The following is a 55,199-nucleotide window of genomic DNA, read 5'->3' as shown; positions in this document are numbered from 1 at the left end:
GGCTCCGCCCCCGGTACGGACGCCTCCGGTCCCGCGCAGCCGCCCGCCTCCCCCCCCGGCCGGCCGCCCCCCCCCCCCCCCCCCCCCCGGGGCCCCCCCCCCCCCCCCCCCCCCCCCCCCCCCGCCGCGGTGCCGGGCGACCGCCACGACTCCGGCCGCTCCGCCCCGCACCCGAGGACCTGCCGGGCCGTGCGGCCGGTATCGGTGCCCGTGCCGGACGACCGCCGGGGCCGCACCGTCTCCGGCCCGGCCGCCCTTCGCCCCCCGCCGTGACCGGACACGTCCTGCTCGGGCGATCCGGCGCCCGGTCCGGCGCGCTGCCGGACCCGCCGGCCGGCGGCCTCGTACCCGCGCCCGCACCGCGCTCGTCCCCGGGAGCCGCCCCATGACGCGACCCGCCGTGTCCGCCCACCGAGGAGGCGCCGAACGCGTCCGGCCCGCCACCCGGGAGGCGTACGAGGACGCGCTGCGCTCCGGCGCGGAGTACATCGAGTTCGACGTCCGGCGCACCGCGGACGGCGTGCTCGTCGTCCACCACGACCCCCGGGTCCGGCACACCGGCCCCCTGCTGTCGGCGCTCACCCACGCGGAGCTGTGCGAGCGGGCCGGATACCCGGTGCCCGCCGTCGAGGAGGTCATGGCGCTGATCGCCGGGAGGGCCGTCGGGCACCTGGACCTGAAGGAGACCGGGTACGAGCGGGAGCTGATCGACCGCGCGACCGCGCTGCTCGGCGCGGACGGGTTCGTCGCCACGACCCTGGAGGACCGTTCCGTCGCGGCCATCACCCGGGCGTTCCCGGCCGTGCGCACCGCGCTGTCGCTGGGCCGGGACCGCCGGGAGCTGCGGCCGGCCCGGCTGCCGGGAACCCGGCTCAGCGAGCTGCTGCCCATGCGCCGGGTGCGGGCCTGCGGCGCCCACGGGGTCGCGGTGCACCACCGCCTGGCCCGTGCCACCGTGCTGCGCGAGGCCGCCCGCAACGGCCTGTTCACCCTGGTCTGGACGGTCAACGACGACGCCCTGACGCGGCTGTTCCTCGCCGACGAGCGGGTGGACGTCCTGGTCACCGACCGCCCCCGGCGCGCCCTGGAGCTGCGCGACCGGCTGCCGGGCGCACACGGCCCGGCCGTGCGCCCCCTCGGGCCTCCCTCGCCCTGACCGGAACTCCTCCCGGGATTGACAACAGGCCACTCAAGTTTTGTGCTGGAGTTCTGAGGTGCCCTGGCGGAAGGGGACGGCGATGGGACGTGCGGTCGGAATCGATCTCGGGACGACGAACTCGGTGGTGGCCGTGCTGGAGGGCGGTGAGCCCACCGTCATCGCCAACGCGGAGGGGGCCAGGACCACGCCCTCGGTCGTGGCCTTCGCCAAGAACGGCGAGGTGCTGGTCGGGGAGGTCGCCAAACGGCAGGCCGTGACGAACGTGGACCGCACCGCCCGCTCGGTCAAGCGGTACATGGGCGACGCGCACTGGCGCTTCCCGGAGCACGGCTCCGTCGACGGCACCCGCTACCGGGCGCAGGAACTGTCCGCCCGGGTGCTGCAGAAGCTGAAGCGGGACGCGGAGGCGTACCTCGGCGAGGACGTCACCGACGCGGTGATCACGGTGCCCGCCTACTTCGACGACGCCCAGCGGCAGGCGACCAAGGAGGCCGGGGAGATCGCCGGCCTGAAGGTGCTGCGGATCATCAACGAGCCCACGGCCGCGGCCCTGGCGTACGGGCTGGACAAGGAGAACGACCAGACGGTCCTCGTCTTCGACCTGGGCGGCGGCACCTTCGACGTGTCGCTGCTGGAGATGGGCGAGGGCGTCATCGAGGTGAAGGCCACCAACGGCGACACCCACCTGGGCGGCGACGACTGGGACCAGCGGATCGTCGACCACCTGGTCAAGCGGTTCAAGGGCCAGTACGGCATCGACCTGTCGGCCGACCGGATGGCCGTGCAGCGGCTGCGCGAGGGCGCCGAGAAGGCCAAGATGGAGCTGTCCTCGTCGTCCGAGACCACGATCAACCTGCCGTACATCACGGCCTCCGCCGAGGGCCCCCTGCACCTGGACGAGAAGCTCACCCGCGCCCAGTTCCAGGAGCTCACCGCGGACCTGCTGGACCGCTGCCGCAAGCCGTTCCACCAGGCGATCGAGGACGCCGGGGTGAAGCTGTCCGCGATCGACCACGTGATCCTGGTGGGCGGCTCCACCCGGATGCCCGCCGTCACCGACCTGGTGAAGGACCTCACCGGCAAGGACCCGCACAAGGGCGTCAACCCCGACGAGGTCGTGGCCGTCGGCGCCGCCCTCCAGGCGGGCGTGCTGCGCGGCGATGTCAAGGACGTCCTGCTGCTCGACGTCACCCCGCTGTCCCTGGGCATCGAGACCAAGGGCGGCATCATGACCAAGCTCATCGAGCGCAACACGACGATCCCGACCCGGCGTTCGGAGATCTTCACCACGGCCGCCGACAACCAGCCGTCGGTCGGCATCCAGGTCTACCAGGGCGAACGCGAGATCGCCGCGTACAACAAGAAGCTCGGCGTCTTCGACCTCACCGGGCTGCCGCCCGCCCCGCGCGGCGTGCCGCAGATCGAGGTGGCCTTCGACATCGACGCCAACGGCATCATGCACGTCTCCGCCAAGGACCTGGCGACCGGCCGCGAGCAGAAGATGACCGTCACCGGTGGCTCGGCGCTGCCCAAGGACGACATCGACCGCATGATGCGGGACGCCGAGCAGTACGCCGAGGAGGACCGCAGGCGCCGCGAGGCCGCCGAGACCCGCAACCAGGGCGAACAACTCGTCTACCAGACCGAGAAGTTCCTCCGGGACAACGGCGACCAGGTCCCGGCCGACACGAAGGCCGAGGTCGAGGCCGCCGTCGCCGAGCTGAAGGGGCAGCTGGACCAGCAGGCCGACACGGCCGCCCTGCGCGCCGGCGTGGACAAGCTCGCCACCGTCAGCCAGAAGATGGGCCAGGCGATGTACGCCCGGGCGCAGCAGGCCCCCGCCGGGGACACCGGGCAGCAGGGCGCGCCGCAGGAGGAGGAGGGCGTGGTCGACGCGGAGATCGTCGACGAGGAGGCCGGGGACAAGGGCGGCAGGGACGGCGCGGCCTAGGGGCTGTCGTTCGGATCACGCCGCGGACGCGGGGCCCGGCACGCGCGTCCGCGGCGTTGTCGTCGGTTGCCGATGCTCCGCATCGCCGCCCTCCTCCGCCTTGCGGCCGCACGCACCGGGCCCCGCTCACCGGCGCTGACGACACACAGTCGATTCCCCGCGACCTGATCCGAACGCCAGCCCCTAGGGTCTGTCCGACGATTCCCGCCTGTCTCGCGACGCCGTGCACGCACTCTCGCCGCACCGGGCGCAGAGCCGAGTACGTCCCGTACGAGGCTCCGCGCCCGGCACGCCGAGACCACGCACCTGACGCCGCGCGCCCGCCCTCCGGGCGACGACGGGAAGGGGCGGACGACCCCTAGCCGCCCGCCCGGGCGGGCGGCAGCGTCGCGTGCACCGCGTCCAGGACGGCCGCGTACGGCGTACCCAGCTCCCGGAGCCGGCCGCGGAGCCGCTCCAGGCCGTCGCGGTGCGCGGTCAGCGGCCCGGTCTCGCCCGTGCGGGCCGCGAACTCCAGCACCGCCGGCAGGAAGTCGGGCGGCTCCTCGCCGGTCAGGTCCAGACCGTGGGCGCGGTACAGCTCCCGCCAGGCGGCGGGGGACGTCCCGGACGGCCGGGTGCCGCCGTCGTCCCAGGCGCTCAGGTACAGGCTGCGGCCCTGCTCCGCGTCGAACACCTCGGCGTAGTGCGCGGCCAGCTCGGCCGCCGGGCCGGCCGCCGCGTGGTCGGTGAACTCCCGCAGCTGCGGGGCGGCTTCGCGCAGCAGCGGCAGCCGCGCGCGGAACGCGTCGCCGGGGTACGTCAGGCACAGCGCGGCCGCCTGGTACAGCACCTCGAAGCCGGGCATCGGGCCTCCTTCCGGGCTCCCTCGCCTCGCCCCGTGCGCCACGGCGCAGGGGGCCGTCCGGCACGCCTGCTCCGCGGCGCCCGGCCCGCACCCCCGACGCCCGGCTCCGCCCGGGCGGCTCCGCCACGGGGGCGCTCCGGCACCTCGTGACCGCACGCACCGGACGCCGCGGAGCCCGTCCGCCGGGCGGGCGACGGGGAGGTACCAGACAGACGCTAGGCGCGGGCGGGGGAGCGCACCTTCCGGCGGGGCCCGTACGGGTCAGCGGCCGCGGTCCGCCCGGGCGGGGTCAGGGATTGCGGGCCACCCCCGCGTACACGGGCACGATGCCCTCCGCCTGCGCCGCGACGTCCTCCGGCTCCGGCCGCCACCCGTGCACGGGGATCACCCCGGGGCCCAGCAGCTCCAGACCGTCGAAGAAGCGGGCGAACGCGGTCAGCGGGCGCGGACGGAACGGGGTGCCGCCGCGCCGGAAGAGGTCCGCCGCCCGCTCCACGGCCCCGGGACCGAGGTCCGCGGTGACCTGCGACAGGATCAGGAGACTGCCCGGGGCGAGCGCGGCGACGTACGCCCGCAGCAGCCCGTACACGTCGTCGCCGTCCGGGTCGTCGTCCAGGTAGTGGGTCAGCGCGACCAGCGACAGCGCGACGGGCCGGCCGAGGTCCGGCACCTCCCCGGCCCGGCCGAGCAGGGCGGCGGTGTCGCGGGCGTCGGCGTGCACGTACGCGGTGCGGCCCTCGGCGGTGCCGCGCAGCAGCGCCTCGGCGTGCCGCAGCACGACCGGGTCGCGGTCCGCGTACACCACCCTCGCCTCCGGCGCGACCGCCTGCGCGACCTGGTGCAGGTTCGGCTCGGTGGGGATGCCCGTGCCGATGTCCAGGAACTGCCGGATCCCGGCCTCGGCGGCCGTGCGCACGGCCCGGTGCGTGAACCGGCGGTTGGCGCGCGCCCCGCGCCGCACCGTGCCGTCCACGGCGAGGATCGCGCGCGCCGGCTCCTCGTCCACGGGGTGGTGGTCCTTGCCGCCCAGCCACCAGTCGTAGACGCGGGCCGGATGCGGCCGGCCGGTGTCGATGCCGTCGGGTGCGGCGTCGGGTGCGGTCATGAGCCGTCCTCTCCCGGGGCGCCCCCGGCGGTCAGAAGCGGTCGCGGTACTCCCGCAGGAGCTTCTCGGTGCGCCGGACGGAGGCGGCCCGGGCCGTCATGTGGTCCAGCACCTCCAGGTGCGTGGAGATCTCCCGGCGGGAGTCCAGGTAGAGGGCGCCCGTCAGGTACTCGGCGCACACCATGTCGGGCAGTTCCGGCTCGGCGAAGCGGAACAGCGTGAACGGCGCGCACGTCCCCGGGTGCGGGCCGCTCGCGAACTCGGCGACCTGGAGCGTGATCCGGTCCCGCGCGGCGTATTCCAGGAGCTTGTCGAACTGCTCGCGCATCACCGCGCCGTCCCCGCCCACCGGGCGGCACAGCGCCGTCTCGTCCATGATCACCCACAGGTGGGGCGGGTCGGGGCGCTCCAGCAGCCGCTGCCGCTCCATCCGCAGCGCCACGTGCCGGTCCACCGCCCGGGGGCCCGCCGCGCCGATCGTGCCGGCCTCCAGCACGGCACGCGCGTACGCCTCGGTCTGCAGCAGGCCGGGCACGAAGTGCGGTTCGTAGCAGCGGAGCAGCCGGGCCGCGCCCTCCAGGCTCACGTACAGGCTGAACCAGTCCGGCAGCACGTCGTGGTACCGCTGCCACCAGCCCGGCCGGTTCGCCTCCTGCGCGAGCCGCACGAACGCGGCGATCTCCTCGTCGGGCAGGCCGTACGCGGTCAGCAGGACCTGCAGGTACGGGATCTTCAGCGCGACCTCGGCCGTCTCCATCCGCCGCACGGTCGCGGGGGCCACCCGCAGGACCCGGGCGGCCTCCTCGCGCCCGAGCCCCGCCGTCTCCCGCAGTTCCTGCAGCCGTCTGCCCAGCACCACCTGGCCCACGGTGGGCGCGGCCCGCCGCTCACTCACGCCACGCCTCCACCCACGCGCCGAACTCCGCGATCAGTTTGGCATGTTCCGGCTACGGAAGGGACGGGATCGCGCAGGAGTGGCCGGTCCCCGGTGCTCCCGCGGGGCGGCCGGGGGAGCACCGCCGCCCCGGAGCCGGGCATCCGCCGGGCCGGGCCGGGCCTTCGCCGCGGAGCCCGGCGCCGCATGACCTCGCGGGTAATCGACCCGGCCGGCCCCGCGCGGGATCGTGGACGCGTCGGGTCCCGGGCCGGCGCACTCCGGCCCGGGACCCGGCTCCCGTACCCCGACCCTGACGGAGAGTGATGCCCCATGTCCGCTACCCCGCTCGCCACGCTCGCCCGGACCTCCGAGCCGCAGTCCGCGCTGCGCCGCTTCCTGGCGCTGGACGCGGTGGTGACCGGTGCCAACGCACTGGCCTACCTCACGCTCTCCGGCCCCCTCGGACGGCTCTTCGCCGTGGACGGCACGCTGCTGCTCGGCCTCGGCGCGTTCCTCACGGCGTACGCGGCGGGCGTCGGCCTGCTGGCCGCGCGCCCCGACCCGGCGGCACCGGCCGTGCGGGTCGTGGTGGAGGCCAACCTCGCCTGGGCGGTGCTCAGTTGCGCGGCGCTCGCGCTGTGGCTCACGCCGAGCACGGCCGGCGCGGTGTGGACGGTGCTCCAGGCCCTCACCGTGGCCGGATTCGCCGCCCTCCAGCACATGGCCCTGAGGGTCCGTCAGTCCAGCAGCCCGTGAAGGTACTTGGCCGTCGCCGGATCGGCCGGGAGGAACGTCTCGATGGCCAGCTCGGCGACGGTCACGTCCATCGGCGTGTTGAACGTGGAGATCGAGGAGATGAAGGACAGCGTCCGGCCCTCGTGCTCGATCTGCATCGGCAGCGCGAAGTACGGGTGGGGCGGCTCGTCCGCCGGCTCCGCCCGTGCGGCGTCCTCCGGCAGCGGGTAGGCCGCCACCTCCTCGTACAGCTTCCGCAGCGGCTCCGAGCGGTGCAGCGCGATCTGCCGCTCCATCTGGGCCAGCAGATGGCCGCGCCAGGCGCGCAGGTTGCGGATGCGGGGCGCGAGGCCCTGCGGGTGCAGCGTGAGCCGCATGGCGTTCAGCGGTGGGACGAGCAGGTGCTCCGGCACCCCGTCGAGCAGCATCGTGATCCCCCGGTTGGCCGCCACCACGTGGTACGTCGCGTCGACCACCAGCGCCGGGTAGGGCTCGTACCCCCCGATGAGCCGCTCGATGCCCTCCCGCAGGGCGTCCAGCGACGGGTCGCCCAGCGGGGTCTCCGGGTAGTGCGGGGCGTATCCGGCCGCCAGCAGCAGCGCGTTGCGCTCCCGGACCGGCACGTCCAGGTGCTCGGCCAGCCGCAGCACCATCTCCTCGCTGGGCCGGGAGCGGCCCGTCTCGATGAAGCTGATGTGCCGGGCGGAGGAGTCGGCGCGCAGGGCCAGCTCCAGCTGGCTGACGCGCCGCTGCTCCCGCCAGGCCCGCAGCAGCGGGCCCACGCCCCGGGCGGCGGAGACGGCGGTGGCCGTGGGTGCGGTCATGCCAGGACCGTAGTCGAGAAGTGGCCGATCCCGACAGGCACCCCTCCTGACCAGGGACTCCGGGCACCGGCTGTGGCAGGCTGAAGGAGGATCCCAGCAGGACGCGCGAGCGAAGGAGCGCAGCCCATGCCCGTCGAACCGCTGTCGCACGAGGAGATCGAGGACCGGCTGGCCGGACTGCCGGGCTGGTCGCTCGACGGGGACCGCCTGACCCGTTCCTACCGTCTCGCCTCGCACGTCGCCGCCGCCGCGATGGTCGTGCACGTCGCCGCCGTCCAGGACGAGCTCGACCACCACTCCGACCTCACCCTCGGCTACCGCACCGTCTCCCTGTCGGTGCACACGCACAGCGTCGGCGGCGCCGTCACGGAGAAGGACGTCGAACTCGCCCGCAGGGTGGAGGACCTGGCCGCGGCACACGGGGCACACTGACGGCCGTGCTGGACTACGACGAGGAAGCGGAGTGCTACGACGCCTCGCGCGGCGGCGAGCCCAGGGCGGCGGCCGCCGCCGAGGCCGTGCTCGCTCTGGTGCCGCCCGGCGCGCGCAGCCTGCTGGACGTGGCCTGCGGCACCGGCATCGTCACCCGGCGGCTCGCGGCCGGACGGCCGGGACTGCGCGTGACCGGCGTCGACCTCGCGTCCGCGATGATCCGGCAGGCCGCCGCGCGGCTGCCCGGCGCCGTGGTGCGCGCCGACAGCCGCCGGCTGCCGTTCCGGGACGGGGCGTTCGACGCGGTCGGCAGCGTGTGGCTGCTGCACCTGGCGGCCAGCGACGAGGACGCGCGGACCGTCGTCGGCGAGTGCGCCCGGGTGCTGCGGCCCGGCGGGGTGTACGTCACCACGGTCGACAAGGGCCCCTCCCACAACGTGGGCAGCGACATCGATGTCGTCCTCGCCGCCCGCCCCCCGAGCCCGGTCCGGGACGCCGCCGCGGCCGTCGGGGCGTACGCCGCCGAGCACGGCCTGGTCCCGGCCGGGCGGGCCCGCTTCCGGGGGCACGGGCAGGGCCGCAGCCCGCGCCGCACCGTCGCGGACCTGCGGCGGGGCTGGTTCATGACGCTGCCGGCCGACGGTCCGCTCGCCGACCGGTTCGCCGCGCGCCTCGCCGCGCTGCCCGACCAGGACCGGCCCCGCCCCGACCCCGTCTTCACCCTCCTGGCGTTCCGGAAGCCGGAGGACCCCCGCTCCGCGTGACGGCCCCGCGCCGGGGAGGGGAGCCGGCGCGGCGGCGGTGGCGGGCCCGCCGGCCGCCGTGCCGGCGGCCGGCGCCGTGCGCGGTGCTCACGGGCGGTCCCCGGTGGTGCCCTCGGGCAGGGAGTCGGCGAGGTAGGCGTCGAGGTCGGGGACGGCGGGGGCGAGCACGTGCCGGACCCAGGCGTCGCGTTCGTGCAGGACCGGCGGCAGCTCCCAGACGCAGCCGATCCACGGCCGGCCGGTGGGGACGAAGTGCGCGGGGTCCCGGTCCGGGCAGCCGAGGACGGGCTGGCCGGCCGCGGCGCCCTCGAAGTGCAGCACGTTGTCCCACACCCAGCTGTACGCGTTCAGGTAGGCGCCGTCGTCGCCGCCCCGGTGCAGCACGACGAACGTCGCCGGCGGCGTGCGGTCGGGCTCCGGCAGTAGCCCGGGCAGCAGGGCGTACGCCGCCTCCGCCACCTCGGGCGCGATGCCCGCCGGGTCGGACGTGACGTGGTAGCGCTTGATCCACCGCCCCGCCACCCGGATCGGCGGCGGCACGGTGAGGAGTTTCTCGGTGAAGGCCATGCCGGGACGGTAGGAGCACTCTCCTGCCACCCTGTGTCAGTGAAGTCCAGCCGTCTCGTCTCGATCCTCCTGCTGCTCCAGACCCGGGGCCGCATGACCGCCGCCCAACTGGCCGAGGAGCTCCAGGTGTCGGTGCGCACGGTCTACCGGGACGTGGAGGCCCTCGGCGCCGCCGGGGTCCCGGTGTACGGCGACGCGGGCCACGCCGGCGGCTACCGCCTCCTGGACGGCTACCGCACCCGCCTGACCGGCCTCACCGCAGGCGAGGCCGAGGCCCTCTTCCTCGCCGGCGCCCCGGGCCCCGCCGCCCAGCTCGGTCTCGGCGCCCGCCTCGCCGCCGCCCGGCTCAAGGTGCGGGCCGCCCTGCCGCCGGAGCTGCGCGCCCACGCCGACCGGATCAGCGGCCGCTTCCACCTCGACGCGCCCGGCTGGTACACGGACGCCGGCGAGGCGCCCTTTCTGCCGGCGGTCGCCGACGCGGTCTGGAACAGCCGGGTGCTGCACGTCGTCTACCGCCGCTGGCGCGCCCCCACCGACGTGGAGCGCCGCCTGGAGCCGTACGGGCTGGTGCTGAAGGCGGGCCGCTGGTATGTCGTCGCCGGCCCCGGGCCGCGCACGTACCGCGTCGACCGGATCCTCGAACTCACCGCGACAGAAGAGGAGTTCACTCGTCCGGAGGGCTTCGGCCTGGCCGCGTACTGGGCGGCGTACCAGCGGGACTTCCACGACCGGCTGCACCGGTCGGAGGCGGTGGTGCGGCTCGCCCCGGGCGTGGCGCTGCCCGGCCGGGCGGGGGAGGCGGCGCGGCGCACCGGCCGCCCGGACGGGGGCGGCTGGACCCGGGCCACGGTGCCCATCGAGTCCGTCGACCACGCCCACGCCGAGTTCCTGCGCCTCGGCACGGGCGTCGAGGTGCTGGCCCCGGCCGAGCTGCGGGAGCGGATCGCCCGGACGGTCACCGAACTGGCCGCGCGGTACGGCAACCTCCGCGCGGACGGCGGCGACTGAGGGGGACGGAACCCTTCCGCTCCCCAGGAGGTACCTCGCGTGCCGCACCCGCACCCGCACCCGAAGAAGCACCGCAGACGCCGTGTCCTCGCCCTGTCGTCGGCGGCCGCCGCGGCCGTCCTGGCCGGCGCCGGGCTGACCGCGTTCGTCGGTGACACCGCCGAGGCGGCCACCGCCCGGCAGGTCGAGAAGCTCGACCGCGGTGTCGTCAGCGTCCACACCGGCAGCGGCAACCTGGTCGGCTGGCGCTGGCTGGGCACCGACCCGGACAACGTGTCCTTCAACGTCTACCGCGCCGGGACCAAGGTCAACTCCAGTCCGGTCACCGGCAGCACCACCTTCTTCCACGCCGGCGCCCCCGCCCAGGCCGACTACACGGTCCGCGCGGTCGTCAACGGCGTGGAGCAGGCCGACTCGGTCCACGCCGTCCAGTTCCGCACCGGCTACAAGGACGTCCCGATCACCCCGCCCGCCGGCGGCACCACCCCCGACGGGGTGGCGTACACCTACGAGGCCAACGACGCCTCCGTCGGCGACCTCGACGGCGACGGGGCCCTCGACCTGGTGCTGAAGTGGCAGCCCACCAACGCCAAGGACAACTCCCAGTCCGGCTACACCGGCAACACGGTCGTCGACGGCCTCAAGCTCGACGGCACCCGGCTGTGGCGGATCGACCTGGGCCGCAACATCCGCTCCGGCGCGCACTACACGCAGTTCCAGGTGTACGACTACGACGGCGACGGCAGGGCCGAGGTCGCCATGAAGACCGCCGACGGCACCAAGGACGGCACCGGCGCGGTCATCGGCAGCTCCTCCGCCGACCACCGCAACTCCTCCGGCTACGTCCTGTCCGGCCCCGAGTACCTGACCATGTTCGACGGCCGGAGCGGCAAGGCGATGGGGACGGTGGACTACGTCCCGGCGCGCGGCACGGTCTCCTCCTGGGGCGACTCCTACGGCAACCGGGTCGACCGCTTCCTCGCCGGCACCGCCTACCTCGACGGCTCACGCCCCTCCCTGATCATGGCGCGCGGCTACTACACGCGCACGGTCATCGCCGCCTGGGACTGGCGGAACGGCGCCTTCACCCGCCGCTGGACCTTCGACACCAGCTCCTCCACCAACAGCGGCAAGGGCTACGACGGGCAGGGCAACCACGCGCTGTCCGTCGCGGACGTCGACGCCGACGGCAAGGACGAGATCGTGTACGGCGGCATGACCGTCGACGACAACGGCTCCGGGCTGTGGACCACCAAGCTCGGCCACGGCGACGCGGGCCACGTCGGCGACCTGAACCCGTCCCGCGCCGGACTGGAGTACTTCAAGGTCTCGGAGGACTCCTCCAAGCCCGGCTCCTGGATGGCCGACGCGCGCACCGGCTCGGTCCTGTGGCAGACCGCCTCGGGCTCCGACAACGGACGCGGTGTGGCCGCCGACGTCCACGCGGGCAGCCCGGGCGCCGAGGCCTGGTCCGCCGCGGACACCACCCTGCGCTCGGCGACCGGCGCCTCCCTCGGCCGGGAGCCCTCCAGCGTCAACTTCCTGTCGTGGTGGGACGGCGACCCGGTGCGCGAGCTCCTCGACGGCACCCGCATCGACAAGTACGGCACCTCGTCCGACACCCGCCTGCTGACCGGCTCCGGCGTCTCCTCCAACAACGGCACCAAGGCCACGCCGGTCCTGTCCGGCGACATCCTCGGCGACTGGCGCGAGGAGGTCGTCTGGCGCACCAGCGACAACACGGCCCTGCGGATCTACTCCACGTCGCACGACACCACGACCAGGATCACGACCCTCCTGCACGACACCCAGTACCGCACGGCACTGGCCTGGCAGAATTCCGGTTACAACCAGCCCCCGCACCCCAGCTTCTTCCTCGGCGACGCCATGCCGACGGCACCACGGCCGACGGTGTACACGCCCTGACGGACCAGGCGCACCGGGCCCCGGCCGCGTGGTGCGGCCGGGGCCCGACGCCGTACCGGCGCCACGCGGTCCCCTCGCTCAGCCCACCGCACAGCTCCGGCCGTCCACCGTGAACGCCGTGGGGTGCGGGTTCGCGCCCGACCAGCTTCCGGTGAAGCCGAAGCCGATCGACGAGCCCGCGGCCACCGCGCCGTTCCAGCCGGTGTTCTTCACCGTGACGGAGGAACCCGCCTGCGTGTGCTCGGCGTTCCACAGCTGGGAGATCCTCTGGCCGTTCGGGAACGTCCAGTTCAGCGACCAGCCGGACCAGGCGCCGGTCCCGGTGTTGGTCAGCCGGACGTCCGCCTGGAAGCCGTCCGACCACTGGTTGGTGACCTTGTACGTCACCGCGCAGGCACCGGTCGGCTGGGGGTCCGGGTCGGGCTCGGTGCCGCCGCCCCCGGTGCCGGAGGTCTCGCCGTAGACGACCCCCCGGCCGTTGGTCGCGACGTACACCCGGCCGTACACGCGCGGGTCGCCGGTGATGGCCGCGCCCGTCCAGCCCCACTGGTGGGCGTCGTCGTTGACCCGGGTCCAGGTCGCGCCCTTGTCCGTGGAGCGGAAGATGCCGCGCACGCCGCCGATCTTCGCGCTGGTGTACAGCGTCTGGTAGGACGCGCCGGCCGCGGCCTTGCCGAAGCCGATCGCGTCGGCCTGGTCGACGCCCGGGAGCCTGGTGAAGCTCGCCCCGCCGTCCGTGGAGTGCCACAGCCCGTACGCGCCGTCCGGGGCGCCGCCCGCCAGCCAGACGTCGCCCTTCCCGCCGGGCAGCGCCTTGAAGCGGACGCTGTCCCCGGCGGGCAGGCCGGCCGCCGCGGACTCCTTGAAGGTCGCCCCGCCGTCCGTACTGACGTAGAACTTCCCGGACTTGAAGCCGTAGAAGGTCTTCGGGTCGACCCGGTCGGACTCGACGACCGCGCCCGCCGGGATGCCGCTGGACGCCGACCAGGACGTGCCGAACCCGGTCGTGTGGTGCACGCCGGTGCCCTGCGGGCTCCACACGAACCGGCTGCCGTCGGCCGCCGCCGCGACCGTGCCCCCGCCGCTGACGCCCGACGGATCGGTGCCCGCGAACCAGTTGGCGCCGTTGTCGGTGGAGAACGCCACGTGCGGACCGGAGTCCAGGTTGCCCACCCGCACGACCGTGTTCGGGTTGCCCTCGGCGAAGTCGAGGCTCGTCGTCGAGGTGAAGTTCGGCTGGGTGTACATCATCGCCGGGACCTTGGTGAGGTCCGTGTGCCGGAAGCCGCCGACGTCACCGAGGGCGCTGAGCAGCGGCGCGCCCGACGGGGGAGAGATCAGGTCGTTGACCGCGGTCTCCTCCAGGCCCCGCACCATGGGCGTGATGGTGAACTTGCCTCCCCTGTCCCAGTCGGTGAGGTTCTCGGTGCCGTAGACCGTCGCGCCCGTGCCGTACATCATCCGGTCGCTGTCGAACGGGTCGATCTCCAGCGACTCCGTCATCCAGCCGAGCTTCGGCGTCTGCTCGGGCGGCGAGGGGTTCGCGCCCCAGGTCAGCCACGGCGACGACGACACGTCCATGGTGTAGCGGTTCTCGCGGACCGGGTACGACGTGTAGTCCCACGCCTTCGTCCAGGTCGCGCCGCTGTCCGTGGAGCGGAAGATCTGGGTGTCCGGCCACCAGGAGCTGTACGCCGTGGCCATCACCGTGCCGGGCCGCTGCCGGTCGACGGTCAGCCCGCTGAAGCCGTAGTAGGTGTCGGCCTCGGCGACCGGGCTGATGTCCGTCCAGGTGCCCGTCGCCGTCGCGTACCGCCACAGCCGGCCCTTGCCGCCGTCGTACGGGCCGCCCTTGTCGCTGTACGCGAGGTACAGGAAGCCGTTCTCCGCGTCGAGGACGCCCTTGTGGGCCAGGTGGCCGGTCGGCTGCCCGGCCAGCCGCTGCCAGGTCGCGCCCGCGTCCGTGGAGCGGTACACCGCGTTGTCCTTGTCGGCGACCCCCACGTAGACCGTCTTCGTCGCGGTCCCGGACGTGCCGGTGGACTCGTCGAAGGTGACCCAGACGATGCCCTGGTTGTCGCTCGCGTACCCGGACGTGTCGCTCGGGTCCTGCGCGTAGGTGCCGACGTTGGGGAAGTTCGTCACCTGCGACCAGGTCGCGCCCGAGTCCGTGGACCGCCACAGGCCCTTGCCGCTGGGCGCGCCCAGGTACAGCACGCTGTTCCTGTTCGGGTCGACGGCCAGCCGCTCGCCCATCCCGCGGCCGGGCATGTTGCCGCCCAGCTTGAAGGGCAGGTCGGCCTTCCGCCAGCTCGCGCCCCGGTCCGAGGAGCGCAGCACCGCGCCGTTCCCCGGGTCCCAGTCGTTGGTGTACGTGCCGACCGCCGCGTACACCTTGTCCGGGTCGACGGCGTCGGAGGCGAGGCTGACCACGCCGGTGTGCCCCCAGTCGTCCCAGCCGACGTGGTCCAGCAGCGGCGTCCAGGTCTTCGTCGACTCCTGCCAGCGGTAGGCGCCGCCGATGTCGGTGCGGGCGTAGGCCAGGTCCTTCTCGGTGCGGTTGAAGACGATGCCGGGGACGAAACCGCCGCCGTCGATCCGGGCGTTCTTCCAGGTGTAGGTGTCGGCGGCGACGGACACCGCCGGCCGCTCGGCGGCCAGGGCGGGCGGGGCGCCCGCGAGGAGACCGGCGGCGAGCGCCAGCACGGTCGTGAGGATGCGGGTTCTTCGCACGGTGGGGATCCCTTCCGGGAGTGGGGAGGGGGAGGGGACGCGCGACCGGGCGGCCCTCAGTGCGGGTGAGGACCGCCCGGCGGTACGCGGAGCCTTCAGCGGGGACTTATTCCAGGAGCTCCGCGTACGAACCCATGGCGGTGGCGATGTCCGCCTGGGCCCAGAACCGGTGGTACGTGAAGGTGGGCGCGGCCCCGCCCGCCAGGTAGCTCTCGATCTTCGACCAGGCCGGGTCGTCCTCGTAGAAGGAACGGATGGAGTCGAACGTCGACGAGGAGTTGATCGTGTCGCCGTTGGGCATGGTGCCGGTCCAGCCGCTCGGGACGTAGACCGGGTCGTCGAAGCGGTTGTAGTCGGTGCGGGTCTCCGGGACGGCGATGCCCAGGTCGTCCTGGTGGTTCTTCCACATGCCGTCCAGCAGCGCCTTCGCCGTGCTCGCCGCCTCGGTGTCACCGGAGCGGTCCGCGTAGTACGTCAGCGTCTTGGCGTACGAGGCGGCCACGCCGACGTCGTTGGTGTAGTCGGCGACGGTGACGTGCAGCCCGTTGTTGGCGCCCGGGCTCGACGCGTTCCAGGTGTCGGGCTGGCCCGACCACTGCAGCGTCGACGGGATCCGGAAGGTGCCGTCCGGGTTGACGGTGGTGTGCTTCAGCGCCCAGTCGACCCACTTGTCCAGAACCGTCTTGGCCAGCGCGTTCCCCGTCTGCTGGTACAGCTCGGCGACCCGCTCCATCGACCACGCCTGGAACCCGAACCACTGGTTGGACGGCGGGTCGTGGTACACCGGCTTCTCGTCGTAGTACATGCCGTAGAACGTCGACTTGCCGGCCGGCGGGGCGGCGTAGCGGCCTCCCCAGCTGTTGGTCGCGCCGCCCGCGATGCCGCCCTCGGCGGACTGCAGCCAGCGGTAGAACTCCAGCTGCCGGTCCATCGACTTGGCCCAGTCCGCCGCGCCCGTCGCCGACTTCGGCTTCAGCGGCGCGTAGTTGGCGAGCGCGTGGGCCGCCAGCGGGTTCTGGTAGCCGCCGTGGGCGTGGCTGGAGCCGATGCGCCAGGCCCAGCCCGCGGAGGTGTCCACCGCGCCGCCCCAGGCGTAGTACCAGGAGAGCAGGTAGTGCGAGGCGTCCTTGCCGGTGCCGGCCGGGCACGAGGGGCTCGTGCAGTTGCCGATCTTCTTGAAGTACTTGTCGAACAGGGCGTAGCGCAGGTAGTCGCCCATCTTCGCGGCCTTGGCGACGGTCGCGGAGACCTGGGAGCCCTTGCCCTGCTCCTTCGCCCAGATGTCCGCCCAGTACGCGGCCTGCACGGCCCGCGCGTCGGCGTCCGGGGCGTTGGTGAACTTCCACTGCTTGGCGTAGGAGGCGTCACCGGTGAACAGGTCCAGGTAGCCGTTCTTGCCGCCGTACTTGAAGGCGTCGCAGGTCGGCTGCGGCACCGTCTCCCACACCGACTCCTGCGGCCCGCGCTGGAAGGTGTTGATGTACGACGGTCCGGTGTCCGAGGGACCCGCCTCGCACTTGCCGGGCGAGTTGCCGTAGCCGTACACGTTGTCGACGTCCTGGAGCCAGTGCATGCCGTAGACGTCGTCGGTGCCGTACGCGCTCTTCAGCTCGCCCGCGATCGGGTCCGGGCCGACGGAGACGCCGGTGTCGAGCCGGGAGGGGTACTCGTTGGGCGTGTCGTACTCCGGCGCGTACGTCGCCGGCTTGGAGGCGTTGTAGGAGGAGTTGGTCGGCTGGTCGGCGTGGGTCGGGATCATGTACTTCTCCATGATCTCCCAGGCGCCGTTGAACTTGGACCAGTCGCCCGTGACCTTGCCGTACATGGCCTGGAGCCACAGCAGGTAGCTGTACGCCTCCGACGTGGTCTCGTGGCCGTGGTCGGGGGCCTCGACGATCAGCGTCTCGACCGAGTGGTAGGGGATGCCCTCGGGTGAGAAGTAGCCGTTCGCCGGGTTGGTGATCTTCCCGTACAGCTCCAGGAAGCGCGCGTCGTACTCCTTCGTCGCCCCGAGCTGCGTCACGGTGACGGCGGCCTTGGCGTGTCCGGGCGCCGTCGACTCGAAGACGGCCGAGCCGGTGCCGGAGGAGCCGGCGCTGATGGTCACCTTCTGCGCGGTGTTCCAGTTCTGCGGGGTGAAGGTGAGGGACGCGCCGCCGGTCACGGTCAGGGCCGAGTTCCCGCTCGCGCGGGCCGTCGTCACGGTCACGTTCGCGCTCGGCTGCTTGGACAGCTTCACGTCGTACGTGCCCGTCTTGCCCTGCTGGACGCCCAGTTGGGACGGCGAGGCCACGACCGTCGGGCCGGAGGCGACCGTGATGCCGACCGGGGTGGACTCCGCGGACGCGCCGAGGCTGTCGTACGCCTTGGCCAGCAGCGAGTGACTGCCCACGGCCAGAGCGGCGACGGAGAGCGTGTAGGGCGCGCTGGTGTCGGTGCCGAGCAGCTCGGTGTCGTCGTAGAACTCGACCTTGCTGATCGTCGCGCCGTCCGCGGCCGCCGCGGTGGCCGCCAGCGGGACCGCCTCGCCCTGCGTGTAGACGGCGCCCGCGGCCGGGCTGGTCAGCACGGCGATCGGCGGCTGGTGGGCGCCGGTGCAGGGGGTGCCGTTGACGGTGAAGGACGTCGGAGCCGCGTTGGTGCCGCTGTAGGTGAACTGGGCCCCGGTGGACACGGCGGACCCGGCGGCCACCCGCGCGTTGTACGAGGCGTTTTTCACCGTGACGGCCTGGCCGGACTGCGACCAGCTGCCGTTCCAGCCGCTGCCCTGGAGCTTCTGGTTGCCCGCGTAGGAGTAGGCCACCGTCCAGCCGTCGATGGCGTCCGTACCGCGGTTGGTGAGGGTCAGCTCCGCCGTGAAGCCGGAGCCCCAGTCGTTGGTCTTGTAGTCGACGCTGCACTGAAGTGCCGCCGCCTGAGCGGGAGTCGATCCCGCGGACAGCGCCGTCAGGGGGAGTGCGAGGGCCGCGACCGCGGCGGTCCACAACCGCCGTACGGCTCCGCGTCTCCTGGGTGGGGGATGCATGGTGCTGGTTCCTCCTTGCGGCTCGACGAAGTCAAGGCTTGAACCAGTGGGAGCGCTCCCATAGTGAGGACGGGGCTGATGGGGGTCAAGACGTTCGAGGAGTCGAAAAGATTCGACAGGTCCGGTTCCGGGGAAGTCGGTAACTCCCCTGGTCTTTGCCGTCACTTGGCGCTAGCTTCATGGACACCAGTGGGAGCGATTCCATCAGTCGGCGTGTCCGTCACGGGCCCGAACTGCAAGGACTCGCTCATGCGACACCCCCCGCGTTCAGTACTTTTATCCGCCCCGCCCGCCGTCGCCCCCGTGCGCCGGTGCGGTCGCGGCGCTCCGCACGGCACCGGCGGCCCCGCCCGTCCGCAGGGCGCGGCGCACGGCCGTCGTCCGGTGGGGCACCGGCCCGCGGCGCCCCCGGACGACCGCCGGCGGCACCGCGCGACAGCCCGGCCGCCGGGGCCCGCGTCCCGAGCCATCGGTCCGGCGCCGGCCGGCCCTGCCCGGACCGGGCATCCGGACCGCTCCGGCCTGCCCGGGCCGCTCCGGGCCGTCCGGGCCGCGAAGCGACAGGCGTGACCCGGATCCACCGGGACCGCGCCCCCGCAACGCCCCGGCCGACCACCGCGGCGGACCGTACCGGCGCGCTCCCGTGCTTCCCCCCGCGTCACCGGCCCACGACCGACACGCCTTCCGAGGCGCTCCCACGACCGCGCACTTCCCGGCCCTGAGGCGGCGAGCCGCGTGCACCACCCGCTCCGCCTCACCCACCCATCCGACCCATCCCCACGGACAGGACGACCCCACTCATGAGTCGCACGAGAACCGCACTGCTCGCCGCCCTGGCGCTGACCGCCGGGGCCTCCGGGACGGCCCTCGCCGTCGACCCCGGAGGCGTCGGCACCGCCGCCGTCCCCTGCACCGTCGACTACAAGGTGCAGAACGACTGGGGCTCCGGCTTCACCGCCGCCGTGACCGTCACCAACAACGGCGCCGCCAAGTCGGCGTGGTCGGTGAAGTGGTCGTACGCCGGCACCCAGAAGGTCACCAGCGGCTGGAACGCCAAGCTCAGCCAGAGCGGCACCGCCGTCACCGCCGCCAACGAGTCCTACAACGGGACGCTGGGGACCGGGAGTTCGGTCAGCTTCGGCCTCCAGGGCACCTACAGCGGCAGCAACGCGGTCCCCGCCACCTTCACCCTCGACGGCGTGACCTGCAACGTCGACGACGGCAGCGGCGGACCCGGCGGACCCACCGACCCGCCCCCCACCGGCGGTGCCCGGGTCGACAACCCGTACGCCGGCGCCAAGGTGTACGTGAACCCCGAGTGGTCCGCGAAGGCCGCCGCCGAACCGGGCGGCAGCCGCATCTCCAACCAGCCCACCGGCGTGTGGCTGGACCGGATCGCCGCGATCAACGGCGTCAACGGCGGCATGGGGCTGCGCGCCCACCTCGACGAGGCCCTGAAGCAGAAGGGCAGCGGCGAGCTCGTCGTCCAGCTGGTCATCTACAACCTGCCGGGCCGCGACTGCGCCGCCCTCGCCTCCAACGGCGAGCTGAAGGCCGACGAGATCGACAAGTACAAGACGCAGTACATCGACCCGATCGCGGCCATCCTCGGCGACGCCAAGTACAAGGACCTGAGGATCGTCACCACGGTCGAGATCGACTCGCTGCCGAACCTGGTCACCAACGTCACGCCGCGGCCCACCGCCACGCCCAACTGCGACACGATGAAGGCCAACGGCAACTACATCAAGGGCGTCGGCTACGCGCTCAACAAGCTCGGTGACGTCCCCAACGTCTACAACTACGTCGACGCCGGACACCACGGCTGGATCGGCTGGGACGACAACTTCTCGTCCTCCGTCCAGATGATCAAGCAGGCCGCGACGGCCGAGGGCGCCACCGTCAACGACGTCCACGGCTTCATCACCAACACGGCCAACTACAGCGCCCTGAAGGAGCTGTACTTCACCATCAACGACTCCGTGAACGGCAAGTCGGTGCGCGAGTCGAAGTGGGTGGACTGGAACCGGTACACCGACGAGCTGTCCTTCGCGCAGGCCTTCCGCAACGAGGCCGCCCGGCTGGGCTTCGACTCCAAGGTCGGCATGCTGATCGACACCTCCCGCAACGGCTGGGGCGGCTCCGCCCGGCCCGCCGGACCGGGCGCCAGGACCGACGTGGACACCTACGTCAACGGCGGCCGCATCGACCGGCGCATCCACATGGGCAACTGGTGCAACCAGTCCGGGGCCGGCCTCGGCGAGCGCCCGCAGGCCAACCCGGAGCCCGGCATCGACGCCTACGTCTGGATGAAGCCGCCGGGGGAGTCCGACGGTTCCAGCAAGGCCATCGACAACAACGAGGGCAAGGGCTTCGACCGGATGTGCGACCCGACGTACACCGGCAACCCGCGCAACGGCAACAGCATGTCGGGTGCCCTGCCGGACGCCCCGGTCTCCGGGCACTGGTTCTCCGCCCAGTTCCAGGAGCTGATGCGCAACGCGTACCCGCCGCTGTCCTGAGCGGGTGACCCCCGGGGCCCGGCCGGAAACGGCCGGGCCCCACGGGCCGGACGACAAAGTGCCGGGGTCGTTTTTTGCGATACCGGCAACAGCAGTGGCCTTCCGCCGGTGCGTCGGCGCACGCTGACGGCATCCGAGCGAGAGGCTGGCCACCATGGCGCACCACCACGACCACACCGACATCGACTGGGCCGAGATGGGCCCGCTGCTGGAGTCCCAGGCCGAGCTGTTCACGCCCCTGTACGAGCGGGCCCTGGCGTGGCTGGCGAAGGAGGTGACCGAGCCGGGGCTGATCGTCGACGCGGGCAGCGGGCCCGGTGTCGTCTCGTGCCTGTTCGCCGAGACGTTCCCGGGGGCGCGGGTCGTGGCGGTGGACGGCTCCGGACCCCTGCTGGAGCGGGCCCGCGCCCGGGCCGCCCGGCAGGGCGCCGCCGACCGCTTCGACACGCTCGCCGGCGAACTCCCGGCGGTCCTCGACGAGTTGGACTACCCGGCCGACCTGCTGTGGGCCAGCCGCAGCCTGCACCACCTCGGCGACCAGCGCGCCGGCCTCGCGGCCTTCGCGGCCCGGCTGGCACCCGGCGGCACCCTCGCCCTGATGGAGGGCGGGCTGCCCGCCCGGTTCCTGCCGCGCGACCTCGGCTTCGGCCGGCCCGGCCTCCAGGCGCGGATGGACGCGCTGGAGGAGGAGTGGTTCACCCGGATGCGGGCAGGCCTGCCGGGCCACGTCGCGGAGACCGAGGACTGGCCGGCCCTGCTGGGCGCGGCGGGCCTGACGCACACCCGCACCCGCAGCTTCCTCCTCGACCTGCCCGCCCCGGCCACGGACCGCGCCCGCTCCTACGTCGCCGCGTCCCTGTCCCGTCTCCGCGACGGCTTCGCCGACGACCTGGACGCCGAGGACCGCGCCGCCCTCGACCGCCTCCTCGACCCGGACGACGAGGCGAGCGTGCACCGCCGCCCGGACGTGTTCGTCCTCGCGGCCCACACGGTGCACACGGCCGTGCGCGCGGACTGAGGCGGGCGGCCCGGACCGTGGCCGTGCCCGGCCGGGCGGCGCCGGGCACGGAGGAGGGGGAGGACCCGGCCGGGTCCTCCCCCTCCTCCGTGCCGACGGGGACCGTCAGGCCATGTCGAACGACGCCGGGTCCGGGCCCAGGCGGCGGTCCTCGTTCAGGGCGCTGATCGCCGCCAGGTCCTCGGCGTCCAGGGTGAAGTCGAAGACCTCGATGTTCTCCTTGATCCGGGACGGCGTCACGGACTTCGGGATCACGACGTTGCCGAGCTGGACGTGCCAGCGCAGCACGACCTGGGCCGGGGTGCGGTCGTGCTTCTGGGCGATCGCCACGATCGCCGGGACCTCCAGCAGGCCCTTGCCCTGGCCCAGCGGCGACCAGGCCTCGGTGGCGATGCCGTGCTCCGCGTGGTACTCGCGGGCGGCGTGCTGCTGCAGGTGCGGGTGCAGCTCGATCTGGTTGACGGCCGGGACGACGGACGTCTCGCCGATCAGCCGCTCCAGGTGCTCCGGCAGGAAGTTGGAGACGCCGATCGCGCGGATCCGGCCGTCGGCGTGGAGCTTCTCGAACGCGCGGTAGGTGTCGACGTAGGTGTCCCGGGACGGGACCGGCCAGTGGATCAGGTACAGGTCCACGTACTCCAGGCCGAGCTTGGCCAGGGACGCGTCGAAGGCGCGCAGCGTGGAGTCGTACCCCTGCTCGCTGTTCCAGAGCTTGGTGGTGACGAAAATTTCCTCGCGGGGGACGCCGGAGGCGGCGATGGCCTTGCCGGTGCCCTCTTCGTTGCCGTAGATCGCCGCTGTGTCGATGCTGCGGTACCCGGCCTGAAGCGCCGTCGCCACGGCCGACTCGGCCTCGTCGTCCGGCACCTGCCAGACACCGAAACCCAGCTGGGGCATCTCGACGCCGTTGTTCAGGATGATCGGGGGGACCTTGCTGCTCACGAGCTCGTGATCCTTCGGTTTGTGGTCAGGTGGTACTCCCATCGTCAACGATCACGGGCCGCGATGCATTCCTGACGAGGAAAACACGGCGAAATGCGTAGGCGACGAACCCCCGCTCACCGGGCATGTCAGGCGCGGTACAGCGCCGCGACCTCCTTCTCGTACGTCCGCTCGATCGCCCGGCGCTTCAGCTTCAGGGACGGCGTGAGCAGCCCGTGCTCCTCCGTGAAGGGCTGCGCCAGGATCCGGAACGTGCGGATCGACTCGGCCTGCGAGACGAGCGTGTTGGCCGCGACCACCGCGCGCCGCACCTCGGTCTCCAGGTCGGGGTCGCGCACCAGGTCGGCCGGCGGCATCTTCGGCTTGCGGCGCATGGCCAGCCAGTGCTCCACGGCCTCCTGGTCGAGGGTGACGAGGGCGGCGATGTAAGGGCGGTCGTTCCCGACGACGATGCACTGGCTGACCAGCGGGTGGTCCCGGACGCGCTCCTCCAGCAGGCCGGGCGAGACGCTCTTGCCGCCGGAGGTCACGAGGATCTCCTTCTTGCGGCCGGTGATGGTGAGGTAGCCGTCCTCGTCGAGGGAGCCGAGGTCGCCGGTGGCGAGCCAGCCGTCCTGCAGGGTCTCGTCGGTGGCCTTGGGGTTGTTGAGGTAGCCCCGGAAGACGTTGGGGCCGCGCAGCCAGATCTCCCCGTCGTCCGCGATGTGCACGGTGACGCCGGGGACGGGCTGCCCGACGGTGCCGTAGCGGGTGCGTTCGGGCGGGTTGGCGGTGGCGGCGGCGGTGGACTCGGTCAGGCCGTAGCCCTCGTAGATGTGCACCCCGGCGCCCGCGAAGAACAGACCGAGGCGCCGGTCCATCGCCGACCCGCCCGACATCGCGTGCCGGATGCGGCCGCCCATCGCCGCGCGCACCTTGGTGTAGACGAGCTTGTCGAAGAGCTGGTGCTGCACGCGCAGCGCCGCCGACGGCCCGGGGCCGGTGCCCCAGGCCCTGGCCTCCATCGCGTCCGCGTACTTCACCGCGACCTCGACGGCCTTCTCGAACGGCCCGGCCCGGCCCTCCTTCTCGGCCTTGCGGCGGGCGGCGTTGAAGACCTTCTCGAAGATGTACGGCACGGCGAGGATGAACGTCGGCCGGAACGCGGCCAGGTCGGGCAGCAGGGCCGCCGCGTTGAGCTGCGGCTGGTGCCCGAACTTGACCCGGCCGCGGATCCCGGCGACCTGCACCATGCGGCCGAACACGTGCGCGAGCGGCAGGAACAGCAGGGTGGCCGCCTCGTCGCCCTTCTTCGAGTGGAACACCGGCTCCCAGCGGTCGATGACGGTGTCCGCCTCGTACATGAAGTTGCCGTGCGTGATCACGCAGCCCTTGGGGCGGCCCGTGGTGCCGGAGGTGTAGATGACCGTGGCGACCGAGTCGGGCGTGACCGCCTGACGGTGCCGGTGCACCACCTCGTCGTCGAGGTGGGCGCCGGCGTCGTACAGCTCCTGCACGGCGCCCGCGTCCAGCTGCCACAGGCGGCGCAGGTGGGGCAGCCGGTCGATGACGGTGGCGACGGTCATCGCGTGGTCCTCGTGCTCCACGATCGCGGCCCTGCACTCGGCGTCGTACAGCATCCAGAAGCACTGCTCGGCGGAGGAGGTGGGGTAGACGGGCACCACCTGGGCGCCGATCGTCCACAGCGCGAAGTCGAACAGGGTCCACTCGTAGCGGGTGCGGGACATGATCGCGACCCGGTCGCCGAACCGGACGCCCTGGGCCAGCAGGCCCTTGGCCAGCGCGAGCACCTCGTCGCGGAACTCGGCGCTGGTCACGTCCCGCCACGTCCCGGCGTCGTCCTTGCGGCCGAGCGCGATGTGCAGCGGGTCGTCCTGGGCGTACCGGAAGACGACGTCGGCCAGACCGCCCACCGGCGGCGCCGGCGCCGACGGAGGACTGGTGAACTCGCGCAAACCCGCTCCCCGCTCTTCGTGGCACTCCGCACAGCGCCGTGAAAGCTACCCCACCGGCGTGAGGGGCGGGAGGGGGCGAAAGCGGAGCAGTGCTCACGTATGCGCCGGTCGGCGGGGGACGATCGGCGCACATGCGGAAGGGGCGGACAGATTACTGACGTCCGAGTAAGTTTCGGTGCCGTAATCTTCACCGAACCTGTACGATCCGGTCACCGTCCGTGGTGGAGGTGGAGGCGGAGGCGGAGGCGGATCCGGCGGACCGTCCGGGCGTCACCGCTCCCCGTTCCCTCAGCGCACCGGCGGCCGATTTCGTCACCCGGCCGCGCCGCCCGTCGGGGCCCCGCGCGGACGGCCCCGGGGGCAGGTCATCCCGGCGGAGCCAGCCGCAGCGTCACGAAACGCGGCCGGTACAGGGACACGTCCCGGCTGAGCTGCGCCGCCGCACTCGCCGTCTCCAGCCAGTTGACGTCGTAGCTGAGCACCAGGCGTCCGTCGCCGCTCAGCTCCGGGTGCGCCTGCGGGTTGTACGCGGCGACCCGTCCCTCCGGCAGCGGCGGGCCGAACTCCCCCGCCGGCCCGTGCCAGGGCCCCGTGGGGGAGCAGGCCCAGTACGACGTCACCGTGGTCAGGCCCTCGGCGCCCGCGGCCATCGTGAACAGCACGTACGTGCCGCCGTACCGCACCACCGAGAACGCGCTGCCCACCCCGCGGCGCCGCCCGTCCCCCAGCACCGGCCGGGGGTGCGTGCCCCACCCGGAGCCGTCCCAGTACCGCCACGCGCCGGGTTCGCCGAGCCGTCCCCGCGGCACCCGTGCCACGTACGCGTGCGAGACCGGGCGGGAGACGGCCTGCCCGTCGTCGCCGCCGAAGACGTAGGTCCAGCCGCCCCGGGTCACCAGCGTCGTGCCGAACAGCACCCGACGGGACGGGTCGGGCGTCAGGCGCTGGTCCAGGACGGTGACGACCGACTCCACGCGCAGGTCGGGCAGGGACAGCGTGGCGACCTCGGTGGCCGTGGGCACGCCGTAGATCCAGGGGGAGGCGCCCGCCGTCCGCACCCACAGCAGCACCCGGACCACCTGCTCGGCCGCGCCGGGGGAGCGCGGTTCCACGCGGGCCGCGACCGGCCAGCGCCACCGGTCCGGGGCCGGGTCGGGGAACAGAGGGGCGGGCAGGGTGGCTTCGAGACGGCCGTCGCGCATCACCACGGCCGAGTTGCGCACCAGGGGCGCGGCCGCGTCCCGCCAGGCGGAGGACTCGCCGACCGGGTTGGGCGGGCCGTACACCCGGCCCAGGTAGGTGTCCGAGAACAGCCACAGGATCCGGCCGTCCGGCAGACGCAGCGAGTGGGTGCCGTCGCCGCCGGTCCAGTCGTCGGTGCGGGCCGGGTCGTCGCCGTAGCGCGCGAACTCGCCGGTGAGCCGGTCGTCCGCCGACCAGGAGGCGACCGCGTGCGGGCCGCAGCGGCCGCCGGGGTCGCCGCGGCCGTCGCCGGAGCGGCCGTCGCCGGGGCGGCCGGTGACGGTGAGCAGCGCGGCGGCGAGGACCAGGGCCAGCAGCAGGCCGATCCCGGCTCCCGTGCGCTGTCGTGCTCGTGCTGCGTCGTCGGGCACGCTCCGGGACGATAGGGCCTGTCCGGCGGCCGGGGCCAGACCGCCTCGCGCCGCGCGTGGCCGGGCAGGTGCTCCGGGGCGACGGGGCCGTGCGCGGACCGCCCCCGCTGCCCGGCTCCGGGCAGGTGCTCCTAGCTACGACGGGACTGTGCGCGGGTGGCTCTGGCGTGCTGCTTGCTGCCGGGTAGGTGCTCTGGGCGGTGACGGGAGTGTGCGCGGGTGGCTCTGGCGTGCTGCCCGCTGCCGGGTAGGTGCTGCGGGCGATGACAGGGACGTGCGCGGACCACCCTCGCGCTGCCCGCTGCCCCCTGCCCGCCGCCCGGCACGTGCTCCGGGTGGTGCGGCCACGTGGCCGTCGGCGGACCGTTCCGCCCTACGCGCCGCCGCGCACGTCGTCCAGGGGCAGCCACAGGACCGTGCCCCGGGCGGCCGGGGCGGTGCGGCCGGTCAGTTCCGTGTCGCTCAGGGCGCGGTCCCAGACGCGGACCTCGTCGACCGCCCCGGTGAACAGGGCGCGGCCGTCGGGCCGCCGGCCCAGGTGCACGCCGAACGGCGCGGTACGGCTGACCGACCCGGGCACGTCCGCGGTGCTGACGGCCGTGCCGTCCAGGACCAGGGTGAGCCGGCCGCCGCCGCGCCGCAGGGCCAGGCGGTGCCAGCGGCCGTCGTTGGCCGCCCCCGAGGTCCACACGGACGCCGTCCGGACGGTGCCCGCGCCCTCCCGGGTGGTGATCAGCGCCCGGACCCGGTCGTCCGCCGGCTCGCCGCGCAGCCACACCTGCGGCTGGCCGCCGCCGACGCCGCCCATCCACAGCAGCGGCTGCTCACCGGCCGTGGCGGCGTACCGGAACCACAGCGACGCCGTGAAGTCCTTGGTCCCGAGCGGCAGTCGGGGCCGGTACGGCAGGCGGACGGCGTCGTCCGCGCCGTCGAGGGCGAGTGCGCCCGCGCGGACGCCGTCCGTGCGCCGGGCGCCGCCGAGGACGGCCGCCGGGGCGGCGGGCGCGGCGAGGTCGGGGGTGACCGGGTCCGGGCCGCGGCGGGGCGCCAGCCGGTCCTCGGGGACGTGGGCGAAGCGGATCTCGTCGCGGGCGTCGGCCGTGCCGCCCTCGTACAGCAGGCCGACGGTGGTGGCGTCGATCCGCGTCAGGTCGGAGTAGCCGGACCAGTCGGTGGTGACGACCGTGCCGCGGTCCGTGCTCTCCCAGCTCCTCCCGCCGTCGTAGGAGGAGCGGATCATCATGGTCCGGCGGCGGTCCGGGTCGGCCGGGGCGGACAGCAGGAGCCGGCCGCCGAGGCGCAGGGCGGCGCCCTGCACCTGCGGGGTGGACAGGTCGGGCAGCGCCCGGAAGGGGGCGGCGAAGCGGTCGCCGCCGTCCCGGCTGACGGCCTGGGTGCGGTGCCCGAGGTCGGTGCCGTCCTGTTCGCGGCCGCTGACGAGGAGGGAGCCGTCGGCGCGTTCGGTGAGCGTCAGCTCGGACGGCTTCTGCCGGAAGGTGCCGTCCTCGGCGACCGGCCAGGAGTCGGTGGCGCCGACGCGCCAGTGGTCGCCGCCGTCGTCGCTGACGACCAGCGCGGCGTGGTTCGCGGTGACCCGGCCGCCCTCCCGGGTCTCCGCGTTGACGCCGAGGACGAGCCGCCCGGCGTGCCGGCCGCGGGTGAGCTGGACGCCGTGCACCGGGCCGGTGGCGTACCAGGCGTTCCAGTGCGCGGGCCGGACCTCCCCGCTCAGGTCGCGCGGCGCCGACCAGGTCAGCCCGTCGTCGTCGCTGTACTGCAGGTGCGGGACGCGGTCGCACGGCGCGGAGCAGTTCCCGGCGTCCGTGCGGCCGGTGTTGTAGGTCTCCGCCAGCAGGATGCGGCCCGTCGCGCGGTCCACGACGGGGGCCGGGTTGCCGTGGGTGTCGCCGCCGCCGTCGTTGACGACCCGCAGTGGGCCCCAGGTGCGGCCGCCGTCGGTGGAGCGCCTGACGACGATGTCGATGTCGCCGGCGTCCCCGCAGGTGCGCACCCGGCCCTCGGCGAAGGCGAGGAGGGTGCCGGCGGTGGTCCGCACGATTGCCGGGATCCGGAAGCAGGCGTAGCCGGGGTCCTGGGAGGCCCGGAAGAGGACCCGCTGCTCGAAGGGCGGCGCGGGGGCCGGGGGCCGGGTGTGCGCGGGGGCGGGCGCGGCGGCGGCCGTCACGGCCGGGGCGAGCAGGGCGAGCAGGGCCGTCAGGGCGGTTCTGTGACGGGTCCGGGGCCCTCGCGGGACGGAACGGCCTGTCGGCATGCGGAGACCTGCCTTCGGCGTGTGTCGTGGTCCGGTGTCCGTCGGTGTTCCGGCCGTCCGGCCCTCCGCACGGGACAGGTGAGGACATCAGGACATTTCCTGTCCGATGCCGCGCCCCGACGTTAGTGCGGACCATCCGGTCCCACAAGAACCACGCGTGTGTCGGCCCGGCACGAGCCGTCGGCCGGTACCGGGCCTTGAGGCGGGCCCCTGCGGCGCGGGGACCCCAGCCGGCCGGGTCTCCGCCGGCCGGGGGCCCCGCCGTGCCGCGGGAGACCGGGTCAGCCCCGGGCGGCCGCGGCCCGCAGGGCGATCCGGTCCTCGCCCGCGTACACGTTCATGGAGCTGCCCCGCAGGAAGCCCACCAGGGTCAGCCCGGTCTCGGCGGCCAGGTCCACCGCCAGCGACGAGGGCGCCGACACCGCCGCCAGGACCGGGACGCCGGCCATGACCGCCTTCTGGGCCAGCTCGAAGGAGGCCCGGCCGGAGACCAGCAGGATCGTCCGGGACAGGGGCAGCGTGCCGTCGCGCAGGGCCCGGCCCACCAGCTTGTCGACCGCGTTGTGCCGGCCGACGTCCTCCCGGACGTCCAGCAGCTCCCCGTCCTCGTCGAACAGGGCGGCCGCGTGCAGGCCCCCGGTCCGGTCGAAGACGCGCTGGGCCGCGCGCAGCCGGTCGGGCAGCTCCGCGAGCAGCTCGGGGGAGATCCGCAGCGGGGGAGTGTCGGCCAGGGGCCACCGGGCGGTCGTGCGCACCGCGTCCAGGCTCGCCTTGCCGCACAGGCCGCAGGAGGAGGTCGTGTAGACGTTGCGTTCGAGGGTGATGTCCGGGAGGACCACGTCCGGGGCCGTCCTGACGTCCACCACGTTGTAGGTGTTGGAGCCGTCGGCGGTCGCCCCGGCGCAGTAGACGATGTTCAGCAGGTCGGACGTCCCGGCGAGCACGCCCTCGCTGACCAGGAAGCCCGCGGCCAGCGCGAAGTCGTCGCCCGGGGTGCGCATGGTGATCGCCAGCGGCTTGCCGTTCAGCCGGATCTCCAGGGGCTCCTCGGCGACGAGGGTGTCCGGGCGGCGGGAGACCGCGCCGTCCCGGATGCGGAGCACCTTGCGTCGTTCCGTGACTCGTCCCATGTCCCCATCAGTCCCGTTCAGTCGGTGCGCAGTGCGCAGGGCCCGGTGCCCGTCGGCCGCTGCGGCCCGGTCCCGGTTCCGTACGCGCCGGCGGCCGGAGCGGCCCCTGACGCACAGGCCGCCGTGGGCCACCGGGCCGTCGTGCGGCGAGGTGACCCCGACGGTCTCATTGTCCTGCACGTGCGGCGTACCGCTCGGGCGGCCGGGGGTGTGACGGAAGCCGACAAGCAGGGCGGCCGTTTCCTGTCGCTTCACCTGCCCTCCTACCCGTCGGTCACTGATCACACTGGGGAATCCCGCTACACCCGGCCACGAGGGGACCCGCCCATGCACGGCTCGCGCATCACCGCCGTCGGTCACTACCAACCCGCCAAGGTGCTCACCAACGAGGACCTGGCGGAGATGGTCGACACCAGCGACGAGTGGATCCGGAGCCGGGTCGGCATCCGCACCCGCCGCATCGCGGGCCCCGACGAGCCCGTCGACGAGCTGGCCGCGCACGCCGCCGCCAAGGCGCTCGCGTCGGCCGGGCTGACCCCGGCGGACATCGACCTCGTGCTGGTCGCCACCTCCACCGCCATCGACCGCTCGCCCAACATGGCCGCCCGGGTCGCGGCACGCCTCGGCATCCCCTCGCCCGCCGCGATGGACGTCAACGTGGTGTGCGCCGGCTTCACCCACGCCCTGGCCACCGCCGACCACACCCTGCGCGCGGGGGCCGCGAGCCGGGCCCTGGTCATCGGCGCGGACAAGATGTCCGACGTGGCGGACTGGACCGACCGCACCACGTGCGTGCTGGTCGGTGACGGGGCGGGGGCGGCGGTGCTGGAAACCGCGCCGGAGCCCGGCGTCGGCCCGGTGCTGTGGGGCTCGGTGCCCGAGATGGGGCACGCCGTGCGGATCGAGGGCACCCCGCCGCGGTTCGCTCAGGAGGGGCAGAGCGTGTACCGCTGGGCGACCACCCGGCTGCCGGCCATCGCGCGCCAGGCCTGCGAGAAGGCCGGGCTGGCCCCCGCGGACCTCGCCGCGGTCGTGCTGCACCAGGCCAACCTGCGCATCGTCGAACCGCTCGCCGAGAAGATCGGCGCGGTGAACGCGGTGGTCGCCCGGGACGTCACCGAGTCCGGCAACACCTCGGCCGCCAGCGTCCCGCTCGCCTTCTCCAAGCTCGTCGAACGGGGCGACGTCTCGTCCGGCGACCCGGTCCTGCTGTTCGCCTTCGGCGGCAACCTGTCCTACGCGGGCCAGGTCGTCCGCTGCCCCTGATCCCCGGGCGCGTGCGACGCGGCCGGCTCGCCCTTCCCGGACCCGGCACCGCGCGGACCGCGGGCGGGAGACGATCGGGCCGGCGCCGCGGTGCTCCCGGCCTCCGCCCGCCGCGCGGCCCCGCCGGGGAGGGGGCCCCGATGGCGCCGGCAGGACCACCCCGGGAGTAGCGCCCCGGCCGGAACGGCCCGGCCCGCCGCGCGACCGCGTCCGCGCGGCGCTGCGCGACCTCGTCACCACCCGGGCCCTCCGGCCCGGCCGGCACCTCGTCGAGTCCGCACTCGCCGGGCACCTCGGCGTCTCCCGCCGGCCGGCGCGCGGGGCGCTCCAGCGGCCGAACACCGGGGGCGGGTCGACCCGCGGCCCGCGCGGGGCGCGTTCGTGCACGAGCCGGCGGAGGAGGCCGGCCGACTCCTCGCCGTCCGTACGCTCCTGGAGGCCGGGACGGCGCGGCTCGCCGCGGCCCGCGCGGGCACCGCGGGCGTCGGGGCGCTGGAGGAGCTGTGCGCCGAAGGCGGGCGGCGGCGGCCGAGGGCGCGGACGGCGCGGTCGCCCTGGACGCCCGTTTCCACGCGAAGGCCGTGGACCCGGCCAGCGACGCGGTCCTCGCCGGGCCCGCCCGGCGGGTCGGTCGCCGGGCCCGCCCGGCAGGTCGGCCGCCAGGTCCGCCGGTGCTGCGCCCCGGTGGCCCGGCAGCGCGGGCGGCGGTCCTGGACCGGGCGCCGGAACCCGATCGGCGCGCTCGGGCACCGCGACGGGGAGCGCGCCACCCGCCTGATGCGCGACCACGCCGAGCACACCGGGCGGTCGTGCCCCGCACGGCAGGACCCGTGGGCCCGGCCGTCCGTTCCGCGCGCGGCGTCGACGGCTTTGTCCTGTGAGTGGAGAAAGTTGGAAGCAATTCGTGCGCGACTTCTTCCCCGTCGTGGCAGCCGCTGCTACGTTCCGTACCGAAGCAAGCCACGGATGTGGCCGGAAACCGGCGCGCACAGGCCGATTGAGGCGGGGAGGGGCTCGTGAGACGCATGACCGCGCGACCCGCCAACGCCCATCAGGCCCGATTGCTCAAGCTGTTGCGCGACGGCGGCCCCAACTCCCGCGCCCAGCTGGGCGACCAGGTCGACCTGTCGCGGTCCAAGCTGGCCGTGGAGGTGGACCGGCTGCTGGAGACGGGGCTGGTGGTGGCCGACGGACTCGCCGCCTCGCGCGGCGGCCGCCGCTCCCACAACATCCGGCTCAACCCGCATCTGCGCTTCCTCGGCGTCGACATCGGCGCGACCTCCGTGGACGTCGCCGTCACCAACGCCGAGCTGGAGGTCCTCGGGCACATCAACCAGCCCATGGACGTCCGCGAGGGCCCGGTCGCGGTCTTCGAGCAAGTCCTGTCCATGGCGGCGAAGTTGCGGGCCTCGGGGCTCGCGGAGGGGTACGACGGCGCCGGCATCGGCGTCCCGGGCCCGGTCCGCTTCCCCGAGGGCGTCCCGGTGGCCCCGCCGATCATGCCGGGCTGGGACGGCTTCCCCGTACGGGAGGCGCTCAGCCAGGACCTCGGCTGCCCGGTCATGGTCGACAACGACGTGAACCTCATGGCGCTGGGGGAGCAGCACGCGGGCGTCGCCCGCACCGTCGCCGACTTCCTCTGCGTCAAGATCGGCACGGGCATCGGCTGCGGCATCGTCGTCGGCGGCCACGTCTACCGCGGTACGACCGGCAGCGCGGGCGACATCGGGCACATCCAGGCCGTGCCCGACGGCCGGCCCTGCGCCTGCGGCAACCGGGGCTGCCTGGAGGCCCACTTCAGCGGCGCGGCCCTCGCCCGGGACGCCAGGGAGGCGGCCGAGCAGGGACTGTCCGTCGAGCTGGCCTCCCGGCTGGAGACCCACGGCTCCCTCACCGCCGCCGACGTGGCCGCCGCGGCCGCCGCCGGCGACGCCACCGCCCTCGACCTGATCCGCGAGGGCGGCAACCGCACCGGCCAGGTCATCGCCGGCCTGGTCAGCTTCTTCAACCCCGGCCTGGTGGTGATCGGCGGCGGGGTGACCGGCCTCGGCCACACCCTGCTCGCCGCGATCCGCACCCAGGTCTACCGCCAGTCACTGCCCCTGGCGACCGGCAACCTGCCCATCGTCCTGGGCGAACTGGGTCCCGCCGCCGGCGTCATCGGCGCGGCCCGCCTGATCAGCGACCACCTGTTCTCACCCGCGTAAGCACGCACCCCGGCACGGCCGCACCAGCACCGCACAGCACCTCAGCTCCGCCCTGCCCCGCCCCGCTCCGCCCTGCCCCGCTGCCCTGCTCCGCCCTGCCCTGCCCTGCTCCGTCCTGCCCCGAGCACGCCCGTCCCGCAGTCCTGCCCCGAGCACCCCCGCACCCAGCGCCCTGACACCGGCCCGCACGCCCGCCGAGGGGAATCCGCATGGCACCCGAACCACCCCTGCTCAGCATGTCCGGCATCACCAAGTCCTTCCCCGGAGTCCGGGCCCTCGACGGCGTCGACCTCGACGTCCAGGCCGGCGAGGTGCACTGCCTCCTCGGCCAGAACGGCGCCGGCAAGTCCACCCTCATCAAGGTCCTGGCCGGCGCCCACCAGCCCGACACCGGCACCATCCGCTGGCGCGGCGAGCCGGTCACGCTGCGCTCCCCGATCGCCGCCATGCGCCTCGGCATCGCCACCATCTACCAGGAACTCGACCTGGTCGAGCACCTGTCGGTCGCCGAGAACGTCCACCTCGGCCACGAACCCACGGCCGCCGGCTTCGTCGTCCGGGCCAAGGCGGCCCGGCAGTCGACCGCGCGCCTGCTCGCACGACTCGGTCACGCGGAGATCGACCCGGCCCGCCCGGTCGGGGAATTGCCGGCGGCCCAGCAGCAGATCGTGTCGATGGCGCGGGCGCTCTCCCACGACGTCCGGCTCATCGTGATGGACGAGCCGTCCGCCGCCCTCGACCCGGACGAGGTCGACAACCTCTTCCGGATCGTCGGCGACCTCACCGCCGACGGCGTCGCCGTCGTCTACATCTCGCACCGCCTGGAGGAGATCCGCCGCATCGGCGACCGGGTGACCGTGCTGAAGGACGGCCGCGCGGTGGCGGGCGGACTGCCCGCCAGGACCACCCCGACCCGGGACGTCGTGGCCCTGATGACCGGCCGCAACGTCGAGTACGTCTTCCCCGGCCGGCCGGCGGCCGGCGCGGCGGCGGGCGAGCCGCTGCTGGAGGTCCGCGGCCTGGCCCGGACCGGGGAGTTCGCGCCGCTCGACCTGACCGTGCGCCCCGGCGAGATCGTCGGCCTCGCCGGGCTGGTCGGCTCCGGCCGCTCCGAGATCCTGGAGACCGTCTACGGCGCCCGCAAGCCGACGTCCGGCCAAGTGCTGGTGGAGGGAAGGCCGTTGAAGCCGGGCAGCGTGCGGGCCGCCGTGCGCGCCGGGCTGGGCCTCGCCCCCGAGGAACGCAAGGCGCAGGCCCTGCTGATGCTGGAGTCCGTCACCCGCAACGTGTCGGTCTCCTCCCTGTCCCGCTTCTCGCGCGCCGGCTGGATCGACCGGGGCGCCGAACTCGGCGCCGCCCGGGCCGCCACCCGCGAGCTGTCCCTGCGGCCCGACAACCCGTCCGTCCCCGTGCGCACCCTGTCCGGCGGCAACCAGCAGAAGGCCGTCCTGGCGCGCTGGCTGCTGCGCGGCTGCCGGGTGCTGCTGCTCGACGAACCCACCCGCGGCGTCGACGTCGGCGCGCGCGCCGAACTGTACGCGGTGGTCCGCCGGCTGGCCGACGAGGGCCTCGGCGTCCTGCTGGTCTCCAGCGAGGTGCCCGAGGTGCTCGGCCTCGCCGACCGCGTCCTGGTGCTGCGCGAGGGACGCGTCGTGCACGAGGCGCCCGCCCGGGAGCTCGACGAACACCGCGTACTCGACCTCGTCATGGAAGGAAGCCCGGCGTCATGACGCAGCCCGTCTCCCCGCCGCGGAGCAGCACCGGCAAGGTGCCGCCGGCCGGTCACGCCCCCGCCTGGCGCGGCCTCACGGCCCGCGCCGACGTCCGCACCCTGTCCCTGCTCGGCGTGCTCGCCGTGCTGGTCCTCATCGGCGGGTTCACCAAGCCGGACGAGTTCCTGGACACCCGCAACCTCCAACTCGTCCTCACCCAGGCGTCCGTGATCGGCGTCGTCACCGTCGGCATGACCTTCGTCATCACCTCCGGCGGCATCGACCTGTCCGTCGGCGCGATCGTCGCCCTCGCCTCCGTGTGGGCCACCACCGTCGCCACCCAGGAGTACGGCTTCGCCGGCATCCTGTTCACCGCGGTGATCGTCGGGGTGGGCTGCGGCCTGGTCAACGGGCTGCTCATCGCGTACGGCGCGATGGTCCCGTTCATCGCCACCCTCGCCATGCTGGCCTCCGCCCGCGGCCTCGCCCTGCAGATCACCGACGGCAGGACCCAGATCGTCACCGTGCCCTCCGTCCTCGACCTCGGCGAACGCGACGCCTACGTGCTCGGCGTCCCGCCGCTCGTGCTGGTCTTCGCGGTCGTGACGGTCATCGGCTGGCTGGTGCTCAACCGCACCACCTTCGGCCGCCGCACGGTCGCCGTCGGCGGCAACGCCGAGGCCGCCCGGCTCGCCGGCATCGACGTACGCCGCCAGCGGCTGTACCTCTACCTGCTGTCCGGACTGTGCTGCGGCATCGCCGCCTTCCTGCTGATCGTGCTGTCCGGCTCCGGCCAGAACACCAACGGCAACCTCTACGAACTCGACGCGATCGCCGCCGCGATCATCGGCGGCACGCTGCTCAGCGGCGGCCGCGGCACCATCACCGGCTCCGTCCTCGGCGTCCTGATCTTCACCACGATCACCAACATCTTCGCCCTGAACAACCTGCAGAGCGACGTCCAGCAGATCGCCAAGGGCGCGATCATCGTCGCCGCCGTGCTGGTCCAGCGCCGTACCGCAAGCACGACCTGAGGAAAGGGTTCACCGCCATGTCAGAGCTCACGAGCCGCAGAGGACTGCTCTTCGGGGCCGCCGCCGTCTCCGCCGGTGCCCTTCTCGCGGGTTGCACGAGCAACGAGCCGAGCGACGGCGAACCGGCCGCCGACGACAAGCCCGCCGCCGACGACAAGCCCGGCAAGCCCGTCACCATCGGCTTCGCCGGCCCGCAGGCCGACCACGGCTGGCTCAACGCCATCAACGACAACGCCCAGAAGCGCGCCGGGAAGTACTCCGACGTCACCCTGGAGATCACCGAGGGCTCCAACGACACCGCCCAGCAGATCGGGCAGATCGAGACCCTCATCAACAAGAAGGTCGACGTCCTGGTGGTGCTGCCCGCCGACGGCAAGGCGCTCACCCAGGTCGGCCTGAAGGCGATGCGCGCCGGCATCCCGGTCGTCAACCTCGACCGCGTCTTCAACACCCCGCAGGCCTACCGCTGCTGGATCGGCGGCGACAACTACGGCATGGGCCTCAACGCCGGCCACTACATCGGCGAGAAGCTCAAGGACAAGGCCGACGCCCGCGTCATCGAACTGGCCGGCCTGGACAACCTGGAACTGACCAAGCAGCGCACCCAGGGCTTCGACGACGCCCTGAAGAACTACCCGAACATCAGGAAGGTCGCCCGCCAGGCCGCCGAGTTCACCGTCGAGTCCGGGCAGGCCAAGATGGCCCAGCTGCTCCAGGCGCAGTCGAAGTTCGACGCGCTGTGGAACCACGACGACGACCAGGGCGTGGGCGCCCTGCGCGCCATCGAGCAGGCCGGACGCGACGACTTCCTGATGGTCGGCGGCGCCGGCGCCCTGTCCGCCTTCCAGGCCATCAAGCAGGACGACGGCGTCCTGAAGGCGACCGTCCTGTACCCGCCGACCATGGCCGCCTCCGCGATCGACCTCGCCCGCGCCCTCGGCCAGGGCAAGGGCGTCGGCGGCCTCGCCGAGTTCGAGATCCCGGCCAGCCTCACCCTCTACTCGGCCGTCGTCGACAAGACCAACGTCGACCAGTACATGCCCACCGGCTTCCAGTAGGGAGCCCGGCCCCGCCGGCCCGACCAGCCACCGGGCGGGGCCACCCCCACCGCGCCACGACGACGAGGAGGACATCCGTATGGCACAGCCGCAGCAGTCAGACGGGGCAGAGGCTGCCGGACGGCCGGGCGGGACCGGGACCCGGGACGGGAAGCCGCCGCTGCGCGTCGGCATGGTCGGCTACGCCTTCATGGGCGCCGCGCACTCCCAGGGCTGGCGCACCGCGGGCCGCGTCTTCGACCTGCCGCTGGACCCCGTGCTCGCCGTCGTCTGCGGCCGGGACGCCACCGCCGTGCGCGCGGCCGCCGACCGGCACGGCTGGGCGGACACCGAGACCGACTGGCGCGCCCTGGTCGAACGGGACGACGTCGACCTCGTCGACATCTGCACCCCCGGCGACAGCCACGCCGAGATCGCCCTGGCCGCGCTCGCCGCCGGCAAGCACGTGCTGTGCGAGAAACCGCTGGCCAACACGGTCGCGGAGGCGGAGGCGATGACCCGGGCGGCCGAGGAGGCCTACGGCCGCGGCCGGCTGGCGATGGTCGGCTTCAACTACCGCCGGGTGCCCGCCACCGCGCTGGCCCGCCGCATGGTCGCCGAGGGCCGCCTCGGCACGCTGCGGCACGTACGGGTCGCCTACCTCCAGGACTGGCTGGTCGACCCGGCGTTCCCGCTGACCTGGCGGCTGCGCCGGGAGCAGGCCGGCTCCGGCTCGCTCGGCGACCTCGGGGCGCACATCGTGGACCTCGCGCAGTACCTGGCGGGGGAGCAGCTGGCGGGCGTGTCGGCGCTGACGGAGACCTTCGTACGGGAACGGCCGCTGCCCGGCGGAACGGCCGGCGGGCTGTCCGCCGTGTCGGCCGCGGGCACCGGACAGGTCACCGTCGACGACGCCGCCCTGTTCACCGGCCGGTTCGCCTCCGGCGCCCTCGCCTCCTTCGAGGCCACCCGGTACGCCACCGGCCGCAAGAACGCCCTGCGCATCGAACTCAACGGCGAGCGCGGCTCCCTCGCCTTCGACCTGGAACGGCTCAACGAGCTGTCGTACCACGACGGCACCGAACCCGGCGCACACGCCGGGTTCCGCCGGATCCTCGTCACCGAACCCGACCACCCCTACCTGGAGGCCTGGTGGCCGCCGGGCCACGGCCTCGGCTACGAGCACACCTTCGTCCACCAGGCCCGCGACCTGGTCCACGCCGTCGCCGAACACCGCCGCCCCGACCCCTCCTTCGCCGACGGGCTCCAGGTGCAGCGCGTCCTGGCGGCGGTCGAGGAGAGCGCCGAGAAGAACTCCGTCTACACGCCGATAGCGGCCTAGAGGAGACTGACGATGCCGCGCACCTTCACCCTGTTCACCGGCCAGTGGGCGGACCTGCCCCTGGAGGAGGTCTGCCGCCTGGCCCGCGACTTCGGCTACGACGGGCTCGAACTCGCCTGCTGGGGCGACCACTTCGAGGTCGACAAGGCCCTCGCCGACCCCTCCTACGTGGCCTCCCGCCACGCGCTCCTCGACAAGTACGGCCTCAAGTGCTGGGCGGTCTCCAACCACCTGGTGGGGCAGGCCGTCTGCGACGCCATCATCGACGAACGCCACCGGGCGATCCTGCCCGCCCGCATCTGGGGCGACGGCGAACCCGAGGGCGTACGGCAGCGGGCCGCCGCCGAGATCAAGGACACCGCGCGCGCCGCCGCCGCCCTCGGCGTGGACACCGTCATCGGGTTCACCGGCTCCGCGATCTGGCACCTGGTCGCCATGTTCCCGCCCGCGCCCGAGTCGATGATCGACCGCGGCTACCAGGACTTCGCCGAGCGCTGGAACCCCATCCTCGACGTCTTCGACGCCGAGGGCGTGCGCTTCGCCCACGAGGTCCACCCCAGCGAGATCGCCTACGACTACTGGACCACCGTCCGCGCCCTGGACGCGGTGGACCGCCGGCCCGCCTTCGGCCTCAACTTCGACCCCTCGCACTTCGTGTGGCAGGACCTCGACCCGGTCGGCTTCCTGTGGGACTTCCGCGACCGGATCTACCACGTCGACTGCAAGGAGGCCCGCAAGCGCCTCGACGGCCGCAACGGCCGCCTCGGCTCCCACCTGCCCTGGGGCGACCCGCGGCGCGGCTGGGACTTCGTCTCCGCCGGGCACGGCGACGTGCCCTGGGAGGACGTCTTCCGGATGCTGCGCTCCATCGGCTACCAGGGCCCGGTCTCCGTGGAGTGGGAGGACGCCGGCATGGACCGGCTCCAGGGCGCCCCCGAGGCCCTGACCCGCCTGAAGGCCTACGACTTCGAGCCGCCGTCGGCCTCCTTCGACGCGGCGTTCGGCAACTGACCCCGGCCCCCGGAGGGCGCCCCGGCCCGCCGGGGCGACTCCCCATGCCCTTCCGGGGCCCCGCCCGGCTCCGGGGTGACGGCACACCCCGGCGTACGCACCCGCCCGCACCACCGGCCCCATCGACGGAGGCATTCGTGCACGGGAACGACCCCACCACCCGTACCGGCAGGATCGAGACCCGCGAAGGGCGCGCGGCATTCCGGCGCCCGTCGTTCCGCAAGGCGGTCGCCCTGATCAGCGGCGCCCTGCTGGCCGGCGCGTCCCTCACCCTCGCCGCACCCCCGGCCGGCGCCGCGCCCGACGACGGGCCCGCCGTCGCCGCCGAGGACTTCCAGCAGGTCACCCTCGCCAAGGGCGAGGCGGAGGTCGGCGAACCCATGTCGCTCGCCGTCCTCCCGGACCGCTCGGTCCTGCACACCTCCCGCGACGGCGAACTCCGCCTCACCGACGCCGCCGGCAACACCAGGCTCGCCGGCAAACTCGACGTCTACTCCCACGACGAGGAGGGACTCCAGGGCATCGGCGTCGACCCGAACTTCACGGAGAACCGTTTCATCTACCTGTACTACGCGCCCCCGCTGAACACCCCCGCGGGCGACGCCCCGGAGACCGGCACCGCCGCCGACTTCGCGCCCTTCGACGGCGTCAACCGCCTCTCCCGCTTCGTGCTGAAGGCCGACGGCACCCTGGACAACGCCAGCGAGCGCAAGATCCTCGACGTGCCCGCCACCCGCGGCATCTGCTGCCACGTCGGCGGCGACATCGACTTCGACGCGGCCGGCAACCTGTACCTGTCCACGGGCGACGACAGCAACCCGTTCCAGTCGGACGGCTTCACGCCCATCGACGAGCGCGCGGACCGCAACCCGGCCTTCGACGCCCAGCGCACCTCCGGCAACACCAACGACCTGCGCGGCAAGATCCTGCGCATCAAGGTCGCCGCCGACGGCTCGTACACCGTCCCCGAGGGCAACCTCTTCGCGCCCGGCACGGACCGGACGCGGCCCGAGATCTACGCGATGGGCTTCCGCAACCCGTTCCGCTTCAGCGTCGACAAGGAGACCGGCATCCTCTACGTCGGTGACTACGGTCCCGACGCGGGCGCCGCCGACCCGGCACGCGGCCCGGCCGGCCAGGTCGAGTTCGCCCGCGTCACCGGCCCCGGCAACTTCGGCTGGCCGTACTGCACCGGCGACAACGACGCCTACGTCGACCACGACTTCGCCACCGGCCGGTCCGGCGCGCCCTTCGACTGCGCCGCCCCGAAGAACACCTCGCCGCACAACACCGGCCTGACCGACCTGCCCCCGGCCCAGCCCGCCTGGATCCCGTACGACGGCGGTTCGCTGCCCGAGTTCGGCTCCGGCTCGGAGTCCCCGATGGGCGGCCCGGTCTACCACTACGACCCGGCCCTGGACTCGCCGGTGAAGTTCCCCGAGGCGTACGACGGCGACTTCTTCGCCGGGGAGTTCGGCCGCCGCTGGATCAAGCGGATCACCAGCGACGCCGACGGCACCGTCCGGTCCATCAATGACGTGCCGTGGACCGGCACCCAGATCATGGACATGGCCTTCGGCCCCGACGGGGCGCTGTACGTCCTCGACTACGGCCTGGCCTGGTTCGGCGGCGACGAGAACTCCGCCCTGTACCGCATCGAGAACGCCACCGACGGCCACTCGCCCGTCGCCCGGGCCGCCGCGAGCAGGACCTCCGGGCAGGCGCCGCTGAGGGTCCGCTTCTCCTCCGCCGGAACCACCGACCAGGACGGCGACGCGCTCACCTACCGCTGGGACTTCGGCGACGGCGCCACCTCCACCTCCGCCGACCCCACGCACACCTACCGCAGGAACGGCACCTACACCGCGACCCTGACCGCGAAGGACCCCTCCGGCCGCACCGGCAGCGCGAGCGTGCAGATCGTCGTCGGCAACACCGCGCCCAAGGTCGTCCTGGAGACCCCGAAGGACGGGCAGCTGTTCAGCTTCGGCGACGCCGTCCCCTTCACGGTGAAGGTCACCGACCCCGAGGACACCACCATCGACTGCGCCAAGGTCAAGGTCACCTTCGTCCTCGGCCACGACACCCACGGCCACCCGCTCACCTCGGCCAACGGCTGCACCGGCACCCTCCGGACCAGCGCCGACGGCGGCCACGACGAGGACGCCAACATCTTCGGCGTGATCGACGCCGAGTACACCGACGGCGGAGGCGGCGGCCAGGCCGCGCTGACCTCCCACGACCAGAACGTCGCCCAGCCCCGGCACCGCCAGGCCGAGCACTTCGGCGACTCCTCCGGCGTCTCGGTGATCACCAGGGAGACCGCGCACGGCGGCCGGACCGTCGGCGACGTCCACAACGGGGACTGGATCTCCTTCACGCCGTACCTCCTGCGCGACGCCGAGAAGATCACCGCACGCGTCTCCTCCGGAGGCACCGGCGGCACCCTGGAGATCCGCGCCGGCTCGCCGGGCGGCACGCTGCTCGGCAGGGCGACCGTGCCGGTGACCGGCGGCTGGGACACCTTCCAGGACGTCAGCGCCGCCCTGACCCGGGCACCGCGCGGCACGACCACGCTGTACCTCGTCTTCAGGGGCAGCGGCACCGGCGCCCTGTACGACGTGGACGACTTCACCTTCACGACGGGGTGAGGGAGGTGGTGATGCGGCCGCCGGTGCGGCCGGCGCCGCCGGTGCCTCCGGCGCCGTGGCTTCCGTCGGTGCGGTCGGTGTCGTCGGTACTGCCGATGCCGTCGGTGCGGCCGGTGCGGCCGTACGGCCGGCTGGGCGCGGACGCGGTGGGCGAGCGCGCGTGGTCGCGGGAGTGCCGCCGGGTCCGGCCCGACGACGTGAAGAGCGACGGCCCCCTCACCACCCCTGCCCCCACCGGTCCGGTCCGCGGCCCGGCCGGCGGCCGCCTCGGCATCCGGAACCGCCGGGCCGCCGCCCCGGGGTCCTTCCCCGGCATCCGGATCGGGCGACCGCCCGCGGAGCCCTCGGACCGGACGGCTCCGCGAGGCCACTGAGCGGCGGCGGGCGGGGGACGCCGGACTCCCGCCCGCCGTCTCGACCGCCCCGCCGGGGTCCCCGCACGACGCGCACGTCACGCACGTCACGCACCCACGTACGCCGCGCACGACAAGGAGGCTGCCCATGTCCGCGTCCCGTTCCGACTCCCGGGTCCCTCGAGGTCCCCGGGTCTCCCAGGACCCTCGGGCTCCCCGGGTGGGGGTGTGGCTGATCGGAGCGCGCGGCTCCGTCGCCACCACCGTGGTGGCGGGCTGTGCCGCCGTCACCGCCGGCCTGCACCCCCCGACGGGCCTGGTGACCGAGACGCCCGTGTTCGCCGGCAGCGGTCTGCCCGCGCTGTCGTCCCTGGTCTTCGGCGGGCACGACACACTCGACTGCCCGCTCCCCAAACGCGCGGAGGAACTGGCGGCCCAGGGCGTGCTGCCGCACGGCCTGCCGTCCGCGGTCGCGGCCGACCTGGCCGCCGCCGACCGGGAGATCCGGCCGGGCGGCCCGGTCGCCGGCGACACCCGGGAACCGGACGAACTGATCGCCGCCTTCAGCGCCGACATCCGCGACTTCGTCCGCCGCCACGGCCTCGCGCGGGCCGTGGTGGTCAACGTGGCGTCCACCGAGCCCGCCGCCACGGGGGACACGCTGCCGCCGAGCTCCCTGTACGCGGCCGCGGCCCTGCGCGCCGGCTGCCCGTACGTCAACTTCACCCCCTCCACGGGCCTGCACCACCCCGCACTGGCCCCGCTGGCCGAGTCGTCCGGCCTGCCCCACGCCGGACGCGACGGCAAGACCGGCCAGACCCTGCTGCGCTCGGTGCTGGGCCCGATGTTCGCGCAGCGGGCGCTCGCGGTGCGGGCCTGGTCCGGCACCAACCTGCTGGGCGGCGGCGACGGCGCGGCCCTGGCCGACCCGGCCGCCGCCGCGGCCAAGAACGCGGGCAAGGAGCGGGTCCTGGCCGACACGCTCGGCACCGCCCCCGAGGGCGAGGTCCACATCGACGACGTCCCCGCGCTCGGCGACTGGAAGACCGCCTGGGACCACATCGCCTTCGACGGCTTCCTCGGCACCCGCATGGTCCTCCAGACCACCTGGCAGGGCTGCGACTCCTCCCTGGCGGCCCCCCTGGTCCTCGACCTGGCCCGCCTCACCGCCCGGGCCCACGAGACCGGCCTGTCCGGCCCCCTCGGCGAACTCGGCTTCTACTTCAAGGACCCGGTGGGGGAGGGGCCGTCGGGCCTGGCGGAGCAGTACGCCGTGCTGACGGGGTTCGCCCGGAGGCTGGCCGGGACGGACACGGGGGCGTCGGGCGGCGCGGCGGGGGAGCGTCCGGCGGACCTGGCCGGGACGGCCGATGGGGCGGGGGAGCAGCGGTGACGGACGGCCAGGAGAAGGGCTGGGAAGGGGCACGGGAAGCGGAAGAGAAGGGGGACCGGGAGGGGCCCCAGGGGCCGGAGCCGCCGGTGGTGCCGGATGGTGCCGGGGCGGCCGGCACCTCGACCGGGAGTGCTCCGCCCGGCCGGCGCGAGGGCGGCACCTCGCGCCCGAACCGCGGTCGCGCCTGGGCCGAACTGCTGCGCCTGCCCGCCCTGTTCACCGTCCCCGGCGACGCGCTGGCCGGCGCGGCGGCGGCCGGCGCACCCGCCGCCCGTCCCCGCGTCCTGCTCGCCGTCGGCTCCTCCCTCTGCCTGTACGAGGCCGGCATGGCCCTCAACGACTGGGCGGACCGCGAGGAGGACGCCGCCGAACGCCCGCACCGGCCCCTGCCCTCCGGCCGTGTCCGCCCGGCGGCCGCCCTCACGGCGGCCTGCGCCCTCACCGGTGCCGGGCTGGCCCTCGCCGCCCGCGCCGGCCGCCCGGCCCTCGCCGTCGCCGCGCCGCTCGCGGCCACGGTCTGGGCGTACGACCTCACCCTGAAGCACACCCCCGCGGGTCCGGCGGCGATGGCGACGACCCGCGCACTGGACCTGCTCCTCGGCGCCGCGGCCACCACCGGCCGCCCCCGCCGGGCCCTCCCCTCCGCCGCCCTCCTCGGCGCCCACACCCTCGCCGTCACGACCGTGTCGCGCCGGGAGACGCGCGGCGGTTCCTCCCTGGCCCCCCTCGCGGCCCTGGCCGCGACCGGCCTGCTGACCCATCTGGTGAACCGCCGCCCCGCCGGCGCCGGCGGTGACGAGCGGGGCCGTGGTACCGGCGGAGGCGAGCCCGCGCCCGGGCACACGGCAGCCACCCCCTCCGCACCGGGCGACCGGGCCGCCCGGCGAAGCCGGCCGAGTCCCGCCGTCCGGGCCGCGCCCCGTCTCACCACCGCTCTCGCCGCCGCGTACGCCGCCACCGCGGCCCGTCCCTACGTCCACGCCGCCCTCAACCCCTCACCTCCGCTCACCCAGCGCGCCGTCGGCGCCGGCATCCGCGCCACGGTCCCCCTGCAGGCCGCCCTGGCCGCCCGCACCGGTTCCGCCGCCGGCGCCCTGGTGATCGCGGCGCTGGCCCCGCTCGGGCGGAGGTTCGCGAGGAAGGTGAGCATCACATGAGCACCCCTGCGCGGCGAGCCGCCGGCTCCCGCACGGACGCCGGTCCCGCCCGGTCCCGTCCGGGGACGAGGCCCGCCCCGTCCCGCCCGGAGACCGGCCCTGACCACCCCGCCGACGGGCCCACCGGCGAACCCGCCCCCCTCCGCTTCGGCTACGGCACCAACGGACTCGCCGACCTCCGGCTCGACGACGCCCTCGCCCTGCTGGCCGACCTCGGCTACGACGGCGTCGGTCTGACCCTCGACCACATGCACCTCGACCCGCTCGCCCCCGGCCTCGCCGCCCGCACCCGCGAGGTCGCGCACCGGCTGGACACGCTGGGGCTCGGGGTCACCGTGGAGACGGGCGCCCGCTACGTGCTCGACCCGCGCCGCAAGCACGGCCCCTCCCTGCTGGACGCGGACCCCGGCGACCGCGCCCGCCGCGTCGACCTGCTCCTGCGCGCCGTCCGGGTCGCCGGCGACCTGGGAGCCCACGCCGTCCACTGCTTCAGCGGCACCCTCCCGCCGGGAACCGACGAGGACACCGCGTGGAAGCGCCTCGCCGGGGCACTGGTCCCCGTCCTGGACGCCGCGGCCGCCGCGGGCGTCCCCCTCGCCGTCGAACCGGAACCGGGCCACCTCCTCGCCACCCTCGCCGACTTCCACCACCTGCGCCGCATGCTCGGCGACCCGGAACCGCTCGGTCTCACCCTCGACATCGGCCACTGCCAGTGCCTCGAACCCCTCCCTCCCGCCGACTGCGTGTCCGCCGCCGCCCCGTGGCTGCGGCACGTGCAGATCGAGGACATGCGCCGCGGCGTCCACGAGCACCTCCCGCTGGGGGAGGGCGAGATCGACTTCCCGTCCGTCCTCGCCGCCCTGGCGGCCACCGGCTACCAGGGCCTGGCCGTCGTGGAACTGCCCCGCCACTCCCACGCCGGCCCCCATTTCGCCGCCCACTCCCTGCCCCTCCTCCGCCGCGCGGCCGGCCACGCGACCGGCTCCCCGACCACCCCTCCACCGCCGGGCGATCCCTCCGCCACCCCCGAAGGGAGCACCACCTCATGACCCGCCCCCGAGCCACCCCGGCCGCCCCCACCCCGAGCGGCCGGGGAACCCCGGACGCCCGGCACACCCGGCCCGTGCACGGCACCCCCCTCGCGCTCACCCCGCCGGACGAACTGCGCCGCGACCTCGCCGCCCACCTCGGCGGAGCCGCCCGCGCCTGGCTCGACCAAGCCCTCGACGAGGCCGCCGCCCACCCCGGCCTCCACGGCCCCGTCCCGGTGTGGGAACTGCGCCTGGCCGAGGCCGGCCGCCGCTGCGGCCCCTCCCACGCCGACGCCGCCCGCGTACTGATCCTGCACGCGGCCCGCGCCGACGCCGACGCGCTGTCCCGGGTCTACTTCCAGGGCACCGCCGACGAACGCCGCGCCGTCCTGCACGCCCTGCCCCACCTCGTGCCCGGCCCCGACGCCCTCCCCCTCGTCGAGGACGCCCTGCGCACCAACGACACCCGGCTCCTCGCCGCCGCCGTCGGCCCCTACGCCGCCCGGCACCTCGCCCCCCACTCCTGGCGCCACGCCGTGCTCAAGTGCCTGTTCACCGAGGTCCCGGTCGACCACGTGACAGACCTGGCCGAGCGCGCCCGGGGGGACGGCGAACTCGCCCGCATGCTGGACGACTACGCCGCCGAACGCACCGCCGCCGGCCGCCCCGTCCCCGCGGACCTGCACCGCGTCCTGGCCCTCACCGAGTCCGCGGCCCCTCCGCACGGCACGGACCACCCCCACGGCAAGGAGTCCTGATGCGCCTCTTCGACCCCCACATCCACATGACGTCCAGGACCACCGACGACTACGAGGCCATGTACGCCGCGGGCGTCCGCGCCGTCGTCGAGCCCTCCTTCTGGCTGGGCCAGCCCCGGACCTCGCCGGCCTCCTTCTTCGACTACTTCGACGCCCTCCTCGGCTGGGAACCCTTCCGCGCGGCGCAGTACGGCATCGCCCACCACTGCACCCTCGCCCTCAACCCCAAGGAGGCCAACGACCCGCGCTGCGTGCCCGTCCTCGACGCCCTGCCCCGGTATCTCGTCAAGGACCACGTCGTCGCCGTCGGGGAGATCGGCTACGACTCCATGACCCCGGCCGAGGACACCGCGCTGGCCGCCCAGCTCCAGCTCGCCGCCGACCACGGCCTGCCCGCGCTCGTGCACACCCCGCACCGCGACAAGCTCACCGGCCTGCGCCGCACCCTCGACGTCGTCCGGGAGTCCGCCCTGCCCCCGGAACGCGTCCTGGTCGACCACCTCAACGAGACCACCGTCAAGGAGGCCAAGGACAGCGGCTGCTGGCTGGGCTTCTCGGTGTATCCGGACACCAAGATGGACGAGGAGCGGATGGTCGCGATCCTGCGCGCCCACGGGCCCGAGCAGGTGCTGGTCAACTCCGCCGCCGACTGGGGGAGGAGCGACCCCCTCAAGACCCGCAAGGTCGCCGACCTGATGCTGGCCGAGGGATTCACCGAGGACGACGTCGACCGGGTGCTGTGGCGCAACCCCGTCGCCTTCTACGGACTCAGCGGCCGCCTGGTCCTCGACGTCACGGTCACGGAGGCCACGCACGAGGGCAACTCCGTCCTGCGCGGCGCCCCGAGGGACGACGGCCACGAGCCGGCCGGCGCCCCGGCCGCGGAGGCGTGAGCCATGCGCTTCCGCCACCCGGACGGCTCCACCGTCCACCTCGCCTACTGCACCAACGTCCACCCGGCCGAGACCCTCGACGGGGTCCTCGCCCAGCTCCGCGACCACTGCGAGCCCGTGCGCCGTCGTCTGGGCCGCGACCGCCTCGGCATCGGGCTGTGGCTGGCCCGCGACGCCGCCCGCGCCCTGGTCACCGACCCGTCCGCCCTGCGCGGTCTGCGCGGCGCACTGGACCGGCGTGGCCTGGAGGTCGTCACCCTCAACGGCTTCCCCTACCAGGGGTTCGGCGCCGAAGAGGTCAAGTACCGGGTCTACCGACCCGACTGGGCCGACCCCGAACGCCTCGACCACACCACGGCCCTGGCCCGGATCCTCGCCGCGCTGCTCCCCGACGACGTCACCGACGGCAGCATCTCCACCCTGCCGCTCGCCTGGCGCACCCCCCTCCCCCAGGAGCCCGGTTCCGCCGGGGCGGGACCGCACGTCGCCGACCGCGTCGCCACGGCCCGCGCCGCCCTGCGCACCCTCGCCGAACGGCTCGACGCGCTCGCCGACCTGACCGGCCGCTCCGTCCGGATCGGCCTGGAACCCGAACCCGGCTGCGTCGTCGAGACCACCCGCGACGCCATCGGCCCGCTGGCCTCGATCGGCCACGACCGCATCGGCATCTGCGTCGACACCTGTCATCTCGCCACCTCCTTCGAAGACCCGCACACCGCCCTCGACGCGCTCGCCGAGGCCGGCGTCCCCGTCGTCAAATCCCAGCTGTCGGCCGCCCTGCACGCCGACCACCCTCGTCTGCCCGAGGTCCGCGAGGCCCTGGCCGCCTTCGCCGAACCCCGTTTCCTGCACCAGACCCGCACGGTCACCGCCGCCGGACTGCGCGGCACCGACGACCTCGACGAGGCACTCGAGGGCGACGCCCTGCCCGACTCCGCGCCCTGGCGCGCCCACTTCCACGTCCCCCTGCACGCGGCCCCCGCCGCGCCCCTCACCTCCACGCTCCCCGCACTGCGGACCGCGCTGACCCGGCTCGTCGGAGGCCCGCACCCGCTCACCCGCCACCTGGAGGTCGAGACCTACACCTGGCAGGCCCTCCCGCCCGAGCTGCGGCCCCGGGGACGGGCCCAGCTCGCCGACGGCATCGCCGCCGAACTCGCCCTCGCCCGCGACCTGCTGACCGACCTCGGCCTGAAGGAGCTGCCATGACATCCGAAGGACCGACCGCCGGCGACCCGGGGACGACCGGGCCCGTCCCGCGCACCCCGCGGCCCACCCCCCTCCTCGTCCTCGACGTCGTCGGCCTCACCCCCCGTCTCCTCGACCACATGCCCCACCTCGAAGCGCTCGGCCGGTCCGGCTCCCGCGCCCCGCTCGGCACCGTGCTGCCCGCCGTCACCTGCGCCGCCCAGTCCACCTTCCTCACCGGCACCCTCCCCTCCGAGCACGGCATCGTCGGCAACGGCTGGTACTTCCGCGAACTCGGCGACGTCCTCCTGTGGCGCCAGCACAACGGCCTGGTCTCCGGCGACAGGCTCTGGGACGCGGCCCGCCGCGCCCACCCCGGCTACACCGTCGCCAACATCTGCTGGTGGTACGCCATGGGCGCCGACACCGACATCACCGTCACCCCCCGTCCGATCTACTACGCCGACGGCCGCAAGGAACCCGACTGCTACACCCGCCCGGCGGACCTGCACGACGAACTCACCGAGCGATTCGGCACGTTCCCCCTGTTCCGCTTCTGGGGACCCGGCGCGGACCTGGCCTCCAGCCGCTGGATCATCGACGCGACCCGCCACGTCATGCGGACCCGACACCCCGACCTGACGCTCTGCTACCTCCCTCACCTCGACTACGACCTGCAGCGCTTCGGCCCCGACGACCCGCGCTCCCACCGGGCCGCCGCCGACCTGGACGCGGCCCTGGCACCCCTCCTGGACGACGCCCGCGCCGAAGGCCGCACCGTCGTCGCGCTGTCCGAGTACGGCATCACCCGCGTGAGCCGGCCCGTCGACATCAACCGCGCCCTGCGGCGCGCCGGCCTGCTGGAGGTGCACACGCAGGACGGCATGGAGTACCTGGATCCGATGGCGTCCCGGGCCTTCGCCGTCGCCGACCACCAGATCGCGCACGTCTACGTCCGCCGCCCCGAGGACCTCGACGCCACCCGGGCCGCCCTGGACGGACTGCCCGGCATCGAACGACTCCTGGACGACGAGGGCAAGAAGACCCACCACCTCGACCACCCGCGCTCCGGCGAACTCGTCGCGGTCGCGGAGCCGGACGCCTGGTTCACGTACTACTACTGGCTCGACGACGCCCGCGCACCCGACTTCGCACGGCTCGTCGACATCCACCGCAAACCCGGCTACGACCCGGCCGAACTCCTCATGGATCCCCTCGACCCCTACGTCAGGGTCAAGGCGGCGACCGCGCTGGCGCGCAAGAAACTCGGCATGCGCTACCGCATGGCGGTCGTGCCCCTGGACCCCTCACCTCTTCGCGGCAGCCACGGCCGCCTTCCCGCGAGCGACGACGACGGTCCGCTCCTCATCTGCTCCACCCCCCGCGCTGTCGGCGACCGCGTCGCGGCCACCGACGTGAAGTCACTCCTGCTCCGCCTCGCCGGACTCGGCTGACCGGCCGGTCACGGCCGGCACCCGGCCTCACCGGCCCGTCCGTTCCACCTGGTCACAAGTGAAGCACCCACCACCGACAACGGCCTTCGACACCGAGGAGTTCCCCGCATGAGCCGCATCCCCCAGCCCGACCCCGAACTGACCCACCGCCTCACCAGACGAGGCATGCTGGGCGTCGCCGCGGGCACCGCCGCCGCCGCCCTGCTCGGCGCCGCCACCGGCCCCGCCGCCGCGGCCACCGGCACCCCGCCGGCCACCGGCACCGCCGCGGGCCGCGGCCGCCCCGTCCTGCCGCCCGGCCGGCTCGGCATCCAGCTCTACAGCCTGCGCGACAAGGTCTCCACGCTCGGCTTCGCCCCCGTCTTCGCCGAACTGGAGAAGTACGGGTACGACGAGGTCGAGTTCGCCGGCTACACCCAGGGCTCGGCGGGCCCGATCACCCTCGCCCAACTCCGGCGGCTGGCGAGGGACCACGGCCTCAAGCCGATCGGCAGCCACGTCGGCTACTACTCCAGCGACCCGAACGCCTACACCTTCGCGCAGAACCTCACCAAGGTCCTCGACGACGCCGAGGCCCTCGGCCTCAAGCACATCGGCACGGCCGCCGGCCCGTTCCGCTACGGCTCCACCGTCGACGCCTGGAAGCGCGCCGCCGAGGACTTCAACGCCTACGGCGCGGCGGCGAAGGCGCGCGGCATCAAGTTCTACCAGCACAACCACTCCGAGGAGTTCTCCTTCGCCGCCGACGACCCCAAGGTCCGCCTCTACGACGTCCTGCTCGCCGAGACCGACCCCGACCTCGTCTACCTGGAGATGGACATCTACTGGGCGTACGTCGCCCAGTTCCGGTTCTCCAAGCGGCCCGACGGCACGCCCGCACCCTTCGAACCCCTCGACTACGTGCTCGGACAGCCGCACCGCTACCCGCTGTTCCACGTCAAGGACGGCGAGAGCGACCCGTCGAACCCGTACGGCTACCGCATGGTCGACGTCGGCGACGGCGACATCGACTACCAGCGCTTCATCTCCGCCGTGACCCGGCTGCGCGGCGAGCGCACGGCCCACCACTGGCAGGCCGAACACGACAACCCGGCGGATTCGCTCGCCTTCGCCCGCCGCTCCAGCGCGCACCTGCACTCGCTGCGGGAGAAGTGCTGAGGATCCGCACGCGGACGGACCGGTCCCTCCCGGCGCCGGGAGGGACCGGTCCGCCAGGGGGAGAAGTCACTCCGGTGCGGGGACCGTGCGCGGCGCGGGCGGAGAAGGCCGCGCCGGAGACGGCCGTGCCGGAGGAGGCCGGCGTCGGGGCCGGCGGCACCCGCGATGTGTGTCCGCCACCCACCCGCCACATCCAGCCACGCATCGTGCACGGCTGTGACGGCGGGATCACCCGGGGTGACTGCGGCGTCCGGCCGTGTCGTGTGCCCCGCGCACGGCCCCGGCGAACGGAAACGCAGGTGAAGGGCACTCCGAAACCTTGGTATTGTTGTCCGTGTCGCCGCGGGGAACGCCCCGGTCAGGCGGCAGACACCTGGTCCGGGTGGCGGAATGGCAGACGCGCTAGCTTGAGGTGCTAGTGCCCTTTATCGGGCGTGGGGGTTCAAGTCCCCCCTCGGACACAGATCGTTTTTCGCAACTCGTGCGGGTCGAGGCTTCCTCGGCCCGCACGAGTCGTTTCCGGGGTTCCGGGCCCCGGAATCCGGCCTCCCGCAGGTCCCTTCCCGCACGTAAGGATTCCGTCACCTCCTGGGTGCTGCCCCCGGGCGGGTGCGCGGGATGGAATGGGGGCCGAGGAAGGGGAGGAGACCCGAATGGGACGCGTGCGCAGGTTGCCGGGGCGGTCGGTCGTCGGAGGAGCCCTGGCGGTGGTGATCGTGGCGGTGGGTGCGGGACTGTACTGGTTCCAGCCGTGGAAGCTGTGGCAGGACGAGACCGTCGAGGAGGCGCTGCCCGCGGCCTCCGCCGCCCCGGCCCCGGCGGCGACGCCCTCCGGCGCGGCATCCTCGGCCGCCGCGTCGGCGACACCCGGCGCGGCGGAGCCGGTGACGTTGGCGCGCGGCGAGCTGGTCAGCCATGAGCACGCCACGACGGGCACGGTGCGGCTGCTGCGCCTGGCCGACGGCTCCCACGTGGTGCGCCTGGAGGACCTGGACACCAGCAACGGCCCCGACCTGCGGGTGTGGCTGACCGACGCCCCGGTGAAGGAGGGCAAGGCCGGCTGGCACGTGTTCGACGACGGGAAGTACGTCAGTCTCGGCGGACTCAAGGGCAACAAGGGCGACCAGAACTACCGCCTGCCCGCCGACGTCGACCCGGCCGCGTTCACGAGCCTGAGCATCTGGTGCGACCGGTTCGACGTGTCCTTCGGCGCGGCGGAGCTGGCCCGCGTCTGAGGGGAGCGGCCTCGGGCGGCGGAAAATCACGTGCCCGGGACCGGCCCGGCTTCCTACACTCACCACACATCACGCGCCGCCCACGGCACACGGCGGGCGGCGCGTCGTCCTGACGAGTGAGGGGAGCCCGGCCGTGCGTGACCGCACCGCTGTCGTCGCTCCCCGGTCCCGGTACGAGGTGATCCTCGTGTCCTGGTGCGTCCGGTGCCCGCTGCGCGGCCGGCACCGGATGCCGTGACGAGCCTCCGACACACCTCGCGACACACCTCCGGGCACGGGCACCGCCCTGCCCGATGACGGTCCCCGGGCCCGCGGGCCGGGCCTCACCGCCCGACCCCGCAGGTCAGGCCCACAGGCCGGACCCGGGCCAGGCACCACGAGCCGGGCCCGCGGGTCCGTACGCCGTCGTCGCACGCTCGTCCGGTCGATCGCGCCGCCCCGTTCCCTGCCGCACCGAAAGGCCAAGGGCCGTGCGCACCGCACCCGAACGTCACCCCGCCCACCCGCTCGCCGTCGTCCGCAACCTGGGCATCCTCGCCCACGTCGACGCCGGCAAGACCACCGTCACCGAGCGGATCCTGTACGCCACCGGAACCACGCACAAGCGCGGCGAGGTCCACGACGGCACCACCGTCACCGACTTCGACCCGCAGGAGCGGGACCGGGGCATCACGATCTTCGCCGCGGCGGTGAGCTGCGCCTGGGACGGCCACCGGATCAACCTCATCGACACCCCGGGCCACGTCGACTTCGCCGACGAGGTGGAGCGCGCGCTGCGCGTGCTCGACGGCGCCGTGGCGGTGTTCGACGCCGTCGCGGGCGTCGAGCCGCAGAGCGAGTCCGTGTGGCGGCAGGCCGACCGGCACGGGGTGCCGAGGATCGCGTTCGTCAACAAGATGGACCGGGCCGGCGCCGACCTGGACGCGGCGGTCGCGTCGATCCGTGACCGTCTGCACCCGGCGCCGCTGGCCGTGCAGCTGCCGATCGGCGCGGAGGACGACTTCACCGGCGTCGTCGACCTGGTGCGGATGCGGGCGCTGACCTGGGCCGACGGCAGTGACACGGTCACGCGGGGGCCGGTCCCGGACGAACTGCGGGAGGAGGCGGCGGGACGGCGCCGGCTGCTGGAGGAGGCGGTGGCCGGACTCCACCCGGGTGCCCTGGACGAGTACTGCGCCACCGGCACGCTCACCGCGCGGACGCTGGCCGCCGCGCTGCGGGACCTGACGCACAGCGGCGACGGCGTGGTCGTGCTGTGCGGCTCGGCCTACCGCGACCGCGGCGTCGAGCCGCTGCTGGACGCGGTCGTGGCGTACCTGCCGTCGCCGCTCGACGTGCCGCCCGTACGCGGTCTGCACGACGGTGCGGAGCAGGAGCGGGCGGCCGACCCGGCGGCGCCGTTCGTCGCGCTGGCGTTCAAGGTGAACGCCACCGCGACGGGACGGCTGACGTACCTGCGGGTGTATTCGGGAACGATCGGGAAGGGGGACGCGGTGTGGGACCCGGGCGCGCGGCGCACCGAGCGGATCGGCCGGATCCTGCGGGTCCAGGCCGACCGGCACGCCCGGCTGGACCGGGCGGTCGCCGGGGACATCGTGGCCGTCGTCGGCCTGAAGTCCGCCCGTGCCGGCTCGACGCTGTGCGCGCCGGACGCCCCGCTCGTCCTCGAACCGCCCGGTGTGCCCGACCCGGTCGTCTCCGTGGCGGTCGAGGCGCGCAGGACCACCGACACCGACCGCCTGGCGTCGGCGCTCGCCCGGCTCGCCGAGGAGGACCCCTCGCTGACCGTGCGGACCGACCCCGAGACCGGCCAGACGGTCCTGTCCGGGATGGGGGAGCTGCACCTGGAGGTCGCGGTGGAGAAGATCCGGCGCGAGCACGGGCTGGAGGTCGGCGTGGGCCGTCCGCGGGTCGGTTACCGCGAGACGGTGGCCCGCGGCGTGTCCGGCCTGGTCTTCCGGCACGTCAAACAGGACGGCGGGGCCGGGCAGTTCGCGCAGGTCGTCCTCGACGTCGAACCCCTGGAGGACACCGGTGACGGCACCCCGGGCTTCGCGTTCGGCTCGGCCGTCGTCGGCGGCCGGGTGCCGCAGGAGTACGTCCGCGCGGTGGAGGCCGGCTGCCGGGACGCCCTGGCCGAGGGGCCGCTGGGCGGTCACCCGGTGACCGGGCTGCGGGTCACCCTGACCGACGGGGCGACCCACGTGAAGGACTCCTCGGAGACGGCCTTCCGCACGGCGGGCCGGCTCGGGCTCCGGGAGGCGCTGCGCGCCTGCGCGATGGTCCTGCTGGAACCGGTCGTCGAGGTCACGGTCACCGTGCCCGAGGACGCGGTGGGCGGTGTGCTCGGCGATCTCGCGGCCCGCCGCGGCCGGGTGACGGGTTCCGTCACCCGGGCCGGCGCGGCGGTCGTCACCGCCACCGTGCCGCTGGCCGAGCTGTTCGGCTACGCGACCCGGCTGCGCAGCCGGACGCAGGGACGCGGCACGTTCACGGCCCGGCCGACGGGTTACGCGCCGGCTCCGGCACCGGTCCCGGTGCCGTAGCCGCCGGGGCGGCCCCGTCGTCAGGCGGCGCACCGCCATGACGGCGCACCGCCATGACGGCGCACCGCCACCAGGCGGCCCCGGCTGCGGCGGGGGGGGCCCCCCCGGGGGGGGGGGCCCCCCCCCCCCCCCCGGGGGGGGGGGGGGGGGGCCGGGGGGCCCCCCCCCGGGGGGGGCCGCCCCCCCCCCCCCCCCCGCGGGGGGGGCCCCCCCCCCCCCCCGGCCCCCCCGGGGGGGCGGCGGGGGGGGCGGGGCGGGCCCCCCCCCCCCCCCCCGGGGCCCGGGCCCCCCCCCGGCCTGCTGACCCATCTGGTGAACCGCCGCCCCGCCGGCGCCGGCGGTGACGAGCGGGGCCGTGGTACCGGCGG

The 55,199-nt window shown here is 74.3% G+C and carries 40 protein-coding genes, 1 tRNA gene and 2 pseudogenes; 29 read left to right on the top strand and 14 right to left on the bottom strand.

The window, feature by feature from the left end; genetic code table 11:
- Positions 1 to 385: 385 nt before the first annotated feature.
- Both ACIF8T_RS37540 and dnaK read left to right on the top strand, forming a co-directional pair.
- Entirely contained in the window at positions 386 to 1,156 is a 771-nt protein-coding gene (locus tag ACIF8T_RS37540; RefSeq protein WP_400041609.1) for a glycerophosphodiester phosphodiesterase family protein, read from the top strand.
- An 82-nt stretch (positions 1,157 to 1,238) separates the two neighbouring features.
- Positions 1,239 to 3,110, top strand: a complete 1,872-nt coding sequence (gene dnaK, locus ACIF8T_RS37535) for a molecular chaperone DnaK (RefSeq protein ID WP_400041607.1) — start codon at positions 1,239 to 1,241, stop codon at positions 3,108 to 3,110.
- A 358-nt stretch (positions 3,111 to 3,468) separates the two neighbouring features.
- Here the strand turns inward: dnaK and ACIF8T_RS37530 are convergent, their stop codons facing one another.
- From ACIF8T_RS37530 to ACIF8T_RS37520, 3 genes are all read right to left on the bottom strand, one after another.
- Positions 3,469 to 3,957 (bottom strand): nitrate reductase molybdenum cofactor assembly chaperone, encoded by a 489-nt coding sequence (locus ACIF8T_RS37530; RefSeq protein ID WP_400041606.1) that lies wholly within the window; start codon positions 3,955 to 3,957, stop codon positions 3,469 to 3,471.
- 289 nt (positions 3,958 to 4,246) lie between these two features.
- Positions 4,247 to 5,062, bottom strand: coding sequence for an SAM-dependent methyltransferase (locus ACIF8T_RS37525; RefSeq protein ID WP_400041604.1), 816 nt, complete (start codon positions 5,060 to 5,062; stop codon positions 4,247 to 4,249).
- A 31-nt stretch (positions 5,063 to 5,093) separates the two neighbouring features.
- Positions 5,094 to 5,957 carry a helix-turn-helix domain-containing protein gene (locus ACIF8T_RS37520; protein WP_400041602.1) on the bottom strand — a complete coding sequence of 288 codons (864 nt, stop codon included), beginning with the start codon at positions 5,955 to 5,957 and terminating at the stop codon, positions 5,094 to 5,096.
- Between the two features lie 312 nt (positions 5,958 to 6,269).
- Here ACIF8T_RS37520 and ACIF8T_RS37515 point away from each other — a divergent pair, with 312 nt between their 5' ends.
- On the top strand, positions 6,270 to 6,695 hold the full coding sequence (locus tag ACIF8T_RS37515; RefSeq protein ID WP_400041600.1) for a hypothetical protein: 426 nt from the start codon (positions 6,270 to 6,272) through the stop codon (positions 6,693 to 6,695).
- Here the strand turns inward: ACIF8T_RS37515 and ACIF8T_RS37510 are convergent.
- On the bottom strand, positions 6,677 to 7,498 hold the full coding sequence (locus tag ACIF8T_RS37510; protein ID WP_400041598.1) for a helix-turn-helix domain-containing protein: 822 nt from the start codon (positions 7,496 to 7,498) through the stop codon (positions 6,677 to 6,679). The genes ACIF8T_RS37515 and ACIF8T_RS37510 overlap by 19 nt on opposite strands.
- A gap of 126 nt (positions 7,499 to 7,624) precedes the next feature.
- Here ACIF8T_RS37510 and ACIF8T_RS37505 point away from each other — a divergent pair, with 126 nt between their 5' ends.
- Together ACIF8T_RS37505 and ACIF8T_RS37500 are read left to right on the top strand one after the other, a co-directional pair.
- Positions 7,625 to 7,930, top strand: a complete 306-nt coding sequence (locus tag ACIF8T_RS37505; RefSeq protein ID WP_400041597.1) for a 4a-hydroxytetrahydrobiopterin dehydratase — start codon at positions 7,625 to 7,627, stop codon at positions 7,928 to 7,930.
- 5 nt (positions 7,931 to 7,935) lie between these two features.
- Complete coding sequence (locus ACIF8T_RS37500) at positions 7,936 to 8,694, top strand: class I SAM-dependent methyltransferase (protein WP_400041595.1); 759 nt, start codon at positions 7,936 to 7,938, stop codon at positions 8,692 to 8,694.
- Between the two features lie 87 nt (positions 8,695 to 8,781).
- On the opposite strand, the gene ACIF8T_RS37495 is transcribed toward ACIF8T_RS37500, so the two are convergent.
- Positions 8,782 to 9,261: a hypothetical protein gene (locus tag ACIF8T_RS37495; RefSeq protein ID WP_400041593.1), complete on the bottom strand. Its 480-nt coding sequence runs from the start codon at positions 9,259 to 9,261 to the stop codon at positions 8,782 to 8,784.
- Positions 9,262 to 9,300: 39 nt separating this feature from the next.
- Between ACIF8T_RS37495 and ACIF8T_RS37490 the strand changes: the two genes are divergently transcribed.
- Positions 9,301 to 10,269, top strand: coding sequence for a helix-turn-helix transcriptional regulator (locus ACIF8T_RS37490; RefSeq protein ID WP_400041592.1), 969 nt, complete (start codon positions 9,301 to 9,303; stop codon positions 10,267 to 10,269).
- A gap of 39 nt (positions 10,270 to 10,308) precedes the next feature.
- Positions 10,309 to 12,195, top strand: a complete 1,887-nt coding sequence (locus ACIF8T_RS37485) for a rhamnogalacturonan lyase (protein WP_400041591.1) — start codon at positions 10,309 to 10,311, stop codon at positions 12,193 to 12,195.
- A 78-nt stretch (positions 12,196 to 12,273) separates the two neighbouring features.
- Here the strand turns inward: ACIF8T_RS37485 and ACIF8T_RS37480 are convergent, their stop codons facing one another.
- Both ACIF8T_RS37480 and ACIF8T_RS37475 read right to left on the bottom strand, forming a co-directional pair.
- Complete coding sequence (locus tag ACIF8T_RS37480) at positions 12,274 to 14,928, bottom strand: cellulose binding domain-containing protein (protein ID WP_400041589.1); 2,655 nt, start codon at positions 14,926 to 14,928, stop codon at positions 12,274 to 12,276.
- Between the two features lie 106 nt (positions 14,929 to 15,034).
- A complete protein-coding gene (locus ACIF8T_RS37475; protein WP_400041587.1) occupies positions 15,035 to 17,953 on the bottom strand; it encodes a glycoside hydrolase family 48 protein in 2,919 nt (972 codons plus the stop codon).
- Between the two features lie 800 nt (positions 17,954 to 18,753).
- Between ACIF8T_RS37475 and ACIF8T_RS37470 the strand changes: the two genes are divergently transcribed.
- Together ACIF8T_RS37470 and ACIF8T_RS37465 are read left to right on the top strand one after the other, a co-directional pair.
- On the top strand, positions 18,754 to 20,475 hold the full coding sequence (locus ACIF8T_RS37470; RefSeq protein WP_400041586.1) for a glycoside hydrolase family 6 protein: 1,722 nt from the start codon (positions 18,754 to 18,756) through the stop codon (positions 20,473 to 20,475).
- A gap of 154 nt (positions 20,476 to 20,629) precedes the next feature.
- A complete protein-coding gene (locus ACIF8T_RS37465; protein ID WP_400041584.1) occupies positions 20,630 to 21,493 on the top strand; it encodes a class I SAM-dependent methyltransferase in 864 nt (287 codons plus the stop codon).
- A gap of 105 nt (positions 21,494 to 21,598) precedes the next feature.
- Here ACIF8T_RS37465 and ACIF8T_RS37460 read toward each other — a convergent pair whose 3' ends face one another.
- From ACIF8T_RS37460 to ACIF8T_RS37435, 6 genes and pseudogenes are all read right to left on the bottom strand, one after another.
- Positions 21,599 to 22,435, bottom strand: coding sequence for an aldo/keto reductase (locus ACIF8T_RS37460; protein WP_400041582.1), 837 nt, complete (start codon positions 22,433 to 22,435; stop codon positions 21,599 to 21,601).
- 128 nt (positions 22,436 to 22,563) lie between these two features.
- Positions 22,564 to 24,390, bottom strand: coding sequence for an AMP-dependent synthetase/ligase (locus ACIF8T_RS37455; RefSeq protein WP_400041580.1), 1,827 nt, complete (start codon positions 24,388 to 24,390; stop codon positions 22,564 to 22,566).
- A gap of 365 nt (positions 24,391 to 24,755) precedes the next feature.
- Entirely contained in the window at positions 24,756 to 26,003 is a 1,248-nt protein-coding gene (locus tag ACIF8T_RS37450; RefSeq protein WP_400041579.1) for a hypothetical protein, read from the bottom strand.
- A gap of 373 nt (positions 26,004 to 26,376) precedes the next feature.
- Complete coding sequence (locus tag ACIF8T_RS37445) at positions 26,377 to 28,275, bottom strand: exo-alpha-sialidase (RefSeq protein ID WP_400041577.1); 1,899 nt, start codon at positions 28,273 to 28,275, stop codon at positions 26,377 to 26,379.
- 281 nt (positions 28,276 to 28,556) lie between these two features.
- Positions 28,557 to 29,405: a formate dehydrogenase accessory sulfurtransferase FdhD gene (gene fdhD / locus ACIF8T_RS37440; protein WP_400041613.1), complete on the bottom strand. Its 849-nt coding sequence runs from the start codon at positions 29,403 to 29,405 to the stop codon at positions 28,557 to 28,559.
- A 90-nt stretch (positions 29,406 to 29,495) separates the two neighbouring features.
- Positions 29,496 to 29,585: pseudogene (locus ACIF8T_RS37435) on the bottom strand (Fe-S-binding domain-containing protein); the annotation flags it as partial.
- Between the two features lie 147 nt (positions 29,586 to 29,732).
- On the opposite strand from ACIF8T_RS37435, the gene ACIF8T_RS37430 reads away from it, so the two are divergent.
- From ACIF8T_RS37430 to ACIF8T_RS37390, 9 genes and pseudogenes are all read left to right on the top strand, one after another.
- Complete coding sequence (locus ACIF8T_RS37430) at positions 29,733 to 30,671, top strand: beta-ketoacyl-ACP synthase III (protein ID WP_400041575.1); 939 nt, start codon at positions 29,733 to 29,735, stop codon at positions 30,669 to 30,671.
- A gap of 220 nt (positions 30,672 to 30,891) precedes the next feature.
- Positions 30,892 to 31,493, top strand: a pseudogene (locus tag ACIF8T_RS37425) (GntR family transcriptional regulator); the annotation flags it as partial.
- A gap of 203 nt (positions 31,494 to 31,696) precedes the next feature.
- The gene (locus ACIF8T_RS37420; RefSeq protein ID WP_400041573.1) at positions 31,697 to 32,878 is read left to right on the top strand and encodes an ROK family protein; all 1,182 of its coding nucleotides are present in this window, start codon (positions 31,697 to 31,699) and stop codon (positions 32,876 to 32,878) included.
- Between the two features lie 209 nt (positions 32,879 to 33,087).
- Positions 33,088 to 34,608 (top strand): sugar ABC transporter ATP-binding protein, encoded by a 1,521-nt coding sequence (locus ACIF8T_RS37415; RefSeq protein WP_400041571.1) that lies wholly within the window; start codon positions 33,088 to 33,090, stop codon positions 34,606 to 34,608.
- Complete coding sequence (locus ACIF8T_RS37410) at positions 34,605 to 35,624, top strand: ABC transporter permease (RefSeq protein ID WP_400041569.1); 1,020 nt, start codon at positions 34,605 to 34,607, stop codon at positions 35,622 to 35,624. The genes ACIF8T_RS37415 and ACIF8T_RS37410 overlap by 4 nt, the downstream gene beginning before the upstream one ends.
- A 17-nt stretch (positions 35,625 to 35,641) precedes the next feature.
- A complete protein-coding gene (locus ACIF8T_RS37405; protein WP_400041567.1) occupies positions 35,642 to 36,682 on the top strand; it encodes a substrate-binding domain-containing protein in 1,041 nt (346 codons plus the stop codon).
- Between the two features lie 79 nt (positions 36,683 to 36,761).
- Positions 36,762 to 38,003, top strand: coding sequence for a Gfo/Idh/MocA family protein (locus ACIF8T_RS37400; protein ID WP_400041565.1), 1,242 nt, complete (start codon positions 36,762 to 36,764; stop codon positions 38,001 to 38,003).
- A gap of 12 nt (positions 38,004 to 38,015) precedes the next feature.
- Positions 38,016 to 39,014, top strand: coding sequence for a sugar phosphate isomerase/epimerase family protein (locus tag ACIF8T_RS37395; protein WP_400041564.1), 999 nt, complete (start codon positions 38,016 to 38,018; stop codon positions 39,012 to 39,014).
- A 137-nt stretch (positions 39,015 to 39,151) separates the two neighbouring features.
- The gene (locus tag ACIF8T_RS37390; RefSeq protein WP_400041562.1) at positions 39,152 to 41,665 is read left to right on the top strand and encodes a PQQ-dependent sugar dehydrogenase; all 2,514 of its coding nucleotides are present in this window, start codon (positions 39,152 to 39,154) and stop codon (positions 41,663 to 41,665) included.
- Here the strand turns inward: ACIF8T_RS37390 and ACIF8T_RS37385 are convergent.
- On the bottom strand, positions 41,652 to 41,888 hold the full coding sequence (locus tag ACIF8T_RS37385; RefSeq protein WP_400041561.1) for a hypothetical protein: 237 nt from the start codon (positions 41,886 to 41,888) through the stop codon (positions 41,652 to 41,654). The two genes, ACIF8T_RS37390 and ACIF8T_RS37385, sit on opposite strands and share 14 nt — an antisense overlap.
- Positions 41,889 to 42,166: 278 nt before the next feature.
- On the opposite strand from ACIF8T_RS37385, the gene ACIF8T_RS37380 reads away from it, so the two are divergent.
- From ACIF8T_RS37380 to fusA, 11 genes are all read left to right on the top strand, one after another.
- A complete protein-coding gene (locus ACIF8T_RS37380) occupies positions 42,167 to 43,411 on the top strand; it encodes an inositol-3-phosphate synthase (protein ID WP_400041560.1) in 1,245 nt (414 codons plus the stop codon).
- An 86-nt stretch (positions 43,412 to 43,497) separates the two neighbouring features.
- Complete coding sequence (locus tag ACIF8T_RS37375; protein WP_400041611.1) at positions 43,498 to 44,568, top strand: SCO3242 family prenyltransferase; 1,071 nt, start codon at positions 43,498 to 43,500, stop codon at positions 44,566 to 44,568.
- Complete coding sequence (locus tag ACIF8T_RS37370; protein WP_400041558.1) at positions 44,565 to 45,617, top strand: sugar phosphate isomerase/epimerase family protein; 1,053 nt, start codon at positions 44,565 to 44,567, stop codon at positions 45,615 to 45,617. The genes ACIF8T_RS37375 and ACIF8T_RS37370 overlap by 4 nt, the downstream gene beginning before the upstream one ends.
- Complete coding sequence (locus tag ACIF8T_RS37365; RefSeq protein ID WP_400041556.1) at positions 45,614 to 46,357, top strand: EboA domain-containing protein; 744 nt, start codon at positions 45,614 to 45,616, stop codon at positions 46,355 to 46,357. The genes ACIF8T_RS37370 and ACIF8T_RS37365 overlap by 4 nt, the downstream gene beginning before the upstream one ends.
- Positions 46,357 to 47,250 (top strand): TatD family hydrolase, encoded by an 894-nt coding sequence (locus ACIF8T_RS37360; RefSeq protein ID WP_400041555.1) that lies wholly within the window; start codon positions 46,357 to 46,359, stop codon positions 47,248 to 47,250. Before ACIF8T_RS37365 ends, ACIF8T_RS37360 begins: the two co-directional genes overlap by 1 nt.
- A 3-nt stretch (positions 47,251 to 47,253) precedes the next feature.
- Positions 47,254 to 48,459, top strand: a complete 1,206-nt coding sequence (eboE, locus tag ACIF8T_RS37355; RefSeq protein WP_400041553.1) for a metabolite traffic protein EboE — start codon at positions 47,254 to 47,256, stop codon at positions 48,457 to 48,459.
- Positions 48,456 to 49,892, top strand: a complete 1,437-nt coding sequence (locus tag ACIF8T_RS37350; RefSeq protein WP_400041551.1) for a nucleotide pyrophosphatase/phosphodiesterase family protein — start codon at positions 48,456 to 48,458, stop codon at positions 49,890 to 49,892. The genes eboE and ACIF8T_RS37350 overlap by 4 nt, the downstream gene beginning before the upstream one ends.
- 108 nt (positions 49,893 to 50,000) lie before the next feature.
- Positions 50,001 to 51,050: a sugar phosphate isomerase/epimerase family protein gene (locus ACIF8T_RS37345; RefSeq protein WP_400041549.1), complete on the top strand. Its 1,050-nt coding sequence runs from the start codon at positions 50,001 to 50,003 to the stop codon at positions 51,048 to 51,050.
- A 376-nt stretch (positions 51,051 to 51,426) separates the two neighbouring features.
- A tRNA-Leu gene (locus ACIF8T_RS37340) sits at positions 51,427 to 51,511 on the top strand.
- A 192-nt stretch (positions 51,512 to 51,703) separates the two neighbouring features.
- On the top strand, positions 51,704 to 52,285 hold the full coding sequence (locus tag ACIF8T_RS37335; RefSeq protein ID WP_400041547.1) for a DM13 domain-containing protein: 582 nt from the start codon (positions 51,704 to 51,706) through the stop codon (positions 52,283 to 52,285).
- A gap of 470 nt (positions 52,286 to 52,755) precedes the next feature.
- Positions 52,756 to 54,831: an elongation factor G gene (gene fusA / locus ACIF8T_RS37330; protein WP_400041545.1), complete on the top strand. Its 2,076-nt coding sequence runs from the start codon at positions 52,756 to 52,758 to the stop codon at positions 54,829 to 54,831.
- Positions 54,832 to 55,199 lie beyond the last annotated feature (368 nt).

Origin of the sequence: Streptomyces sp. NPDC085946 (assembly GCF_044540485.1) — a bacterium.
GTDB lineage: Bacteria > Actinomycetota > Actinomycetes > Streptomycetales > Streptomycetaceae > Streptomyces.
Note: the sequence above shows the minus strand (reverse complement) of the source record. Positions and strands in the feature narration are given on the sequence as shown.

Coding starts and splice junctions, on each gene's coding strand:
- ACIF8T_RS37540 (WP_400041609.1), top strand. CDS start 386: ATGACGCGACCCGCCGTGTCCGCCCACCGAGGAGGCGCCGAACGCGTC.
- dnaK (WP_400041607.1), top strand. CDS start 1,239: ATGGGACGTGCGGTCGGAATCGATCTCGGGACGACGAACTCGGTGGTG.
- ACIF8T_RS37530 (WP_400041606.1), bottom strand. CDS start 3,957: ATGCCCGGCTTCGAGGTGCTGTACCAGGCGGCCGCGCTGTGCCTGACG.
- ACIF8T_RS37525 (WP_400041604.1), bottom strand. CDS start 5,062: ATGACCGCACCCGACGCCGCACCCGACGGCATCGACACCGGCCGGCCG.
- ACIF8T_RS37515 (WP_400041600.1), top strand. CDS start 6,270: ATGTCCGCTACCCCGCTCGCCACGCTCGCCCGGACCTCCGAGCCGCAG.
- ACIF8T_RS37510 (WP_400041598.1), bottom strand. CDS start 7,498: ATGACCGCACCCACGGCCACCGCCGTCTCCGCCGCCCGGGGCGTGGGC.
- ACIF8T_RS37505 (WP_400041597.1), top strand. CDS start 7,625: ATGCCCGTCGAACCGCTGTCGCACGAGGAGATCGAGGACCGGCTGGCC.
- ACIF8T_RS37495 (WP_400041593.1), bottom strand. CDS start 9,261: ATGGCCTTCACCGAGAAACTCCTCACCGTGCCGCCGCCGATCCGGGTG.
- ACIF8T_RS37475 (WP_400041587.1), bottom strand. CDS start 17,953: ATGCATCCCCCACCCAGGAGACGCGGAGCCGTACGGCGGTTGTGGACC.
- ACIF8T_RS37470 (WP_400041586.1), top strand. CDS start 18,754: ATGAGTCGCACGAGAACCGCACTGCTCGCCGCCCTGGCGCTGACCGCC.
- ACIF8T_RS37465 (WP_400041584.1), top strand. CDS start 20,630: ATGGCGCACCACCACGACCACACCGACATCGACTGGGCCGAGATGGGC.
- ACIF8T_RS37445 (WP_400041577.1), bottom strand. CDS start 28,275: ATGCCGACAGGCCGTTCCGTCCCGCGAGGGCCCCGGACCCGTCACAGA.
- fdhD (WP_400041613.1), bottom strand. CDS start 29,405: ATGGGACGAGTCACGGAACGACGCAAGGTGCTCCGCATCCGGGACGGC.
- ACIF8T_RS37430 (WP_400041575.1), top strand. CDS start 29,733: ATGCACGGCTCGCGCATCACCGCCGTCGGTCACTACCAACCCGCCAAG.
- ACIF8T_RS37420 (WP_400041573.1), top strand. CDS start 31,697: ATGACCGCGCGACCCGCCAACGCCCATCAGGCCCGATTGCTCAAGCTG.
- ACIF8T_RS37415 (WP_400041571.1), top strand. CDS start 33,088: ATGGCACCCGAACCACCCCTGCTCAGCATGTCCGGCATCACCAAGTCC.
- ACIF8T_RS37410 (WP_400041569.1), top strand. CDS start 34,605: ATGACGCAGCCCGTCTCCCCGCCGCGGAGCAGCACCGGCAAGGTGCCG.
- ACIF8T_RS37405 (WP_400041567.1), top strand. CDS start 35,642: ATGTCAGAGCTCACGAGCCGCAGAGGACTGCTCTTCGGGGCCGCCGCC.
- ACIF8T_RS37400 (WP_400041565.1), top strand. CDS start 36,762: ATGGCACAGCCGCAGCAGTCAGACGGGGCAGAGGCTGCCGGACGGCCG.
- ACIF8T_RS37395 (WP_400041564.1), top strand. CDS start 38,016: ATGCCGCGCACCTTCACCCTGTTCACCGGCCAGTGGGCGGACCTGCCC.
- ACIF8T_RS37380 (WP_400041560.1), top strand. CDS start 42,167: ATGTCCGCGTCCCGTTCCGACTCCCGGGTCCCTCGAGGTCCCCGGGTC.
- ACIF8T_RS37370 (WP_400041558.1), top strand. CDS start 44,565: ATGAGCACCCCTGCGCGGCGAGCCGCCGGCTCCCGCACGGACGCCGGT.
- ACIF8T_RS37365 (WP_400041556.1), top strand. CDS start 45,614: ATGACCCGCCCCCGAGCCACCCCGGCCGCCCCCACCCCGAGCGGCCGG.
- ACIF8T_RS37360 (WP_400041555.1), top strand. CDS start 46,357: ATGCGCCTCTTCGACCCCCACATCCACATGACGTCCAGGACCACCGAC.
- eboE (WP_400041553.1), top strand. CDS start 47,254: ATGCGCTTCCGCCACCCGGACGGCTCCACCGTCCACCTCGCCTACTGC.
- ACIF8T_RS37350 (WP_400041551.1), top strand. CDS start 48,456: ATGACATCCGAAGGACCGACCGCCGGCGACCCGGGGACGACCGGGCCC.
- ACIF8T_RS37345 (WP_400041549.1), top strand. CDS start 50,001: ATGAGCCGCATCCCCCAGCCCGACCCCGAACTGACCCACCGCCTCACC.
- ACIF8T_RS37335 (WP_400041547.1), top strand. CDS start 51,704: ATGGGACGCGTGCGCAGGTTGCCGGGGCGGTCGGTCGTCGGAGGAGCC.